General features: G+C 53.8%; 53 protein-coding genes, 1 tRNA gene and 1 pseudogene (2 of these 55 only partly in view). 12 read left to right on the top strand and 43 right to left on the bottom strand.

Annotated features, from left to right (window positions below; genetic code table 11):
* From bioH to bioB, 3 genes are all read right to left on the bottom strand, one after another.
* Nucleotides 1-614 carry the 5' portion of a pimeloyl-ACP methyl ester esterase BioH gene (bioH, locus tag EBAPG3_RS12320; RefSeq protein WP_004179195.1) on the bottom strand. It extends 148 nt beyond the left edge of the window, so the window shows 614 of its 762 coding nt (coding positions 1-614); the start codon lies at nt 612-614; its stop codon lies off the left edge, out of view.
* Between the two features lie 13 nt (nt 615-627).
* The gene (gene bioF, locus EBAPG3_RS12325) at nt 628-1,803 is read right to left on the bottom strand and encodes an 8-amino-7-oxononanoate synthase (RefSeq protein WP_004179194.1); all 1,176 of its coding nucleotides are present in this window, start codon (nt 1,801-1,803) and stop codon (nt 628-630) included.
* A gap of 72 nt (nt 1,804-1,875) precedes the next feature.
* Nucleotides 1,876-2,913, bottom strand: coding sequence for a biotin synthase BioB (bioB, locus tag EBAPG3_RS12330; protein ID WP_040852727.1), 1,038 nt, complete (start codon nt 2,911-2,913; stop codon nt 1,876-1,878).
* Nucleotides 2,914-3,057: 144 nt separating this feature from the next.
* Here bioB and EBAPG3_RS15470 point away from each other — a divergent pair.
* The 3 genes and pseudogenes from EBAPG3_RS15470 to trmL form a co-directional block, all read left to right on the top strand.
* Nucleotides 3,058-3,225: pseudogene (locus tag EBAPG3_RS15470) on the top strand (double zinc ribbon domain-containing protein); the annotation flags it as partial.
* Nucleotides 3,226-3,291: 66 nt separating this feature from the next.
* Entirely contained in the window at nt 3,292-3,762 is a 471-nt protein-coding gene (locus tag EBAPG3_RS15475) for a ComF family protein (protein WP_227869301.1), read from the top strand.
* Nucleotides 3,763-3,836: 74 nt separating this feature from the next.
* Nucleotides 3,837-4,301, top strand: coding sequence for a tRNA (uridine(34)/cytosine(34)/5-carboxymethylaminomethyluridine(34)-2'-O)-methyltransferase TrmL (gene trmL / locus EBAPG3_RS12340; RefSeq protein ID WP_040852767.1), 465 nt, complete (start codon nt 3,837-3,839; stop codon nt 4,299-4,301).
* Between the two features lie 41 nt (nt 4,302-4,342).
* Here trmL and EBAPG3_RS12345 read toward each other — a convergent pair whose 3' ends face one another.
* The 5 genes from EBAPG3_RS12345 to EBAPG3_RS12365 form a co-directional block, all read right to left on the bottom strand.
* Nucleotides 4,343-5,347, bottom strand: a complete 1,005-nt coding sequence (locus EBAPG3_RS12345) for an NAD(P)H-dependent glycerol-3-phosphate dehydrogenase (protein ID WP_004179186.1) — start codon at nt 5,345-5,347, stop codon at nt 4,343-4,345.
* Nucleotides 5,344-5,829: an SH3 domain-containing protein gene (locus EBAPG3_RS12350; protein ID WP_004179184.1), complete on the bottom strand. Its 486-nt coding sequence runs from the start codon at nt 5,827-5,829 to the stop codon at nt 5,344-5,346. The genes EBAPG3_RS12345 and EBAPG3_RS12350 overlap by 4 nt, the downstream gene beginning before the upstream one ends.
* Nucleotides 5,830-5,831: 2 nt before the next feature.
* Nucleotides 5,832-6,314, bottom strand: coding sequence for a protein-export chaperone SecB (gene secB, locus EBAPG3_RS12355; RefSeq protein WP_040852764.1), 483 nt, complete (start codon nt 6,312-6,314; stop codon nt 5,832-5,834).
* Nucleotides 6,315-6,415: 101 nt separating this feature from the next.
* A complete protein-coding gene (gene grxC, locus EBAPG3_RS12360; RefSeq protein ID WP_040852725.1) occupies nt 6,416-6,673 on the bottom strand; it encodes a glutaredoxin 3 in 258 nt (85 codons plus the stop codon).
* A 10-nt stretch (nt 6,674-6,683) separates the two neighbouring features.
* Nucleotides 6,684-7,091 carry a rhodanese-like domain-containing protein gene (locus tag EBAPG3_RS12365; protein WP_004179180.1) on the bottom strand — a complete coding sequence of 136 codons (408 nt, stop codon included), beginning with the start codon at nt 7,089-7,091 and terminating at the stop codon, nt 6,684-6,686.
* 263 nt (nt 7,092-7,354) lie between these two features.
* Here EBAPG3_RS12365 and gpmA point away from each other — a divergent pair, with 263 nt between their 5' ends.
* The 4 genes from gpmA (at nt 7,355) to EBAPG3_RS12390 (ending at nt 12,172) form a co-directional block, all read left to right on the top strand.
* Nucleotides 7,355-8,110, top strand: a complete 756-nt coding sequence (gpmA, locus tag EBAPG3_RS12370; RefSeq protein WP_004179172.1) for a 2,3-diphosphoglycerate-dependent phosphoglycerate mutase — start codon at nt 7,355-7,357, stop codon at nt 8,108-8,110.
* Nucleotides 8,111-8,312: 202 nt separating this feature from the next.
* Entirely contained in the window at nt 8,313-9,530 is a 1,218-nt protein-coding gene (locus tag EBAPG3_RS12375; RefSeq protein WP_004179171.1) for a murein hydrolase activator EnvC family protein, read from the top strand.
* Between the two features lie 37 nt (nt 9,531-9,567).
* Complete coding sequence (locus tag EBAPG3_RS12380) at nt 9,568-11,010, top strand: S41 family peptidase (RefSeq protein ID WP_004179170.1); 1,443 nt, start codon at nt 9,568-9,570, stop codon at nt 11,008-11,010.
* A 325-nt stretch (nt 11,011-11,335) separates the two neighbouring features.
* Nucleotides 11,336-12,172, top strand: a complete 837-nt coding sequence (locus EBAPG3_RS12390; RefSeq protein WP_081607287.1) for a HesA/MoeB/ThiF family protein — start codon at nt 11,336-11,338, stop codon at nt 12,170-12,172.
* Here EBAPG3_RS12390 and slmA read toward each other — a convergent pair.
* Both slmA and argB read right to left on the bottom strand, forming a co-directional pair.
* Nucleotides 12,099-12,692 carry a nucleoid occlusion factor SlmA gene (slmA, locus tag EBAPG3_RS12395; RefSeq protein ID WP_004179168.1) on the bottom strand — a complete coding sequence of 198 codons (594 nt, stop codon included), beginning with the start codon at nt 12,690-12,692 and terminating at the stop codon, nt 12,099-12,101. The two genes, EBAPG3_RS12390 and slmA, sit on opposite strands and share 74 nt — an antisense overlap.
* A 408-nt stretch (nt 12,693-13,100) precedes the next feature.
* Nucleotides 13,101-13,988 carry an acetylglutamate kinase gene (argB, locus tag EBAPG3_RS12400; protein WP_004179166.1) on the bottom strand — a complete coding sequence of 296 codons (888 nt, stop codon included), beginning with the start codon at nt 13,986-13,988 and terminating at the stop codon, nt 13,101-13,103.
* Between argB and EBAPG3_RS12405 the strand changes: the two genes are divergently transcribed.
* Complete coding sequence (locus EBAPG3_RS12405; protein ID WP_004179164.1) at nt 13,987-14,187, top strand: hypothetical protein; 201 nt, start codon at nt 13,987-13,989, stop codon at nt 14,185-14,187. The two genes, argB and EBAPG3_RS12405, sit on opposite strands and share 2 nt — an antisense overlap.
* 33 nt (nt 14,188-14,220) lie before the next feature.
* Here the strand turns inward: EBAPG3_RS12405 and EBAPG3_RS12410 are convergent, their stop codons facing one another.
* The 4 genes from EBAPG3_RS12410 to htpG all read right to left on the bottom strand — a co-directional run bounded on the left by EBAPG3_RS12410 (nt 14,221) and on the right by htpG (nt 22,490).
* The gene (locus tag EBAPG3_RS12410; protein WP_004179163.1) at nt 14,221-17,403 is read right to left on the bottom strand and encodes an efflux RND transporter permease subunit; all 3,183 of its coding nucleotides are present in this window, start codon (nt 17,401-17,403) and stop codon (nt 14,221-14,223) included.
* Nucleotides 17,404-17,409: 6 nt separating this feature from the next.
* Entirely contained in the window at nt 17,410-18,567 is a 1,158-nt protein-coding gene (locus tag EBAPG3_RS12415) for an efflux RND transporter periplasmic adaptor subunit (RefSeq protein ID WP_004179161.1), read from the bottom strand.
* Nucleotides 18,564-20,048, bottom strand: coding sequence for a TolC family protein (locus tag EBAPG3_RS12420; protein ID WP_004179159.1), 1,485 nt, complete (start codon nt 20,046-20,048; stop codon nt 18,564-18,566). The genes EBAPG3_RS12415 and EBAPG3_RS12420 overlap by 4 nt, the downstream gene beginning before the upstream one ends.
* Before the next feature lie 519 nt (nt 20,049-20,567).
* Nucleotides 20,568-22,490, bottom strand: a complete 1,923-nt coding sequence (gene htpG, locus EBAPG3_RS12425) for a molecular chaperone HtpG (protein ID WP_004179157.1) — start codon at nt 22,488-22,490, stop codon at nt 20,568-20,570.
* Between the two features lie 163 nt (nt 22,491-22,653).
* Between htpG and EBAPG3_RS12430 the strand changes: the two genes are divergently transcribed.
* From EBAPG3_RS12430 to EBAPG3_RS12440, 3 genes are all read left to right on the top strand, one after another.
* Nucleotides 22,654-23,772 carry a PQQ-dependent sugar dehydrogenase gene (locus EBAPG3_RS12430; protein ID WP_004179155.1) on the top strand — a complete coding sequence of 373 codons (1,119 nt, stop codon included), beginning with the start codon at nt 22,654-22,656 and terminating at the stop codon, nt 23,770-23,772.
* Between the two features lie 56 nt (nt 23,773-23,828).
* The gene (locus EBAPG3_RS12435) at nt 23,829-24,827 is read left to right on the top strand and encodes a serine/threonine protein kinase (protein WP_472462599.1); all 999 of its coding nucleotides are present in this window, start codon (nt 23,829-23,831) and stop codon (nt 24,825-24,827) included.
* Nucleotides 24,828-24,916: 89 nt separating this feature from the next.
* Nucleotides 24,917-25,330: a YchJ family protein gene (locus EBAPG3_RS12440; RefSeq protein WP_051049052.1), complete on the top strand. Its 414-nt coding sequence runs from the start codon at nt 24,917-24,919 to the stop codon at nt 25,328-25,330.
* A gap of 162 nt (nt 25,331-25,492) precedes the next feature.
* On the opposite strand, the gene EBAPG3_RS12445 is transcribed toward EBAPG3_RS12440, so the two are convergent.
* From EBAPG3_RS12445 to EBAPG3_RS12585, 29 genes are all read right to left on the bottom strand, one after another.
* A complete protein-coding gene (locus EBAPG3_RS12445) occupies nt 25,493-28,156 on the bottom strand; it encodes an HD domain-containing protein (RefSeq protein ID WP_004179144.1) in 2,664 nt (887 codons plus the stop codon).
* A gap of 93 nt (nt 28,157-28,249) precedes the next feature.
* Complete coding sequence (gene nuoN, locus EBAPG3_RS12450; RefSeq protein ID WP_004179143.1) at nt 28,250-29,695, bottom strand: NADH-quinone oxidoreductase subunit NuoN; 1,446 nt, start codon at nt 29,693-29,695, stop codon at nt 28,250-28,252.
* Between the two features lie 38 nt (nt 29,696-29,733).
* On the bottom strand, nt 29,734-31,218 hold the full coding sequence (locus EBAPG3_RS12455) for an NADH-quinone oxidoreductase subunit M (RefSeq protein WP_004179142.1): 1,485 nt from the start codon (nt 31,216-31,218) through the stop codon (nt 29,734-29,736).
* Between the two features lie 86 nt (nt 31,219-31,304).
* Nucleotides 31,305-33,260, bottom strand: a complete 1,956-nt coding sequence (gene nuoL, locus EBAPG3_RS12460) for an NADH-quinone oxidoreductase subunit L (protein ID WP_004179141.1) — start codon at nt 33,258-33,260, stop codon at nt 31,305-31,307.
* Between the two features lie 66 nt (nt 33,261-33,326).
* Entirely contained in the window at nt 33,327-33,632 is a 306-nt protein-coding gene (gene nuoK / locus EBAPG3_RS12465) for an NADH-quinone oxidoreductase subunit NuoK (protein ID WP_040852720.1), read from the bottom strand.
* A 74-nt stretch (nt 33,633-33,706) separates the two neighbouring features.
* Complete coding sequence (locus EBAPG3_RS12470) at nt 33,707-34,312, bottom strand: NADH-quinone oxidoreductase subunit J (RefSeq protein ID WP_004179139.1); 606 nt, start codon at nt 34,310-34,312, stop codon at nt 33,707-33,709.
* A 96-nt stretch (nt 34,313-34,408) separates the two neighbouring features.
* Nucleotides 34,409-34,897: an NADH-quinone oxidoreductase subunit NuoI gene (gene nuoI, locus EBAPG3_RS12475; RefSeq protein ID WP_004179137.1), complete on the bottom strand. Its 489-nt coding sequence runs from the start codon at nt 34,895-34,897 to the stop codon at nt 34,409-34,411.
* Nucleotides 34,898-34,911: 14 nt separating this feature from the next.
* Nucleotides 34,912-36,012, bottom strand: a complete 1,101-nt coding sequence (gene nuoH, locus EBAPG3_RS12480; protein ID WP_004179136.1) for an NADH-quinone oxidoreductase subunit NuoH — start codon at nt 36,010-36,012, stop codon at nt 34,912-34,914.
* A gap of 22 nt (nt 36,013-36,034) precedes the next feature.
* The gene (gene nuoG, locus EBAPG3_RS12485; RefSeq protein ID WP_004179126.1) at nt 36,035-38,470 is read right to left on the bottom strand and encodes an NADH-quinone oxidoreductase subunit NuoG; all 2,436 of its coding nucleotides are present in this window, start codon (nt 38,468-38,470) and stop codon (nt 36,035-36,037) included.
* 77 nt (nt 38,471-38,547) lie between these two features.
* Nucleotides 38,548-39,825, bottom strand: coding sequence for an NADH-quinone oxidoreductase subunit NuoF (nuoF, locus tag EBAPG3_RS12490; protein ID WP_004179124.1), 1,278 nt, complete (start codon nt 39,823-39,825; stop codon nt 38,548-38,550).
* Nucleotides 39,822-40,298: an NADH-quinone oxidoreductase subunit NuoE gene (gene nuoE / locus EBAPG3_RS12495; RefSeq protein WP_004179122.1), complete on the bottom strand. Its 477-nt coding sequence runs from the start codon at nt 40,296-40,298 to the stop codon at nt 39,822-39,824. The genes nuoF and nuoE overlap by 4 nt, the downstream gene beginning before the upstream one ends.
* 54 nt (nt 40,299-40,352) lie before the next feature.
* Entirely contained in the window at nt 40,353-41,606 is a 1,254-nt protein-coding gene (locus tag EBAPG3_RS12500) for an NADH-quinone oxidoreductase subunit D (protein ID WP_004179120.1), read from the bottom strand.
* Nucleotides 41,607-41,633: 27 nt separating this feature from the next.
* Nucleotides 41,634-42,251, bottom strand: a complete 618-nt coding sequence (locus EBAPG3_RS12505; protein WP_004179119.1) for an NADH-quinone oxidoreductase subunit C — start codon at nt 42,249-42,251, stop codon at nt 41,634-41,636.
* Nucleotides 42,252-42,258: 7 nt separating this feature from the next.
* Nucleotides 42,259-42,735: a NuoB/complex I 20 kDa subunit family protein gene (locus EBAPG3_RS12510; protein ID WP_040852717.1), complete on the bottom strand. Its 477-nt coding sequence runs from the start codon at nt 42,733-42,735 to the stop codon at nt 42,259-42,261.
* 4 nt (nt 42,736-42,739) lie between these two features.
* Nucleotides 42,740-43,096: an NADH-quinone oxidoreductase subunit A gene (locus EBAPG3_RS12515; protein ID WP_004179112.1), complete on the bottom strand. Its 357-nt coding sequence runs from the start codon at nt 43,094-43,096 to the stop codon at nt 42,740-42,742.
* Nucleotides 43,097-43,181: 85 nt separating this feature from the next.
* A tRNA-Leu gene (locus EBAPG3_RS12520) sits at nt 43,182-43,266 on the bottom strand.
* 82 nt (nt 43,267-43,348) lie between these two features.
* Complete coding sequence (gene secG, locus EBAPG3_RS12525; protein ID WP_004179110.1) at nt 43,349-43,699, bottom strand: preprotein translocase subunit SecG; 351 nt, start codon at nt 43,697-43,699, stop codon at nt 43,349-43,351.
* 18 nt (nt 43,700-43,717) lie between these two features.
* Nucleotides 43,718-44,473, bottom strand: a complete 756-nt coding sequence (gene tpiA, locus EBAPG3_RS12530; protein ID WP_004179109.1) for a triose-phosphate isomerase — start codon at nt 44,471-44,473, stop codon at nt 43,718-43,720.
* A 212-nt stretch (nt 44,474-44,685) separates the two neighbouring features.
* Nucleotides 44,686-45,495: a phosphate ABC transporter ATP-binding protein PstB gene (pstB, locus tag EBAPG3_RS12535; RefSeq protein ID WP_004179108.1), complete on the bottom strand. Its 810-nt coding sequence runs from the start codon at nt 45,493-45,495 to the stop codon at nt 44,686-44,688.
* Nucleotides 45,489-46,415: a phosphate ABC transporter permease PstA gene (pstA, locus tag EBAPG3_RS12540; protein ID WP_004179106.1), complete on the bottom strand. Its 927-nt coding sequence runs from the start codon at nt 46,413-46,415 to the stop codon at nt 45,489-45,491. The genes pstB and pstA overlap by 7 nt, the downstream gene beginning before the upstream one ends.
* Before the next feature lie 105 nt (nt 46,416-46,520).
* Nucleotides 46,521-47,453: a phosphate ABC transporter permease subunit PstC gene (gene pstC, locus EBAPG3_RS12545; protein ID WP_004179104.1), complete on the bottom strand. Its 933-nt coding sequence runs from the start codon at nt 47,451-47,453 to the stop codon at nt 46,521-46,523.
* Between the two features lie 511 nt (nt 47,454-47,964).
* Nucleotides 47,965-48,570, bottom strand: a complete 606-nt coding sequence (locus EBAPG3_RS12550) for a NapC/NirT family cytochrome c (protein WP_085921931.1) — start codon at nt 48,568-48,570, stop codon at nt 47,965-47,967.
* Nucleotides 48,570-49,277 (bottom strand): cytochrome c-550 CycA, encoded by a 708-nt coding sequence (gene cycA / locus EBAPG3_RS12555; RefSeq protein ID WP_085921901.1) that lies wholly within the window; start codon nt 49,275-49,277, stop codon nt 48,570-48,572. Before cycA ends, EBAPG3_RS12550 begins: the two co-directional genes overlap by 1 nt.
* 224 nt (nt 49,278-49,501) lie before the next feature.
* Entirely contained in the window at nt 49,502-50,668 is a 1,167-nt protein-coding gene (gene haoB / locus EBAPG3_RS12560; protein ID WP_227869213.1) for a hydroxylamine oxidation protein HaoB, read from the bottom strand.
* On the bottom strand, nt 50,665-52,374 hold the full coding sequence (locus EBAPG3_RS12565) for a multiheme c-type cytochrome (RefSeq protein ID WP_085921899.1): 1,710 nt from the start codon (nt 52,372-52,374) through the stop codon (nt 50,665-50,667). Before EBAPG3_RS12565 ends, haoB begins: the two co-directional genes overlap by 4 nt.
* A 337-nt stretch (nt 52,375-52,711) precedes the next feature.
* On the bottom strand, nt 52,712-53,119 hold the full coding sequence (locus tag EBAPG3_RS12570) for a hypothetical protein (protein WP_085922039.1): 408 nt from the start codon (nt 53,117-53,119) through the stop codon (nt 52,712-52,714).
* A gap of 145 nt (nt 53,120-53,264) precedes the next feature.
* Nucleotides 53,265-54,152: a succinate--CoA ligase subunit alpha gene (sucD, locus tag EBAPG3_RS12575; protein ID WP_085922040.1), complete on the bottom strand. Its 888-nt coding sequence runs from the start codon at nt 54,150-54,152 to the stop codon at nt 53,265-53,267.
* Nucleotides 54,153-55,343, bottom strand: a complete 1,191-nt coding sequence (locus EBAPG3_RS12580) for a malate--CoA ligase subunit beta (protein ID WP_085922041.1) — start codon at nt 55,341-55,343, stop codon at nt 54,153-54,155.
* A 235-nt stretch (nt 55,344-55,578) separates the two neighbouring features.
* Nucleotides 55,579-56,526, bottom strand: a complete 948-nt coding sequence (locus EBAPG3_RS12585) for an HpcH/HpaI aldolase/citrate lyase family protein (RefSeq protein WP_085922042.1) — start codon at nt 56,524-56,526, stop codon at nt 55,579-55,581.
* A gap of 995 nt (nt 56,527-57,521) precedes the next feature.
* On the opposite strand from EBAPG3_RS12585, the gene gshA reads away from it, so the two are divergent.
* Nucleotides 57,522-57,671 carry the 5' portion of a glutamate--cysteine ligase gene (gene gshA, locus EBAPG3_RS12590; RefSeq protein WP_085922043.1) on the top strand. The gene runs 1,506 nt beyond the window's last position, so 150 of the gene's 1,656 nt are visible here — the first part of the coding sequence; it begins with the start codon at nt 57,522-57,524; its stop codon lies off the right edge, out of view.

The following is a 57,671-nucleotide window of genomic DNA, read 5'->3' on the forward strand; positions in this document are numbered from 1 at the left end:
TTCTCGCCATGCAGCAATATCGTTGGTTGGGTGATATTTCTTAACTTCTTGCGCAGATCGCTAGTGAGCAGAATCTGCAATCCGGCTTGCAATCCAGTCACATCCGGTTGATCACGCTCAGAAAAGCTCTCGCGCAACTGTGACAGTACCGCCGTGGCATCGACACTGCCGCTCACTTGCAAGGTCAGAAACCGGCTCAGCGTGGTTGCATAATCCCGCTTCAAATTCCGCATGAACAATTGCAAAGTCGCCACATCCATTCCCCACCGCCAGTCTTCACGGCTGACGAAGCAAGGCGTCGTTGCAATCAAGACAAGCTTTTTGAAACGCGCCGGTTCACGCAACGCAAGTTCAATCGCAACCTGTCCGCCTAGCGACCATCCGCAAACCATGCAACTCGCGGGCAATACATCCGAAACCATTTCCACAACATGTTCCAGCGTACCGGGCTCGCAAGCGGAACTGAACCCATGCCCTGGCAAATCCACTAAGCACAGACGGAAATTCCGCGCCAGCCTTTCACGTACGCCATCCCAGATGCCGCTGTGCATGGCCCAGCCATGCAGCAGAACAAGATCCGGACCGGCTCCGATGAATTCGGTATGCAGACTCATCAGCTACAAGGTGTCAAACACTATCCAGTTCCCTCAGCGCAGTCCCCAGCCGGGCAACGTCGTCCGTGCTGTGCGATGCGGATAACGAGATCCGCAGCCGTGCCGAGCCTTGCGGCACCGTGGGCGGTCGGATCGCCGGAACCAGCAAGCCTCGTTCGCGCAACGCGTTGCTTATCTCCAGCGCCTCATCATTCCCGCCGATGACCAACGGCTGAATGGGGGTGACCGATGGCAGCAACCGCCAGTGCAGCGATTGCACCTCCCTTTTCAAACACGCAACAAGTTGCGTCAGCCTCTCGCGCCGCCATTCCTCATCTTCGATCAAGGTCAGGCTTTTCAGCAAAGTATGGGACAGCAGCGGCGGGGTCGCGGTAGTGTAAACATAGCTGCGTGCATGCTGAATCAGAGTTTCAATGACTTCCGGTTGCGCCGCGACAAAAGCGCCAAATACGCCCGCCGCCTTGCCAAGGGTAGCCATGTAAATGATACGCGGCGAACTGATATGGAAATGAGAAACTGTTCCCCGCCCTTGCGAACCGAGTACGCCAAAACCGTGCGCATCGTCGAGCATCAACCATGCATCGTATTTTTCGCACAATGCCAGCAGACTGGCAGCGGGCGCGACATCTCCATCCATGCTGAATACCGCGTCGGTCATCACCAGTTTGCGCCTGGACTGACATACAGCGAGCTGCCGCTCCAGCATGGCCAGGTCGAGATGGGAATACCGGATAAACCTTGCGCGCGAAACCAGCGCCGCATCATTAAGGGAAGCATGATTGAGCTTGTCGGCGAATATCGTGTCGCCGCGATCCAGCAGTGCCGTAATTACGCCGGCGTTGGCCATGTATCCCGTGGAAAATAACAATGCCCGGGGGAACCCCGTGAAATGAGCCAGCGCCTCCTCCAGTGCGTGGTGGACTGAAGAATGTCCGCTGATGAGGTGTGAGGCGCCCGCCCCTACCCCATATTGTCTGGCACCTTCGCAGGCGGCCTCAATCAAGCCGGGGTGATTGGCAAGGCCGAGATAGTCGTTACTGCAGAATGCGAGATACTCGCATCCAGCCATTAAAACATGTGTTTGCTGGGGACTCTCCAGGGTCAGACGGCGGCGGTATAGTTTCTTGCTTTCCCGCACGCGCAGCTGTTCGCGTAATTGTTCGCGTTGTTCGATGAAATCGTTGAGCATTCCGGTTGTCCGGTTAAGGCGGCGTAAAAAAGGTTAAGCGGATGGGCATGCCGTACCCTCCCCTACACTTGCTTACATTGAACGGAGTCCCAGTTTGTCAAATAACGCCTTGTCCCGTTCCGCTTCCGGATTGCCGGTGGTAAGCAGCTTGTCTCCATAGAAAATCGAATTGGCACCCGCCAGAAAACACAGCGCCTGCACCGCATCCGGCATTTCCTGCCTGCCCGCCGACAGCCTCACCATGGCTTTAGGCATGGTGATACGTGCCGCCGCGATGGTGCGTACAAATTCCAGCGGATCGAGTGCCGCCGTTCCATACAGCGGCGTGCCTTCCACCTGCACCAGATAGTTGATGGGAACCGATTCAGGGTAAGGGTCCAGATTCGCCAGTTGCGCAATCAGTCCGGCACGTGCATGGCGGGATTCACCCATGCCCACGATACCCCCGCAACATACATTGATACCCGCACCCCGTACCTTCTCGAGCGTATTCAGTCGATCCTGGTAGTCGCGCGTGGTGATGACCTCGCCGTAATATTCCGGTGCCGTATCGAGATTGTGATTGTAATAGTCGAGTCCCGCTTCCTTGAGTTGTTCCGCCTGGCCGGGCCTCAACATCCCCAAAGTGGCGCAGGTTTCAAGCCCAAGCGCCTTGACGGCACTCACTATCTCCGTCATCTTTTCGATATCTCGTTGCTTGGGCCCACGCCAGGCCGCCCCCATGCAAAAACGGGATGCGCCTTGCGCCTTCGCCGCAGCCGCCGTCTCAACCACTTCTTCCAACGACAGCATCCCCTGATTTTCGACACCGGTATGATAACGAGCCGCTTGAGGGCAGTAACCGCAGTCCTCAGAACATCCACCTGTCTTGACCGAAATCAGCGTCGACAGTTGTACTGCATTGGCATCATGATGCTGGCGGTGGACCCGTTGAGCACGGTGAATCAGATCGTTGAATGGCATGTCCAGCACATCCCCGATTTGGGAAACGGTCCAGCTCACCGACCCGGTAAAGGTGTCCGCCAGGCCAGGCGCATCGCCTGACTGCTTTTGCATGGAGGTAGCAGTCACGCCGGAATTATCCGTCACGCGGGGGAAAAGCTGACTCATACGATGTCCTTATATGGCTATCTGGTAAAGCGATGGATTGACCGGCTTGCGCTACAATGATCGCGATAATTTGAAATCAATCGCATCGTGGTACAAGAATAATCACGGATTCCCCTATTGTTGTCAATTTTTTTAATTCTATTCTTGAACAATAGCTTAAATATTATACAGACCCTGCTCGGCCAATACTGCCTACTTTGCGGTACCGCCAGCAACGGGGACCTGTGCCTACCTTGCCGCGATAGCCTGCCTCATTTGCCGCTTCATCATTGCAGGGTTTGCGCACTGCCCGTGACCGGATCGCATGTCTGTGGCGCATGCCTCGCAAAACCGCCCGCATTTGATCGTACCGTAGCAGCATTTCGCTATGCTTTCCCCATGGACGCCCTTGTTCATTCACTCAAATATCAGGCAAACCTTTCCATGGCGCCCGTATTGGCGGATTTGCTATTGACGCGGATTGACAAGAGCCCAATCCCGGATTTCATCGTACCAATGCCATTGCATCCCGTTAGATTGCGTGAAAGAGGTTTCAATCAGGCCCTGGAAATCGGCCGCAAATTGTCAAAACAATGTGGCAGTCCACTATTACCGGGTGCCTGCCAACGTATCAAGAACACCCCTTCACAGGCCGGGTTACCGTGGAAAGAGCGCGAGAAGAATATACGGGGTGTGTTCACGTGTGAAACCGATCTTACCGGCAAGCACATCGCCATCCTGGACGACGTAATGACCACCGGCGCAACCCTGAATGAACTGGCAAAGACACTGCGCAAACACGGCGCCGTGCGCGTGAGTGGATGGGTCGTCGCAAGAACGATGTCCCCTGTATCGCTTCACGATTCTTGACAGCTTTCAATCCCGGATCGGAAATGCCTGCTACTTCCGGATCAAAAAACAAAAATCTTACCCTTGATAAGCCTATGCTCGATGTAATTTTATTCCAGCCTGAAATCCCGCCCAACACCGGGAATATCATACGGCTATGTGCCAATACCGGTACGAGGCTCCATCTCATCAAGCCGCTCGGCTTTTTCCTGGAAGATAAGCAGTTACTGCGCGCCGGACTGGATTATCACGAGTTCGCCAGCATGACGATTCATGAAAACTGGACAGACTGTGCGCAACAATTGCGAGGACATCGTCTTTTTGCCGCTTCAACCAGGGGCAAGCAACGCTATGACTTGACTGCTTACGCCAGCGGAGATGCATTCCTTTTTGGCTCGGAAAGCCGTGGACTGCCGGCCGAGATACTGGAGAGTTTTCCTGAACAGCGCCGTATCCGCGTACCCATGGTATCCGGCAGCCGCAGTCTTAATTTGTCCAATACAGTCGCAGTGGTGATCTACGAAGCGTGGCGGCAGACAAGCTTCGAGAAAGGCATATAAAATTTTTGCTGGAAACCAATTTCTATTTCATTAACTTCAGATCAGGAAGTTTCCGCTTTCGGTTCCCGGTTAAGCAGCGCTTCCACCGCCAGTCTCGCCGGCACCCCATCATGCAGTATGCTGCATACCGCCTGAGTAATCGGCATTTCAATTTTCAGTGCCCGGCTTAGCCGCAATACTTCACGCGCTGTATGGACACCCTCGGCGGTGTGTCCCAGCTCCCGCAGGATATCCGGCAACGGGCGGCCCGCCGCGAGTAGCAGACCAACTCGCCGATTGCGGGACAGATCCCCGGTACAGGTAAGTATCAGATCTCCCGCTCCGGTCAGCCCCATGAATGTTTCCAGACAGCCACCGAGTTTTAGTCCCAGGCGCGTAATTTCCGCCAAGCCCCGCGTAATCAGGGCTGCACGAGCATTGTGGCCAAAACCCATGCCATCGGAGATGCCGGCGGCTATCGATATGACGTTCTTCACCGCCCCGCCGGTTTCCACTCCGGCGACATCTGTGCTTGAGTAAATCCGCAGGCGTGCGGTATGCAGCTGTGCTGCGATGCTTCGGGAAAATTCTTCATCATGCGATGCCAATGTCAAGGCAGTGGGGAGCCCTTGCGCAACTTCCTGGGCAAAACTGGGCCCCGACAACACACCACAGGGCGCAACACCATCATATTCCTCCTGTGCCACCTGATGAGGCAGCGTCGCCGATTGCGCTTCGAATCCCTTACAGCCCCAAACGACCGGCACGACTTTTCCGCAAGCAACAATTCCACGCAACGTCTCGCGTAATCCGGCAACCGGAACCACGATAAGGGCAAGATCGGCACCCTCTACGGCAACATCAAGAACAGATGTCAGCCGCAGAGAATCGGGTAATGGAAAGCCGGGAAAATAGCGCTGGTTGCTACGCTCGGAAACAAGTTCCGCTAGATGCGCCGGATCACGGGTCCACAATGTTACCTGGTGGCTGGACGCACGGTTATTGGCACCAAGACTGATAGCCAATGCGGTGCCCCATGCGCCCGCGCCAAGAACAGCTATTCTCATGAGCCCCAGACTTGTTGCGTTCTGACATAGCCCGTTTGTCCATCCCGGTGGCGGACCTTGACCCAGCCATTCGCAGCGGGTTCAAGCTGTTCCATCACCACATTCTGCTGTGCCTGAAATACCAGCGCCGAACTTGCACTCGCTGCCTGATAAATCTCGGCTTGGGACGCCGTAACAATTACATAGCGTTTTTCGCTTAATGCCTTTTCTTCCACCCAGGCAAGGCTGCCTCCACTATCGCGCACCTTGACCCAGCCTTCAACCTTCACTACCGCCTCTACCGGCAGATGACGGCTCGCCACATACAATTTATCGGCCTTGAGTGAGGGCGCATCATACATGACGGTAGCATTCTCGGCCAACGAAAAAAACTCAAATGCCGCAATGGCATGCACCGGACACAACAGTACGCCAATCAATAGTCCCAGGGCGCTGTATGGCGGGAATGGAATGGTGACGAATGCGTCGTGAGCATGCTTCATTTTCAGTGCGTTATTTTATTCTCTTCTTCCGGTTTTTCCGCCGCCGCCACAGCATTCATCTCGGCTTGCTGTTTTCCCTGGTGATAAAGTGCCTCGAAATTTACCGGGCTTAAAATTACGGCGTGGAATCCGGCGCGGGTAACAATATCCGAAACAGCTTCGCGCAAGTAAGGGAAAAGAATATTGGGACACCCAATCCCCAATACGGGATCCATTTCGCCTTCCGGCACATTGCGAATCTGAAAAATGCCCGCCTGACCCACCTCCACCAGAAACATGGTCTTCTCCTTGACCTTGGCAGTGACCGTTACCGTCAACAGTACCTCATACAGACCTTCGTCAACGCGCTCCCCCTTGCTATGCAACTGTATGTTCACTTCAGGTGTTTCACGCTCAAGAAAAATTCTTGGAGCATTTGGAATCTCCAGGGACAAATCCTTGACATAGATTTTTTCAATACTGAAAACCGGCTGCTGGTCGCTCATGTTGGAGTCCATATGGATAGTCAAAAATGGGATGTTACCTTACAAGACTGCGGAGGGGATGCCATGAATCTCAAGCCGGTCAAAACCGGGTATGCCGCTAATCAGACCGCCAGGAGCTTTACCAGTCCATCACTGCGGTCAAGTTGCGCCAAGTCGTCATAACCGCCCACATGTGTGTCGCCAATGTAGATTTGGGGAACGGTGCGGCGGCCGGTTTTTTCTATCATCTCGGTACGGATGGCGGGATCCAGGTCAATACGAATCTTTTCGATTTCGGTTACGCCTCTGGCACGCAGCATGCTTTCCGCTCTTATGCAGTAGGGGCAAAAACCTGAAGCATACATGATCACTTTCATCATATTGCCCCCATCATTTTTTTACTATCGGCAAATTCGCCTGGCGCCATGCATCGATCCCGCCTTGAAGGTTATGGACATGCGCAAACTCTTTTTTGCGCAAAATCGAGCCGGCTTTACCCGTGGCATTCACACCGCTGCGATGTATCAATATGACCGGCTTGCTCTTGAATTTTTCCAGTTCGTGCAGGCGCTCCTCAAGCTTGTCAGCGGGAATATGCTTGGAATTAGGGACATGGCCCGCATTGTATTCACTCCCCTCACGCACATCCAAAACAAGCGCATCCTTGTAATTGATGAGCTGAACCGCCACCAGGGTGTCTATCTCGTTGCCGGAACGCCGCAACAACGGCCATAACAACATGCCACCGCTCATCAGGGCGGCCACAACCAGGGCAATATTATTTTGCAAGAATGTCACTTGATACTCCTTAGTTTCCTCAATCCGGCAATTTTATCAGAGATGAGAATGCTATGGGGCTCCCCACGTTCCGGCAAACCCGATAGGCCCCCATGAAGAGCTACGGTACCGCAACCATTTCGCCAATATTCTAATAAGAATACATAACTGCTTGGAAAAATTCGCATATTCTTGCATGCTGCGGCCATGGACAAAATATAATAAAATACTATGGTATTTCAAATCGCTTTGCGCGAAATTTCATCTTTTTTATAAAGAACAATATGAAAAAACTCATTCTCCTACGTCATGGGGAAAGCACCTGGAATAAGGAGAATCGTTTTACTGGCTGGACAGATGTGGATTTATCGCCGAAAGGTCTGGAAGAAGCCAAGAATTCCGGCCGGCTATTACGGGAAAGCGGATTCGCGTTCGATGTTGCCTATACGTCAGTATTGAAACGCGCCATACGCACCCTATGGATCGCGCTGGATGAGATGGATCAGATGTGGATTCCCATTCACCTGTCCTGGCGGTTGAATGAGCGGCACTATGGTGCGCTGCAAGGACTGAATAAAACCGAGACAGCGCTCAAATATGGCGAAGAGCAGGTGCAAGTCTGGCGGCGCAGCTACAGCATCCGCCCACCCGCGCTGAAACCCGAGGATGATCGATATCCTGGATTCGATCCTCGCTACCGGGGGCTGGCCAGCGAGGATATTCCACTGACCGAATGCCTCCAGGATACGGTGGCAAGATTTCTGCCCTACTGGAACGAAACCATTGCCCCGCAGGTCCAATCCGGACAACGCGTGCTCATTACAGCGCATGGCAACTCGCTACGCGCGCTTGTCAAATATCTCGACAATCTTTCCGATCAGGACGTTCTGGAACTTAATATTCCCACCGGGGTTCCGCTCGTGTACGAACTTGATGACAACCTGAAGCCGCTGCGGAATTATTATCTCGGTGATCGTGCGCAAATCGAACAAGCCATGCAGGTCGTGGCAAACCAGGGAAAAATACTACCCCCCTCTTGAGCTCGCGCTCATTAATTCCGCACCGCGCATATATCAGGCGGAGCATGATCTCTTCCAGCAAAGAACGTTTGCATATGTTTGAACCTGAATCCGGTGGTTGACTGCTCATGCTGGGAATATTATTTGTAAAGTTTTTTTGCATCACTTGATTCTCACCCTCCGGGGTGAGTCCGCTGCGAATTCAGGTTAAAAATTTGCACTCTTGACCGGCATTCATTCATGGTTGCATAAGGCCCGCAAGTTCATTCCGGCTTGTGTACTGATTCTGTCGCATTCGCTTCATGCTGCTCCCAAGGTTGATAACGAAAACTTGAAGCAACTGCGTGGTCGCATTGAAGCATTACAGAAAGAACTCGTGGACACGGAGGAATCGAAATCGGAAGCGGCAGACGCATTGCGCGAATCCGAACAGGCTATCAGCGCCGCCAGCCAAAAATTGATTGCGCTTACCCGTACGCGGGACGAAGCCAATAACAGGCTCCGCCAATTGCAGACACAATCCAGACAAGTCGCCGTTAATATCGAGGCGCAGCAGTTGCAGTTGAGCAAATTGCTCTATCGGCAGTATGTAGGTGGCGGTGGAGAAAAAGAATATCTGAGTCTTTTATTCAACCAGCAGGATCCCAATCAGATTGCACGCAATCTCCATTATTACGGCTATCTCTCCCGCGCCCGACTGGAGGGCATTAACGCTCTGCGCTCAAATTTTCAACAACTCGATGCGCTCACCCGCGAAAGCCGCGAAAAAAGTCTGGAAATCGCCACAATCCAGGCTAAGCAAACCGAGTACAAAAAACAACTCGAACAGAAAAAAATCGAACACAAAAACCTGCTATCCCGAATTTCAATGCAGGCTGATCAGCAGCGGCGCGAAATCAGTAAACTCAAGCGCGACGAAGAACGCCTGTCACAGCTGGTGGAAAAAATCGCCAAGATGCTCGCACGCAAAAAAAAACGTACCGAGCCTCGCACCAGTTCCCTGAGCAATGACAGAATACCGGATGGATCGACGGATGGAAATCCATTTTCGGCATTGAAAGGCCACTTGAGTTTGCCGGTACGCGGGGAACTTGCAAACCGTTTTGGTAGTCCACGTGCTGATGGCGGTGTGACCTGGAAGGGATTATTCATACGTTCAGCCAGTGGCGCGGAGGTAAAAGCCATTGCGGGCGGGCGCGTGGTATTCGCCGACTGGCTGAGAGGATTTGGCAATCTTATGATTGTGGACCACGGCGGCAGCTATATGAGCCTCTATGGCAACAATGAAGCCATCCATAAACAGGTGGGCGATGCCGTTCGCGGTGGCGATACCATCGCGACGGTGGGAAACAGCGGCGGCAACCCCAATTCCGGTTTATACTTTGAGCTACGTCATCAGGGCAAACCGTTTGACCCATTGAACTGGGTCAGAATAAAATGAACGATGCAACAAAATTGACACGTGTGGAGAAAGTTTAATGGGTAACAAGATGCGGCAATTCGGCTTGATCATTTTCGGTGCGATCGCCGGTGTGATGCTGAGCCTCAATTTTTCTGCTGTCGCCAACAAGGAAGTCACGGAGGTTTTGCGTCCGCTTCCCGTTGAGGAACTGCGTGCGTTCACCGAAGTCTTCGGCCGCATTAAAAGCGATTACGTTGAGCCGGTGGAAGACAAGAAACTCATCACTGAAGCCATCAATGGAATGCTGACTGGCCTTGATCCCCATTCCGCCTATCTCGATTCGGACGCCTTCAAGGAGTTGCAAATTGGCACGCAGGGTGAATTTGGCGGATTAGGCATTGAAGTCAGCATGGAAGACGGGTTTGTCAAGGTTATCTCGCCGATCGAGGATACGCCCGCATTTCGCGCCGGCATCAAGCCTGGCGATCTTATCATCAAGCTGGACGAGACTGCGGTCAAGGGTCTCTCGCTCACCGATGCGATCAAGCGCATGCGCGGCAAACCCAATACGCCTATCACCCTCACCGTATTGCGCAAGGGTGAGACCAAGCCGCTGGTGTTCTCCTTGATACGCGCCGTCATAAAGATCCAGAGCGTTAAATCGAAGATGATCGAGCCCGGTTATGCATACATACGTATCACGCAGTTCCAGGAACAGACTGGTGAAAACCTCGTCAAGGCCATCGATAAATTATTCAAGGAAAGTACTGTGCCGATGAAGGGGCTGGTGCTGGATCTGCGCAACGATCCAGGGGGCTTGCTGAACGGCGCGGTTGCGGTTTCCGCCGCCTTCCTGCCCTCCAATTCACTGGTGGTTTATACCGATGGCCGTACTGACGATGCCAAGATGAAGCTGAAAGCGAGTCCGGAATTCTACCTGCGCGATACAAAAAGTGACTATCTGAAGCGATTGCCGCCCGCGATCAAGACGGTGCCAATGATTACCCTCGTAAACGGGGGTTCGGCCTCCGCATCTGAAATCGTGGCAGGGGCCTTGCAGGACCATAAGCGTTCCGTGGTAATGGGTACGCAGACCTTTGGTAAAGGATCGGTACAAACCATACTGCCGCTAGGCAACAATACCGCTATCAAGCTCACTACCGCACGCTACTACACGCCTAACGGGCAATCCATTCAGGCCAAGGGAATCACGCCGGATATTCTTGATGAATCGGCGAAAGATGAAACCGAACGCTTGCGGGAATCCGACCTGGATAGACATCTGTCTAACGGTAAGCCGAAGGAAACCAAGCCTGAAGCCGAAGCAGCGAAGGTAGAGCCGAAACCTGCCGTCAAAGTACCCAAAATGGAGAATGGCGAAGACAAAAACAAGAAGCGTGAACCCCCAGCGGAATTTGGTTCCAGCGGCGACTTATTGCTGACCCAGGCAATGAACTATTTCAAAGGTGGCGCCACAGCATCGGACAAGAACTCTGATTCCGCAAAAGCTGTTAACTGAATCACCATTAGCCGGGTCTGATTGTGATTTTCAAGGCACGTAAGGGGGAGTGAGCCATATACGGCGGCAATGCGCTTTCCGCTTTTGCGCCCTAGGCCTTATTAATTGTTGCGTCAGAGACCCATTCCATCAGGAGCGGTGCCAGATCGTTGGCAAGCTCCGCTCTTAAGCGGAAGTAGGACCCAATAAGCGCAGCGGATTGCGCCGTATGAGCATTCCATCCCCATCGATACTCTTGCGATACCTGACTATTATGCATTGCGGCCCGGAAGGGGTCATCGTGAATCTGCATAGCGGTCTCCCCGCAGCCGCGCCACGGTGAGCAATGAACGACGACCAACTGCTGCGCTACAGCCGGCACATTCTGTTGCCGCAAATCGGCATAAAGGGACAGGAAGCCTTAATCCGGTCGCACGTGCTCCTAATCGGCGCGGGGGGATTGGGTTCACCCATAGCGCTGTACCTTGCCGCGAGCGGGGTCGGTAAGCTGACTATTTGTGATAGTGACAAGGTTGACCTGACCAATCTTCAGCGACAAATCGCTCACAGCACGGATCGTATCGACACACCCAAATCAATTTCCGCAAGGAAAACGCTTGCGGGCATCAATCCGGAAGTCAATGTCATTGCACTGAACGAGCGCCTGGATGAAAGCAGGCTGCTGCAGCTCGTCATGGATGCTGATGTGGTGGTGGATGCAAGCGACAACTTCCCTACCCGACACGCCATCAACCGGGTCTGCGTCCTTCGGAAAAAACCACTCGTGTCCGGCGCAGCGGTGCGTTTTGACGGACAAGTCGCCGTATTTGATCTACGTCACGCGCACAGCCCTTGCTATCACTGCCTGTTTCCCGCAAGCGGAGAAGATCAGGATACGCGTTGCGCAGTGATGGGGGTGTTTGCACCCCTGGTAGGTATTATCGGTTGTGTCCAGGCAGCTGAAACGCTGAAAACCTTGCTTGATATTGGACAAACCCTGAATAACCGTTTGCTGCTGCTCGATGGCTTGTCGATGGAATGGCGCTCCATCAGGCTGAACAAGGACCCGGTGTGCAAGGTCTGCGGCACCGGTGCCAGCATCGGTGAGCCTATGTCCGAGATACGGCACATGACAGCAACTCCCTGCGCTGGGCCTCCCAATATTCCATCGGGTCGCGCTTGAAGCCACTTTTGGCGAACTGGTGCCAGCGCCCCGCTACATAGCACATCAGCAGGTTCGCCTGGGCGGGGATATCCAGATTGGCCGAGATTTCGCCCTCGCTGGCGGCGAAGCGCAGCACCTGTTTCAACGTCGCCTCAAGCCGGTCATGCAATTGATTGATGCGTAGCTGCAGGCGGTCATTCTCGTTTATCAGCGCGTCGCCGGTCAACACTCGCGTCATACCCGGATTTTTCTGCGCAAAGCCAAGCAATAGCGACAATATCCCTTCAATTTGCCGCATGGCGCTTTTTTCTTCCGTCGTCAGTCTGTTGATAAGGCTGAACAAAGTGGCCTCGATGAACTCGATCAGGCCCTCGAACATCTGAGCCTTGCTGGCAAAATGCCGGTATAGCGCCGCCTCGGAAACATCCAGCTTGACCGCCAGCGATGCGGTAGTGATTTTCACAGGACGTGGCTCTTCCAGCATTTGCGCGAGAACCCGGAGGATTTGATCTTTTCTGTCACTGCGCTTGGCTTGCATGACTTCTCTCTTCGATAATGCTTTAGTTCAGTTTCAAAACGGCTCTACCTATTGCCCGTAGCGCGACGACGGCTTTTCGGGACCATACGCACAAATCAGGGGAGAAATACCAGTGGCGGAATTTTCATGCAACGCACTAAGCGAGGCACATTGTGCCGTATCTCATCTTTAGCCATGTCACTGAGGAGGCATGAATAAATCCCCAATCCTATCCCCACAGCGGCCTCTTGAGAGCTTGCGCCGACCCCTGGCAGCCTGTTGGACTTAAAGAAAATTAGCTGCGAAAGCGTCTGGCCCGTCCATATTTCACTGCTTTTTCGGCCGATAGCACAAATTGGCCTTCAAAATCGTCAGAATCTGTCCTTGCCCAGCCATTTTTTCGCTTCGATTCTCAAGTCCGACAGGCAGCTAGCTCGCCTTTATTAACGTCCCTACACCCTCATCTGTCAGCACTTCCAGCAACAATCCGTGTTCCACCCGCCCATCAATGATATGACAGGATTTGACTCCATTTTTCACTGCATCCAGCGCCGAGCCGATTTTTGGCATCATGCCGCCCGAGATGGTTCCATCCACAAATAATTCATCCACCCTCTGCGCGGTTAATCCGGTCAATAAATTGCCATTCCTGTCCAGCACCCCCGGCGTATTAGTGAGCAGTATCAGTTTCTCTGCCCTCAGTACACTCGCCAGTCCGCCTGCAACGAGATCAGCATTGATATTATAGGATTCGCCATTTTCTCCCACACCGATGGGCGCAATCACCGGAATGAAGTCGCGCGTTTCGAGTAACGCTATCAGGGCGGGGTCGATGCTTTCAATTTCTCCCACCTGACCGATATCGATCCACTCACCCTCCTTCTCCCGATCCTGCATAAGCATTTTTCTTGCACGAATGAAGCCACCGTCCTTGCCGGTCAATCCTACCGCATGGCCGCCATGCCGGTTAATGAGATTGACAATGTCCTTGTTAACCAGTCCCCCCAATACCATTTCCACCATATCCATCGTTTCGGCATCCGTCACGCGCATCCCCTGGATGAATTCGCCCTGCTTGCCGATCCGCCGCAACATATCGTTGATCTGAGGTCCGCCGCCATGAACGATCACGGGATTCATCCCCACCAGCTTCAGCAATACGACATCACGGGCGAAACCCTGCTTGAGATTTTCCTCTACCATGGCGTTGCCGCCATATTTGATGACAATCGTTTTACCGTGAAAGCGCTGGATATACGGCAGCGCCTCAGCCAGGATCTTGGCTTTATCTTTTGCGAAAGATGGAGATAAAGGCATGATTCTTCCTTATGAATTTTGGGTATATTATCCTGAATCCGGCGGCTTGCCGCTCATTTTTCACTCGTTTTTTAAGCCTGCCGCCATGAGCCTCAAAGGTTTCTTGCGTAACCTGGCTCATCACCTTAATGATGAGTTTGCTACAGCTCGGATTCGGGAGTATGCCAGATCACGGATGCGGAAAAGCCCTCGTCCATGAAACAGGTCACCCACCGCAAGCCGGGGAATTCATCTAAACCTCGCGTGGCGCATGCAGGTGCGGGGTAGACGCATCAGTCGTCTTGGCAATGCGGTCAGGCACGTCAGGCATTGGATCAAAATAGCGGTATAGCATGGGTACCACCACCTTCGTCATCACCGTCGCGGTAATCAGCCCGCAGATCACCACAATGGCTAGCGGCTTCTGCACCTCGGAGCCGAGGCCGGTTGCGATCAGGAACGGCGCCAGGCCCAGTATCGTGGCCGCGGCGGTTATCAGCACGGGACGGAAGCGCGCCTCGCAACTGGTTTTCACCGCGTCGGCCACGCTTAATCCCTGCTCGCGCAGTTCCTTGATAAAAGATATCAATACCACGCCGTTCAATATGGCTACGCCCCATACCGCGATGAAACCCACTGATGCCGGTACCGATAGATACTCGCCGGTGATGAACAGCCCGATAACACCACCGACCGAAGCAAACGGCAAAGCGGTGAAGATAAGCAAGGCGAGCTTGACCGAACCAAACAGCATGAACAACAGGAAGAAGATTGCGGCGAAGGTGATCGGCACAATCACCGCGAGTGTTGCCATGGCGCGCTCCATGTTCTCGAACTGCCCGCCCCAGACAAAATAATAACCAGAAGGCAATTTGACTTCCTTCGCGGTACGCTCCTGTAATTCGGCAACGAAACCTCCCAGATCGCGATCATGCACATTGGCACCGACCACCACGCGGCGTTTGGCGTACTCGCGCGAAACGATCGCCGGACCGTCTATGACCTTGATGTCCGCCACCGCGCTCAGCGGCACCAGAACGCCGCCCCGAGCCATCATGCCCTCAGGCCCCGCGTTACCGGGGGGGCGCAGCAAGAGATCGCGGATCGCTTCGACATCGTCACGGAACTGTTCGGGAAAGCGCAGGAGAAGCGTAAAGCGCCGCTCACCCTCGAACACCTGGGTAACCGCCTTGCCGCCGATCGCCGTTGCGATCAACTCATTCACATCAGCAACATTGAGACCGTGGCGGGCAATGGCGCGGCGGTCGATGTCAATGGTCAATTCCTGCTGACCTGACAGGCGCTCGATGCGGAGATCACGTGCTCCACGTGTTGACTTGACGATGCGCGCCACCTGCTCGGATAACTTGCGCAACTCTTCCAGGTCGTCGCCGAAGATCTTGACCGCGACCTGTGAACGGACCCCCGTTACCATCTCATCCACCCGCTGCGCGATCGGTTGCGACAGTGCAATATTCACGCCCGGCAGCACTGTCAGCGCCTTGCGGATATCTTCTTCGATTTCCTGCTGGGTTCGGCCCGATCCCTTCAAATCCAGGGATGCGATGGGGTCGGATTCGTTCTGCGATGCCGGATCGGCGGGCGATTCGCCCCGGCCCAGCTTGGACACTACGGACACGACTCCAGGTATCTTGGCGATCAGTTTCATCGCTTCTGTTTCCAGTTTGATCGCTTCATCCAGCGAAATCGAAGGTACGCGAATAATCACAGGTGTCACCGCACCTTCCCGCATGATCGGAATGAAGGATTTTCCAAGAAACGGATACAGGCCGACCGCCAGCAAAAGAGAACCCACCGACACCATCGCCGTGGCCTTCGGATTCCTCAATGCTAAATAGAGCAGGCGCAAATAAAGAGATTTGAGAATGGCGACAATTTTGGTATCTTCCTCGCTTCCTCCCTTCAGGGCATAGTCGCATAGCACCGGCGACAGCAGCACCGAAACGACCAGCGCCACCAGCAGTGCGATGGAGATGGTAACGGCAAGCGGGCTGAACATCTTGCCTTCCATGCCCTGCAGCGACATAAGCGGCAGGAATACGAGAACAATGATGATAATTCCGTAGATGACCGGTGCACCCACCTCAGCTGCCGCCTTGGCAATCGTTTCGCTCTTCGGCTCGTCGCCGGTGGCATGGCTCAGGCGCAGAAAGATATTTTCCACCACCACCACGGTGGGGTCGACCATCAGTCCAATGGCGATCGTTAGCCCTCCCAGGGACATCAGGTTGGCTGGAATGCCCAGATAATTCATGATCATGAACGTGACCAGCGGCGTGATGATAAGCGTCGCGCACACGACCAGGCTTACGCGCAGGTTACCCAGGCAGATAACCATTACCAGGATCACGAAGACCAGTGCCTCGATCAATACGCGGTACACGGACTCCAGCGCGGCATCCACCATAACGGTCCGGTCATAGAAGGGCACGATCTGGAGCCCGCCCGGCAACAGGCCCCGTTCGTTGATCTCGGCAACCTTTTCCTTCACCCGTCCGACTATTTCCTTGGCATTGCCGCCGCGCAGCATCATCACGATGCCAGTGACCGACTCAGTGTAACCATCCTTGATACTGGCTCCGAGTCGTACCTCCCCGCCGAACTGCACTTGGGCCACATCCCGCACGTATACCGGCACACCATCCAGTTCTTTGAGCACGATGTTGCGGATATCGTCCAACGTGCGGATCAGGCCGACACCACGGATCAGGTATTGCTCCGCGTGTAAGGGCAGTATATTACCGCTGGAATTCGCATTGTTGCTCGCAATGGCCCGGTCGACCGCTGACAGCGTCAGATCATAGTGACGCAACCGGTTGGGATCAACCAACACCTGGTATTCCTTGACATGACCGCCGATGGAATTGATCTCCGCTACACCCTGGACCGAACGCAGCAGCGGTCGCACCACCCAATCCTGAATCGTGCGCCGTTCGGTCAGCTCCTCGACGGTTAATGCGCGCTGGCCATCGTCGGGATGATCGATCGTATATTGATATACTTCGCCCAGACCAGTGGATACAGGCCCGAGCACTGGCATGATGCCCGGTATAAGCCGGGGAGATACCTCAATCAGCCGTTCCATCACCAGTTGGCGCGCAAAGAAAACGTCGGTCTTGTCGGTAAACACCAGGGTGATAAGCGACAACCCGCTCTTGTTCAGGGAGCGCATCTCCACCAGCCCCGGCAGGCCGGTCATGGCGATTTCCACCGGTACCGTAACCAGCCGTTCGATCTCCTCCGGACTGCGCCCGATCGCCACCGTGGCGACCTGCACCTGGATATTGGTCACATCGGGAAAAGCATCGACCGAGAGATTCTTCGCGGCAAAAATGCCTGCGGCACACAGGGCAAGCGCCACCACTACGACTACCAGGCGCTGCCTGAGCATAACGCGCACGATGGAGGCAAGCATGACGACCTACTCCAGTTCTGCGAGCTTGCGCTCGTTGTCCAGATGAAAGGCGCCGTCCACCACGATCTTCTGATCGATCGTAACCCCGTTCAACACTGGATACATATCAGCAACTTCGGGACCCAATTCGACAGGGATGCGGAGGAACCGATTATTACCCTGAGCCAGGAATACATAGTCGCGGTTGGCCTCGCGCACTACCGCGGTTTCCGGCACTACCAGGCTTTTATGCGCATTGTCGGTAATGTGCATGGTGGCCAGCATGTCGGGCTTGAGCTTGCGCTGGGGATTCTCCACCATGGTGCGCACCATCACGGTGCGGGTGAGCGGATTCACCGTATCGGCAACGAATATGATGAGACCATCAAGACTTACGTCACCCAACGCCGGAACGTGTATCTCCACATGTTGACCGACTTGCACATTACGCGCGATCTGCTCCGGCACATCGCCCACCACCCAGACAGAGGATAGATCGGCCACTCCGAACAGTTGATCGGCCGGTTGCACCACCTGGCCGATGATGACATTCCGCGAAATAACAATTCCGCTCCTCGACGCATTGATAGTAACGTTAGGCACAATATGCCCCTGCTTCGCCAGTTCCGCCAGCACGGCTTTATCCATCCCCAGCAAGCGCAACTGGTCCTTCGCCGCCTCCAGCTCGGCGCGGGCGACCTCCAGCTCCGACTCACGCCGTTCCACTTCGGCGACGGCGATCACATCGGCGGCCAGTAAATGCTTGGCACGCTGTGCCGCTTTTTCCGTCAGCACAGTCCGCGAAAACGCGCGCAAATAGGCGAGCTGTGCGTGGGTCAGCTCAGGGCTGGAAATACGCGCCAAAGGCTGGCCGGCGTTAACGCTGTCACCCAGCATGACGTATAAATCGATGATGCGCCCTGTCACGTAGGAGCCGATGCGAACCAGCCTCTCCTCATCCACCTCGACCTGGCTGGGAACCTGTAATCTATCAGCGAGATCGATCATCGCGGGCTGGCCAATCTTTATACGTGTCACCATTTCCGGCCTGATCGTGATGCTGTTCACATCCTCCTGCTCTTTCCTGGCTTCCTTGGCGGGAGCCGCGGCCTCCTTACCGTTGCCGCACCCGGCAAGCAGCGCGACTATGACAACAGCACCGGTGATGTGCATTGTTTTTTTCATTCGACACCTTGCTCCCTGGGATAATAAGCCCGCAATCGGTCGATTTCCGCAGCAGCGGCCTGTAGATCAAAGCGTGCCTGCAACGAATCCATAAGTATCCCTCGCAAAATACGTTGGGTGTCGAGTACGTCTATGAGGGGACGCTCGCCAAAGCGGTAAGCCGCCTGGGCAATCTGCAACGCATTCTCAGCTTCCTTGATGATGCCGCCCTCGAACATCTCCACCCTGCGGCGCGCAATCTGCAAGGCCTGCCAGGCGGATTCAAATAGTTGGCCAATTTCGTAACGGCGGAATTCCAGCGTTTCCCGCGCCCGCGCGGAATCCGCCACGGCCGCGTCGATTTCTCCGCGGCGGCGATAGAACAGGGGAACCGTCACTTTCAGGCCAGCCCTGTTGTCGGTGTATTGATCATCTTGATAACTGTTGTATAAGACGTCCACTGAGGGCAGCACTGTAGCGCGTTCCTGATCGATGCGCAGGCGGGCTCGGTTCGACTCAGCCTGCAAACGCAACACATCCGGGTTGATAGCCGGCACTTCCTCACGCAGTTCCTCCAGCGGAGGCAGGCTGACCGGATCGAACAGGGATGCCTTTATCGCGAAATCAGGCTTCAGGGCACCCGCCGTGAACTGCATCAGCGCCACCCGCGCGCGCAGCGCTCCCAGTTCCGCCGCTTCCTTGCGGCTGGCCGCGTTCAGCACCTCGGCATCTGCGCGAACCAGCTCGAAGCGCGCGGTTTCGCCCACGCCCACGGCCACGCTGATACGCCGCCGCACTTCCCCCATCAGATCGTAGATGCCGGCCTCCATGCGCGCTATTTCCTGACGCAGCAGCAGTTCATACGCACGCACCCGCAGTTGCGCCGCCAAGTCTGCGCGCACCTGATGATAGCTGGCGCGGCTGGCCTCTACGCCCGCCTCCGCCGCACCGATGCGTGTGCTACGCACAAATGGATTCTCGATGGTCTGCACAACGTTCACCTGACGCGTGTTCGTGGCAGGATGGGCCAGGGGGATTCGCGCGTGTTGAGGTCCTGCTATTACGGTCACCATCGGATTAGGATAAGCGGCGGCGCCGATGACCCCCGCCTCGGCGGCGTCTACCTGGGATCGTGCCGCGCGCACCAGGCCATTGGCCTCCAGTCCCACTCGTTGCAGGGCTTCGATCGAGAGCGCTCCGGGCGGCATGGCGGCGGAAGCGGCAGCGGACGGCAGGGTGAAAGAAGGTGTCGTATCAAAAGCACTCCTGCCTGGGGATGCCGGGGCGGACGGCGTCGGAACAGAAGAAGGCCGCCTGATCGCAGGTGCTGGGGCAGATGGCTCGGTGAGGGAAGGTAATGCGGAAGGCGGCAGGCTATCCGAGGGAGCAGGGGGAGCAGGGGGCGCAGGGCCAAAAGTGGGCGAATCTTGAGCTGAAACAGCGGTGAACGGAGAGATGAGAATCAGGCTCAGCAAGATGCGGAAGCGGAGTGATATTTGCATCTACTACCTTTTTTATATTTCTGAAAGAAATGAAACTCGCTTCAATCGCCGTAAGTAAGTGGATATCTCAAACAGATGACCCGGGCACCGTTCAACATTAAAATATTAACTAAAGCCGGAATAAAGCAAGGCTGTTAATTTTAACCCAGTCAGTTTAGAATAAAATTTGCATCAATAAAAGCAGTATCTGTCTGATAATATAATCGATATTTACGAACTATTATCACACATTGTATCGGCATACAGTGCTCAATTATAAACAGTTGCATTATTTCTGGGCCGTCGCCAAGGGGGGCAGCATCGTCCGGGCTTGGCCACACAACCGAAGTCACCGAGCAGTTCTATGCAATCTCCATGGAACGCCGGCTCCCGCATCCCGCGGTGGTGGCCATCAATGGCACTGCTCACCGCGAGCTGTTCGCCACCCTCGATACGCGTTGACGCGCCCGGCTCTGCTGCCTGCAGGGAAGAGAGGGGCGAAGCCTCAGCTTCGCCCCTCTCAGCCGGACCGGCAGGCCGCTAGTTTCCGCTTGAAGCCGTCAGAAAAAGCAACTCATTGATTCTCTTGACAAAACCAGCCGGATCCTCAAGCTGACCGCCTTCAGCCAGCAATGCCTGATCGAACAGGATATGGCTCCAGTCGGCAAAGTGCGTCTGCTCGGATTTCAGGCGCTGTATCATGGGATGATAAGGATTGATCTCCAGGATAGGCTTGGTGGGATTCACTTTTTGTCCAGCCGACTTTAGCAGGCGCTCCAGATTCCCGCTCATATCGTGGCTATCCGCCACAAGGCAGGCGGGAGACTCGGTCAGGCGCAACGTGACGCGCACATCCTTCACCTGCTCGCCGAGCGTATTCTTTATTTTTTCGGTCAGTTCCTTGTAGTCGTCCGCTTCTTTCTGCTGTTCCTTCTTCTCAGCCTCGTCTTCCAGTTTTCCCAGATCGAGACTACCCTTGGCTACGGATTGCAGCGGCTTACCCTCGACCTCGGTCAGATTCGCAACCAGCCATTCATCCACGCGTTCGGACAGCAGTAGCACTTCGATGCCTTTCTTGCGGAAGATCTCCAGGTGCGGACTGCTTCTGGCTGCCTTGAGGCTATCGGCTGTAACGTAATAAATTTTCTCCTGCCCGTCCTTCATGCGCGCGATGTAGTCGCTGAATGACACCGTCTGTTCGTCCGTATCGATGTGGGTAGAGACAAAGCGCAACAACTTGGCAATGCGTTCCCGGTTTGAGTAGTCTTCCGCCACACCCTCTTTGAGGACTTGGCCGAATTCCTTCCAGAAAGTTTTGAACTTGGTTCTTTCCTCTTCCTGCTCGCTTTGCGCCAGATCATCGAGCAGTCCCAATACTTTTTTCACCGCGCCGGCACGTATGGCTTCAATATCTTTTGATTCCTGCAATATTTCGCGCGAAACATTCAGCGGCAAGTCATTGGAATCGATCACCCCGCGCACGAAGCGCAAATAATTCGGCAGCAATTGTTTCGCATCGTCCATGATGAACACCCGCCGCACATAAAGCTTGATACCGTGACGGGGTTCGCGATCGTATAAATCGAACGGGGCGCGCGATGGAATGTACAGCAACTGGGTATATTCCTGCTTGCCCTCCACCCTGGCGTGAACATAGGCCAGCGGCGGCTCGAAATCATGCGCCACATGCTTGTAGAATTCTTCGTACTGCTCCGGCGTGATCTCGTTTTTGGCGCGCGCCCAGAGTGCGCTCGCCTGATTGACGGTCTCGTCTTCATCGGTAATCGTGTTCTCATTCTTTTCCTGAGACCACTCCTCTTTTTTCATCACAATGGGCAGCGTGATGTGGTCGGAATACTTGCGGATGATGGCGCGCAACCGCCAGCCGCTGAGCAAGTCATCCTCGCCCTCGCGCAAATGCAGAATGACCTGTGTGCCGCGATCTGTTTTCTCTACCGTCTCAAGCGTATAATCTCCTTCGCCCGCGGATTCCCAGCGGACACCGTGTTCGGCGGTCAAGCCCGCCCGGCGGGTAATGAGCGTTACTTTGTCCGCGACAATAAATGCCGAATAGAAACCGACGCCGAACTGGCCGATCAGGTGCGCATCCTTGGCCTGATCGCCGGTTAATGCACTGAAGAATTCGCGCGTTCCCGACTTGGCGATGGTGCCGATATGGTCAATGACCTCTTGCCGGGACATGCCGATGCCATTATCAGCGATGGTGACGGTGCGCGACGCGGTATCGTAGCTCACGCGGATCTTCAGATCCGAATCGGATTCGTACAGCGCACCATCGGTTAATCCCTCGAAGCGCAGCTTGTCGGCGGCATCCGATGCGTTGGAAATCAGTTCGCGCAGGAAAATTTCCTTGTTACTATACAAGGAGTGGATCATCAGATTGAGCAACTGTTTGACTTCAGTCTGAAAACTTAGATGTTCTTTGGTAGCTGTCGCTTGCATGGGTTTCTCTCCTAAAAAAATGCAATAAGATAATGAGGGTGGATTGGCGGTTTTCAAGCTGATCTCCTTTAAAAAATCGCCAGGACCTCGTTTCAGAGGCGATTTTCCTCTTTTTTAATTGATTCTAAATTTATGGATATTCCCAATATTCCGGAGTTCTAGCATGTTTGCCCTAAAAGCCTTTATCCGTTCTGCTGTTACGGTTAGCTTCTTCTGCTGTATCCTGCCCGCCGCCGCACAATACCAGGGCCGTTCACTGCCACTTGACAAAATCAAACTGCCCGCCGGATTTTCCATCGATTTGTGGGCGGAAGTTCCCAACGCGCGCGGCCTGGCACTGGGAAAGAACGGCACGGTATTTGCTGGCTCCAAGGAAGCGGGGAATGTTTACGCCATCACGGACAATGGTGGGACACGGCAGGTTAGGACTCTCGCAAGTGGCCTCAATTCCCCGTTGGGAGTAGCCTTTCGGGATGGGGCACTCTATGTCTCCGCAGTGGAGCGCATTCTGCGCTTTGATGGAATCGAAGAAAAACTCGACCAGCCGGGAAAACCAGTAGTGATAACCGATAGTTTTCCCACTGAAAAGCACCACGGAGGAAAATTCATCGCTTTTGGCCCGGATGGTCTGCTATATGTGCCGGTAGGTGCGCCCTGCAATATCTGCGAACCCGACCCCGAGCGCTTTGCATTGATCGCGCGCATCAAGCCGGACGGTAGCGGGCATGAGATCTATGCGTATGGGGTAAGAAACACGGTGGGTTTTGATTGGCATCCCGAAACAAAGGAACTATGGTTTACGGATAACGGGCGTGACTGGATGGGCGACAATCTGCCACCCGACGAACTCAACCGCGCACCCGCAAAGGGCATGCACTTCGGTTACCCCTACTGCCACGCGGGCGATATTCTCGACCCCAAGTACGGCGCAAAGCGCGATTGCGGCAAGCTTGCCGCCCCCGCAGCCAAATTCGATGCGCATGTTGCTCCCCTGGGTATGCGTTTCTACACCGGCAAAATGTTTCCGCCGGAATATCGCAACAATATCATTGTTGCCGAGCACGGCTCCTGGAATCGCCGTAATAAAATAGGCTACCGGCTTCAGCTCGTACGGATAAAAAACAATAAGGTCGTCAAACAGGAAGTATTCGCCGAAGGTTGGCTGGAACAGGAAAACGTATGGGGAAGGCCGGTGGATGTACTGGTGATGCCCGACGGAGCGCTACTGGTTTCTGACGATTACGCCGGGGTTATCTACCGGATCAGCTACAAGAAACCTTAGCAACCAAGGGCCAGTCACGGACCCAAGCGAGAAAATCTCATGTTGAGTAATTGGCGTTGATAACAACGGGCAGGCCGTCCCCCCGGAACTTCTCTACACTCCCTCCCGATAGCGTATTGAACGCGCTGGAGAGCATAGGCTTCCGTAGCGATGGCCGGCTGTTGGCTCTCAATAGCTACGAGAACCGCGTCTACCAGATCGGCATGGAAGAGGGTTCCCCGCTGGTGGCAAAATTCTATCGGCCCGGACGCTGGACGGATGCCGCCATACTCGAAGAACACGCCTTTGTGGAGGAACTGGCCGAGCGCGAAATACCTGTCGTGCCCGCGTTGGTGCTGGATGGAATCACGCTGCACAGCTTCGAGGGGTTCCGCTTTGCCGTTTTTCCAAAACACGGTGGCCGTGCACCCGAGCTGGAAGACCGCAACACGCTGGAATGGATGGGACGCTTCCTCGGGCGCATCCACGCTATCGGTGCACTCAAGCCGTTTCACGAACGCCCCACGCTGGATATCGCCAGCTTCGGTGAACAACCGCGCGATTATCTGCTGACGCATGCATTTATTCCGGCCGATCTCGATGCAGCCTATCGTGGCGTGGTGGATCAGGCGCTGGACGGCGTGCGCCACTGCTTTGCGCGCGCAGGTGACGTGCGCGCCTTGCGCCTGCACGGCGACTGCCACGTGGGCAATGTGCTGTGGACGGACGACGGTCCGCATTTCGTGGATTTTGACGACAGCCGCATGGGACCGGCGGTACAGGACTTGTGGATGCTATTGTCGGGCGAACGCGCCGACAGGGCACGGCAATTGACCGAGGTGCTGGCTGGATATGAGGATTTCTGCGATTTCGACGAACGTGAATTGCATCTGGTCGAGGCGCTGCGCACCCTGCGCCTGATCCATTATGCGGCGTGGCTCGCGCAGCGCTGGGACGATCCCGCCTTCCAGCAGGCGTTCCCGTGGTTCAATACCCAGCGCTATTGGCAGGATCGCATCCTCGAATTGCGCGAACAGATCGCACTGATGGATGAGCCTCCGCTGTGGCACGCTTGACAGTTATTCCGGGGGCTCATGGGATGATTATTGGAAACGTATGATTGAAAGCAGTTAATCAAGTTTTTGAGGTTTATACGGATACGAAAATGACGTCCTGCCCCTGTGGCGGGGTGGCGTTAACGGCGAAACTGCCGGGCACCCAGGGCAGCAATGAAAAATACGCCGACTGCTGCGGCCGCTATCTGGATGGCGGCGAAGCCGCGCCCACCGCGGAAGCATTGATGCGTTCACGCTACACCGCATACACCCTCGGTCGGGAAGATTATCTGCTGGCTACCTGGCATCACGGTACACGCCCGGCTTCACTTGAACTGGAAGGCAAACCGCGCAAATGGCTGGCGCTGGAAGTGAGGCGCCATGAACAGTCAGAGCCGGATCATGCGGTAGTGGAATTTGTGGCGCGCTACAAGGTGAGTGGTCGCGCACATCGTTTGCATGAAATCAGCCGCTTCGTGCGCGAGGCGGGGCAGTGGTTCTATGTGGATGGTGATCTCGTCTAAGGCCGGAGATGGAAATGACAAAGTACTAACGTTCGTTTAAATCAGGGGCGGTTCACCAATCCAGAGAAACCTTAGTACCTGGATAATTACACTTTTGATATTATAATATGGAATTCAGCGGTTCGCTGACCACAATAGAGAATCTGAATCTATGAGCATATTCTATGACGATTTAGGTTTTCTAATTACATAAACGCCCAGCACAACAGGATTTCCATTACAAAGGCCTATCTCCCGCTTAATGGTTTTTTTGCCAGTATCTTGCTGAAACACCTTCGATATCTGACGTAATGGAATATTCCAAGCCTTTGCAATCGCCTCGATTAGTGCCCCATTCAATGTTCTGGAATGAAAGCGCCAAGCGCGCCCCCAAATTCCTTCAGAGTCATTCTCTGGTGGCCAGTTAATCCATACGTCATGGCGCCTGGTTTGCAAGATTCCAGGGATTCCCATGGCAACTGCAAAGACATTTTTATGAAGCTTAATTTCTCCAAATTCTCTATGCGCTAGATATAGCGCAGCGTCCTGGAGGATTAAAACCTCATCATCAAGATTCTCTTTTGATATCTCTTCTGCACTCTTCCAGCCACCCGCACCATTAGCAATATGGAATTTCTGTGTTGCGCCATTGAGAGCACGAATAATGGAGGCGCAGTCTACCTGAAGTTCGCTGTCCAGAGACTCATTAAAGATTAGATCTGCCTGTTCCGCGGCCCATAGCCGAAGAATATCTATGTCGGCAACAGGAACTCCAATATCACGCGCCGCGGTATGCGGTTTACCAACAAACACTCCGAATATTCCTCTTAATTCACACGAACGAAACCCGCCGATAGTCACAACACCGGGTGTAACGCGTTCGTGATCAACTAAATCTGTTCTGTTCTCTTTTATAGTGCTTACGCATGCGCGCCCAACAACCTCACCAGATGGGCTCGTCAATAATCGCAACATTGGCCCGAGCGCCTTAAGCAAGGTGGCATCCTCTGTAGTGCTTTTATTGCTACGAGGGCCAAACAGGCGTTGGAGGAGTTTGCTTCCTTTTATTGAAATCCAATCATATGCACCAACGACCAACTTTTTATTCTTATTCTCGACGTAAAGGTTGACGTCCAATGTTGGGCACAGCCAAGCACACCGCTCCTCAAGCGTCCATGGCTTTTGGAGATTTGAATCCCTAAGCATCTGATTAAAGATTGTTGGACTGCTCATCCAGACCCTAATCCGCGTTCCGCCTTCAATCAGGCACTCGTGAATATGGGCCTTTCTAAGAATTGGACGGGAAGTAAGACCATTCTGAAACTCCAAGATTAAAGTTTCATCACGTGCCCGCTCTGCGCGTCTAGTAATAACTTGGACCTTCCCTCCCCACATAAACACTGAAAAAAAACCAATTCCAAATTGGCCCGATGAAGAGAAGCCTTTCGATTCCAAGCCTGGCAGTTCTTTATGCATGAGCGGAGTTCCCCAAAACGAGTTTCCGAAATCCAAGAATGGCCCAGTCAATACATTAATTGACATACCTACACCAGAATCCTCAACCTCAACCCATCGCCCATTTATGTCTTCGCCAGTGCGAACAGTAACCCAGCCCCAATCAGCAGGTCGGCCTTCAACAAGTCTGCGTGCTCTGACAGCATCTGAAGCGTTCTGAATTAGCTCTCTTAATGGAACAGTTTCATTACGCCCATATAGCTTCTCACCGCCAAGGCTTCCGATCAGTCTCGCTACATCCCCAACCTGAATTTTTGCGTCGATAGGCAACCAAGTTGATGTTCCAATAAGTTTAGCCAGTCGGAGTGGGTCATCTATATAAGCCACGCCCCGTGCGCTAAGTCTTGGCCTATTTGTGTCAGCAAGTAGAGAGTCGACTTGCCTCAACTCCCTATCGACGACCTTAAGTGCATCAAAGCAGGCCCACCACGCGGAAGCTTCCTCGACCGAGAAATTATCTTTGGAAGTGTAAACCAATCGGTCGGATTCAAGTCGTGGCTGATATAACTTCTCTTGAAATGACCAATGGTCAGCGCTGATTCCCGCTGGCTTCCGAAGGGTTGTCAAGAATCCTGGAGCCCGTCTTTCGTCAAGGTGACTGGCGTCTGCTGTCCGCAGAATACATGCAAGCTTGACTGAATCAACGGTCCAGCTGTTGTCAAATCCTCCTGGCGCACCCATTTCACGTGGCAAGTCTTGTATTAATTGCTCAGTGGGCCACCAATGACTATGAGCGATCTTCCCAATTATTGGCCCGTAAGTATTTCTTAACGTGGGATCATCAATCAGGAAATATTCATTGGGGCTCGGGTGACAATCCTGCCATGAGATAAGAGCTAGGTGCTCAGCGTGCTTTGCGTGTAATTCTCTCAACACTTGACGAATTGCCGCATTCCGAATGATCTCAGGAGGATTCTTGACTTCATCAATCGTCGATTGACGTCCATGCTTCTTCTGAAGCAAAGAAGCAACAGTATCATGCCAAAGTTCTGTTTTTTGTAGTGCGTCAACTCCCTTTGGGTACGCAGCAAGCCCCATTCCCAAATCGTGAATCAAGAACGCACCGCCCAACACAAATGCTTCAGCTGGGGTTAAAGTAAATTTTTCACCAGTGATGAGTTGCGCCATTTCCCATAATGCATCCAGGTGGGTAATGTCGTGCACGGTAAATTCTGGGAGAACAATGGCAATTTCGGCAGCGAGCACTCCCGCACGTTCTCTGAAACTCTCATAGGCTGCTCTAAGGCGGGCTCGATTTGTTGCTTCAGTATCAGGATCAAGCTGGATAGCTAGAGTCTTCTGCCATAGAGTGGTCTTCTCAAATCTTTTCATCAGCTTTCTATGAGCAGCAGAATTAGGGGCAGGCCCCGGTTTAATTGCTCTGCTTTTTTATTGGCGTTCGTTGAACTCTGGATGCTACGCTAGCTATATGGATTGCTGAATAGCGTAGGCGCACAACGCCATCAGGGTCTGGGGGAAAAGGCCGAAAGCGAGTATCGCCAGGCCATTTGCGCTGATCAATAGCTTGACGTCGCCCTCTGGCAGAAGAGGCGCATCGGTTTCCGGCTCATCGAAATACATCAGTTTAACAATGCGCAGGTAATAAAACGCGCCGATCAGCGAGAACAGCACCGCCACCACCGCCAGCCATATGTAGCCGGCACTCAACACCGCCTGCAGTACCGACAGCTTGGCATAAATACCCACCGTGGGCGGCACGCCGGCCATCGAAAACATCAACAGCAGCGTAATAAACGCGTACCACGGGTTACGCCGGTTGAGTCCCTTGAAATCGTCGAGCTTGTCGGCTTCAAATCCTTCGTGCGAAAGCAGCATGATCATGCCGAATGTGCCGAGGGTCATCAATACATAGACCACAACATAGAACATGGATGAGCTGTAGCCATTCTCATTCCCGGCGATGATTCCGAGCAGCATGAAACCCATGTGCGAGATGGTGGAATATGCCAGCATGCGCTTGATATTGGTCTGGGCGATGGCGGCGAGATTGCCGATCATCATGGACATCACCGCCAGAATGACGAGCATTCCCTGCCAATCCGCCACCATTGCCCCCATGCCTTCCACCAGCAGGCGCATGACGAAACCGAATGCCGCCAGTTTCGGCGCCGCGCCGATGAACAGCACCACGGCTGTGGGCGCCCCCTGGTAAACATCGGGCGCCCACATGTGAAACGGCGCCGCGCTCAACTTGAAACTGATGCCGGCGACGATGAATACCAGCCCAACCACCAGCACCTCATGATTAAGCGCGCCCCCTTGTATCACTTCCGTTACGCGAGCAATGTTGAGTGAACCCGTCGCTCCGTAAATCATGGACATGCCATACAGCAGAAAACCGGAAGCCAGCGCCCCGAGGACGAAAAACTTTATCGCCGCCTCGGTTGCCGCAGCTGATTCGCGTCGCAATGCGACCATGGCGTAAAGCGATAACGACAGGAGTTCCAGCCCCAGGTAGAGGGTCAGGAAATGGCTGGCGGATATCATTACCATCATGCCCAGCGTGGCAAACAGCGCCAAACTGAAGAATTCTCCGCTGAGCATGCCGCGCACGGAAATATAGGCGCGCGAATATACCAGCACCGTGGCGACGGTGATATACACCAGCATCTTCAGTATGTCGGCCATGGCATCGTCCACGAACATGCCCGAGAACGTATAAACAATTCCGGGCGCGGAAGTGCCGAAAGTGATCAGCGCGCAACCAAGCAGCGTAATTTGCGACAGCAGATAAGCCATATAGGGCTTCTTCTCACCCCATGCGAGATCGGCCAGTAACACCACGCATACCATGACCAGAAGAAATATCTCCGGGTAGGCGGGGACGAAATCAGGCTGCATAAAATTCATTTAATATCCTCAAACACGCGGGACTGGTCTCATTAGCGCTACAGTTTGCTGCGGGCGATATGCGCCAGCAGGTCATCCACCGTGGTATGCATGACCTCCGTGAAGGGCGATGGATAAAGGCCCATTCCCAGCACCGCCACCGCCAGGACCGTCAGGATCAGAATCTCGCGTCCGTTGATATCCCTCAGCGCTTCCACGCCGGGACTCGCAACGGCGCCAAACACGACCCGCTTGTACATCCAGAGCGTATAGGCAGCACCGGTAATAAGCGTGGTAGCGGCGAGGAAGCCATACCAGAAATTCACCTTGACTGCAGCCATGATGACGATGAATTCACCCACAAAACCGCTGGTCCCCGGTAACCCTGCATTGGCCATGGCGAACAACATGAAGAACGCGGCGAATACCGGCATTTTATTGGCTACGCCGCCATAATCGGCGATCTGGCGTGAATGCAGGCGGTCGTAGAGCACCCCCACGCATAGAAACATGGCGCCGGAAATAAAGCCGTGCGAAATCATCTGCACCATCGCGCCTTCGAGTCCATACACGTTGAAGAGGAAGAAACCGAGCGTGACAAAACCCATGTGCGACACCGATGAATAAGCAATGAGCTTTTTCATGTCCGCCTGCACCAGGGCAACGAGTCCGATATAGACGACCGCTGTCAATGACAATACGATCATCATGGTCGAGAGATACTGGCTTGCATCTGGTACGATCGGCAGGGAAAAACGCAAAAAACCATACCCACCCAATTTCAGCAATATTGCCGCCAGCACCACCGAACCGCCGGTGGGCGCTTCCACGTGCGCATCCGGCAACCAGGTATGCACGGGCCACATCGGAACCTTTACCGCAAATGCCAGCAGGAACGCGACAAATATTAGGATTTGCGGCGTCAGCGGCAGGGGCAGCTTGTGGTAATCCAGTATCGAAAAACTGCCGCCGGAAACCTGATAGAGATAGATGAATGCCACCAGCATCAACAGGGAACCCAAGAGCGTGTAAAGAAAGAACTTGATCGCGGCATACACGCGGTTGGGGCCACCCCAGACGCCGATGATGAGAAACATCGGAATCAGCGAAGCTTCCCAGAAGATGTAGAACAGAATCGCATCGAGCGATGAGAATACGCCATTGACGATACCCGACATGATTAGAAACGCACCCATGTATTGGGACACCCGCTTGCTTATCACCTGCCACCCTGCGATTACCACCAGCGGTGTAGTAAAACAATTCAGCAGGATCAGCGGCATGGCGATGCCATCCACGCCGAGATGATAATGGATATTGAAATGCTCGATCCAGGCATTGAGTTCCACAAACTGCATGGCGTTCATTAGCGGGTCGAACTGGGTATAGAGCGGGATTGCCACCAGCAAGCCCGCTACCGACCCGACGAGCGCCAGCCATCGTGCCAGTTGGGCATTACGGTCGCCACCGGTGGCAAGCACGCCAATGCCGGCAAAAATGGGCAGCCAGATGACTAGACTTAACAGGGGAAGGCCAAACAACATGTTTATTCCGTTTTTTTATTCATTAGCGTGTAGCGAAATGCCGGGCTGAAACCGTAATAATATTCATCTCTTCTTGTTTTTTTGTTTCAAGATCCATACAACCATAAACTCATCAATATAAACACGCCAACAATCATGGTGAACGCATAATGATAGATATAGCCCGACTGGAAGCGGCGTACCAGCATGGCGGTTCCGGCCACCACTCGTGCCGTGCCGTTGACGAAGAACCCGTCAATGACTTTTACATCGCCGAATTTCCACAACCCGCCGCCCAGCGCGCGCGCGCCACCGGCGAATATCCAGGAATAGAATTCGTCAATAAAATATTTACGATCCAACAAGGTGTAGAGCGGTCCGGCGGCCCGGCTTATTTTTCCCGGCAGATCGGTATTCACCCTGTACAGGTACCAGGCGGCGAAAATGCCGCCAACCGAAAACCAGAATGGCAGGGTCGTGAATGCATGAGTCATCATTCCCGCTATGCCATGAAATTCCGCCGACATTTTTTCGATGGCTTCGTGCTGGGGCAGGATTTGTATGGCGCTGCCGAAATAGTCTCCGAACAGCATCGGCCCGATCAGCCAACCCGCGCCGATGGAAGGTATTGCCAGGACCACGAGTGGCAGCGTCACCACCCAAGGTGATTCATGAAGATGCTCTTCGGTGTGATGATCCATGCGCGGCGCGCCATGGAAAGTCATGAACACCAGGCGGAAAGTGTAGAACGCGGTGACAAAGACGGTGGTTACCGCGCAGAAATAGGCAAAGCCCGCACCCGGAATATTGGCGAAATGTACGGCCTCGATAATGGCATCCTTGGAAAAGAATCCGGAAAAGCCAGGCACGCCCGCACTTGCCAGCGCGGCGATAAACATCGTCCAGTAGGTAATGGGCATATACTTCTTGAGTCCGCCCATTTTCCGCATATCCTGCTCATGATGCATGGCGATGATCACTGAGCCTGCGCCCAAAAATAGCACCGCCTTGAAAAAGGCGTGGGTCATGAGGTGAAAAACCCCCGCCGAATAAGCTGACGCGCCCAGCGCCACCGTCATGTAACCGAGTTGCGACAAGGTGGAGTAGGCCACCACACGCTTGATGTCGTTCTGCACGATCGCCACCAGCGCCATGAATAGCGTGGTAATGCCGCCAATCACCAGGATGAACGACAGCGCCGTCTCAGTTAATTCAAATAATGGCGACATGCGAGCCACCATGAAGATACCTGCGGTTACCATCGTCGCGGCATGAATCAGCGCGGAGATCGGCGTTGGACCCTCCATCGAATCCGGCAGCCATACGTGTAGCGGAAACTGTGCGGATTTGCCCATCGCGCCGACAAACAGCAAGATACAAACTGCTGACAATAGCGCCCATGGCGAGCCGGGAATGACCTCGATTGTCTGCGTCACGAGTTGCGGTGCCTGGGCAAATACCGCTGAATAATCCAGCGTGCCGAAATATGTCAGCACCAAGCCGATACCAAGGAGAAAACCAAAGTCGCCGACACGGTTGACCAGAAACGCTTTCAAGTTGGCATAAATCGCGGTGGGACGGGTATACCAGAAGCCGATAAGCAGATAGGAAACCAGTCCGACCGCCTCCCAGCCAAAGAAAAGCTGGAGGAAATTATTCGACATCACCAGCATCAGCATCGAAAAAGTGAAGAGCGAGATATAGCTGAAAAAACGCTGGTATCCCGGATCACCACGCATATAACCGATGGTATAGATATGCACCATTAACGACACGCCGCTTACCACGACCATCATCATGGCCGAAAGTTGATCGATCAGGAACCCAACCTCGAAACGTGTATCGTCGGAAATCATCCAGGTATAAACGCTGCCGTTATAGATGTTTCCTTTCAATACATCCATGAAAACGGCAATGGATGCGGCCACGCACACCATCATCAGCACGATGGTGGTGCGATGGCTCCAGGCCGGCCCGATCATTCGGCCAAACAATCCGGCGATAAGCGCCCCCGCCAACGGAGCCAGTGGGATCAACAGGTAAAGTTTTTGCATCTCAGTCATAAAAATTCATCTTCTTGTTTTTAGAGCCGTCTGTTTCCGATTCCAGGTCTGATCCAGGTCGTGAAATTACCCCTTGAGCTTTTCCAGATCATCCACATTGATCGTGCGCAGGTTGCGAAACAGAACCACCAATATTGCCAGCCCGATGGCGGATTCCGCTGCGGCCACGGTAAGAATGAAAAACACGAAGATCTGACCCGACACATCTTGCAGATAATGCGAGAATGCGACGAAATTCATGTTTACCGCCAGGAGCATCAGCTCGATTGCCATCAACAGGATAATTACATTTTTCCTGTTGAGAAAAATCCCGACAATACTGATGGCGAACAGAATCGCACCGAGGACAAGGTAATGGGATAACGAAACCAAGCTAACAACCCCTTTCTCAGGACAACATTAAAACAGCGTCATGCAACCGCTTTTTATTCTCTCTTCTTCCGCCTTTATTCTTTCTTCTCGGATGGCATCGATACCATCCGCACGCGGTCTTCACGCTTTACTGCCACCTGTTTCGCGACATCAAGACTCTTGACACCGGTGCGGCGGCGCAAGGTCAGAGCTATCGCGGCCACTATCGCCACCAGCAAAAGTACCGCCGCCAGTTCAAACGCATAAACATATTCGGTATAAATCAAACGGCCCAGTTCCTTGGTGTTACTGTAATCGGCGGCGCGCGCAGGCGGCGCAGGCATTTCGTCGGCGCCGAACTGCTTGCCCATCAGCACCATCGCCATTTGGGCCGCCATCACCAGCGCCAGGAGCGCGCCGAATGGAAACCATTTCCAGAACCCCTCGCGCAGACGGTCAAGATTGATATCAAGCATCATGACCACAAACAGGAACAACACCATCACCGCGCCTACATATACCAGTACCAGAGTAATCGCGAGAAACTCCGCCTCCAACAATAGCCATAGTCCGGCGGAGGTGAAAAAAGCGAGCACCAGCAACAATGCCGAATGCACCGGATTGCGGGCCGTGATGACACCCAATGCGGATAACACCAGCACAGTCGAAAAAAAATAAAAAGTGATATCGTGAAAACTCATGTAGGTATTTCTATAAATTCAAAACCCTGTAGCCGGGTTAGCATAGCCTGGTCGACAATCGACCGGCTCCTCTCATTCACCAGCTCATTTTCCCAATCATCGATAGCCCGCATCCGCCGCCCTGTCCTTTGCTATCTGCTCTTCATATCGATCTCCCACTGCCAGCAACATTTGCTTGGTATAGATCAGGTCGCCGCGTTTCTCGCCGTGATATTCGAGGATCCGGGTCTCGACAATCGAATCCACCGGACAGGATTCCTCGCAGAAACCGCAGAATATGCATTTCGTCAGATCGATGTCATACCGTGTGGTGCGGCGGGTTCCATCATCGCGCTGCTCTGATTCGATGGTGATCGCCAGCGCTGGGCACACCGCTTCGCATAGCTTGCAGGCGATACAACGCTCTTCCCCGTTGGGATAACGGCGCAGCGCATGGAGACCGCGGAAGCGAGGGGACTGCGGTGTTTTCTCTTCGGGAAAGTGCACCGTGATTTTACGCGCAAACATGTATCGCCCGGTCAGCATCATCCCCTTGACCAGTTCAAACAACAGGAAAGTACGGAAAAAATCCTTGATACGGTTCATGGTTTTCTCCTGTCTCAATGAAACCACAGGTTAAGTGGAAATGCGTCCCGAAGTGATGGCGGAAATTGCATTATCAAACCCAGCAGTAGTATCCAGACAAGCGTGATCGGAATGAACACCTTCCAGCCAAGACGCATGATCTGATCATAGCGGTAGCGGGGAAAGGTGGCGCGAAACCAGAGAAAACAAAACAATAAAAACGATATTTTCAGCACCAGCCAGATAAAACCGGGAATCATGGTAAATGGTGCAATATTGACCGGCGGGAGCCATCCCCCCAGAAAGATAAGGCTGGCCAGCGTTGCCACCAGGATCATATTGGAGTATTCCGCCAGAAAGAATACCGTGAACGCCATACCGGAATATTCAACATGGAATCCGGCCACAATTTCTGATTCACCCTCGGCTACATCAAACGGGGCACGATTGGTTTCCGCCACCCCGGAAATGAAGTACACCAGAAACATTGGAAACAACGGGATGAGATACCAGTTGATGAAACTGCCACCCTGCTGGCCTTTGACAATATCGCTCAGATTCAGACTCTGTGACATCATCAGCACGCATACCAATGCGAAACCCATCGCCAGTTCGTAAGACACCACCTGTGCGGCGGATCGCATCGCACCAAGGAAGGCATACTTGGAATTGGAAGCCCAACCCGCGATGATGACTCCATAGACGCCCATGGAAGTCATGGCCAGAATATAAAGCAGGCCCGCATTGATGTCGGCCAATACGACCTCGGGAGAAAACGGCACTACCGCCCATGCCGCCAGAGCCGGCGCGAAGGTCAGCACCGGGGCCAGGACAAACAAAAACTTATTTGCGCCACTGGGAATGATGATTTCCTTCATCACGGCCTTCACCGCATCCGCGATGGGCTGCGCCCAACCGCCCAGCCAGGGAATGCCGAAGAAAGTCACCCGATTGGGTCCGACCCGCAGCTGCATAAAGGCGATAATCTTGCGTTCCGCAAAAGTAAGGTAGGCCACTGCCAACATCAATGGCAATATGATGGCGACAATCAGCAGCGCGTTCTTGGCCAGAACGAAAAGGGCGGGACCCCACTCCGAACCAAAAAAGTCCCCGAATAATTGTTGCGCGTATTCCATCAAATCACTCTGGTTTCTTGCATCACAATCTTTCCACCACTATTTCACCGAACATTTCACCCAAAGCCGCGGTCAGGGGGTGCGCGCAAGCCACCCGCACACAATTTGAAGGCAGCTTATCGTCCCGGGCCGCTGGCAATTGCGCTTCACCTTCTCCCTGTTTCAATCTTATATTGTCACCCGGATTTATGCCGAGCGCATCCATCAGATCACCCGGCATCCAGGCCAGCGGCGCGGCGGCATCCCGTGTGCGCTGCAGCGAATCGGCACGGCGCACAATGGGGTCGGCCTGATGAATCGGGACTTCGCCGATGCGCTGAATTCCGCCGCTCTTCGGCTCATTCATCAGTCCGGTATCACCTACCGCGAAATTTCTCAAATTGTTGTTCAAGCGGGCGCTGATATCGCCGCCTGCCGGAAGAATCTCCGCACGCACCTGCTCCGGTGTATCGTAGGCAAAGCCGTCAAGTTCCAGCATAGTGCCCAATACCCGCAGGACTTTCCATGCCGGGCGCGTATCGGCGAGAGGGGCGACCACACCATTGAAACTTTGCGCACGACCTTCGGTATTGATAAAGGTGCCTGAGGTTTCGGTGAATGGCGCAATCGGCAGCAATACATCCGCATAACCGCCCTCAAGAACGGCACGGTTCTTATATGCGCTCATCACCACCACCAGCTCTGCCGCATCCAGTGCTTTCATCGTTTGATGCGGATTATAGCTATCCAGCTCCGGTTCCAAATTCATCAGCACATAGGCCCGGCACGGTTGCGACACAGGCTTGGCCGCACCCGTCCCAAGCATTTGCGAAGCATTCATGTTTCCCTGTCCCGGCCGGCCGGAATCTCCGGCGGCCGCGCTCAAGCCGCCATGGTCAGGAATTGCCCCGGCAATATAGGCGCCGACACTATTGGCAGCCTCGCCCAATACACCAAACTCCGCTTCGACAATGTGCGCGATATGCTGTGCCAGTCCGTGAATATCCGCATACTGCGGATGGTGCTGCGCCATGTTGCCAAGAAAAATCGCGGCGGGCTTATTATCAATGAGGCTGGCCGCCATCGCCCGCGCGGCATCCGTCACGCTGATGGAGCCGGATACTGTTTTTGCTCCATCGGGAATCTCCACCTGCTTCAACTCAGTGGCGGCTTTCAAGATCTGCGCCAGCATCGCCGCCATTGCGGCAGGTGCGACGATGGCACGATTAGCCACCTTGGTCAGCAGATCGTCATCCACCGGATTGACAAGATTCAGTTGAGCACCCTGCTTTACCGCCTGGCGCAGACGCTGCGCAATGAGCGGATGATCCTTGCGCAGGGTGCTGCCGATAACCAGCGCCGACTTTAGGCGGGAAATAGCTGCCACGTTCATTCCCAGCCATGGTGCGCCTTGCAGGTGTTGATCCGAGCGGAAATCGGATTGGCGCAAGCGATGATCCACATTTCCGCTACCCAATCCCCGCATGAGTTTTTGTAACAGATAGAGTTCTTCCAGCGTACTGTGGGGAGAGGCCAACGCACCGATACTCGAAGCGCCGTGTTTTTCCTTTACGGTCCTCAATCCATTGGCAACGAATTCCAGAGCGGCTTGCCAGTCGCACTCCTGCCATTCGCCATTGCGCTTTATCATCGGTGTGCTCAGGCGCTCGTCCGAGTTTAGCCCCTCATAGGAAAAGCGATCCTTATCCGACAGCCAGCACTCGTTCACTTCCTCGTTCTCGCGCGGCAACACACGCATGACACGATTCTGCTTTACCTGAACCACGAGATTGGAGCCGAGACCGCAATGCGGACTCACTGATTTCCTGCGGGACAATTCCCAAGTGCGGGCAGAATAGCGGAAAGGCTTGCTGACGAGCGCGCCGACCGGGCAAAGATCGATCATATTGCCGGATAATTCCGAGTCGACCGTACTGCCGACAAATGACAGGATTTCCGCATGTTCGCCGCGGCCCGCCATACCCAATTCCATAATGCCGGCAATCTCCTGACCGAAGCGCACGCAACGTGTGCAATGGATGCAGCGGGTCATATCGGTGGAGATCAGCGGACCCAGATTCTTGTTCGCCACCACCCGCTTGGCTTCGGTATAACGTGACGCACTCGCTCCATAGCCCACTGCAAGATCCTGTAGCTGACATTCGCCGCCCTGGTCGCAAATGGGGCAATCCAGTGGATGATTGATAAGCAGAAACTCCATCACGCCTTTCTGTGCGGTTACCGCCTGTCCGGAGTGAGTAAAGACCTTCATGCCCTCCATGGCGGGAGTGGCGCACGCGGGCAAGGGCTTGGGTGCTTTCTCCACTTGAACCAGGCACATGCGGCAATTGGCCGCGATGGACAGTTTCTTGTGATAGCAGAAATGCGGAATATATATACCCAGCTGATTGGCACCGTCCATGACAGTGCCATTCTTGGGCACAGACACCTGTTTGCCGTCGATTTCGAAATTGATCATTAGATGCTTACTCTCGGATTCATCACGAACAGACGCGGCCAAGAAAGAAAACGATTACTTTATCCATTCTCATGCGGCTACACCATGCATCTCTTGTGCTCAATATGGTACGCAAACTCATCCCGAAAATGCTGGATCATGGCGCGTACCGGCATGGCGGCTGCGTCACCCAGTGCGCAAATGGTACGCCCCTGAATATTATCGGCAACATTGTTGAGCAAATCGAGATCCTCCATTCGCCCCGTGCCGGTCTCGATTCGATGCACCACACGATAAAGCCAGCCGGTACCTTCGCGGCAGGGTGTGCATTGACCGCAGGATTCCTCAAAATAAAAATATGACAATCGCTCCAGCGCTTTCACCATGCAAGTGGTGTCATCCATGATGATGACCGCGCCGGAGCCCAGCATGGAACCAGCTTTGGCGATGGAATCATAATCCATGTCGGTCTGCATCATGATATCGCCGGGCAACACGGGCATGGATGAACCGCCGGGGATGCATCCTTTGAGTTTCCGCCCGCCGCGCATGCCGCCCGCCATTTCCAGCAGCGTGGCGAATGGCGTACCCAACGGCACCTCGTAATTACCGGGTCTATTGACATGACCCGACACCGAAAAAAGCTTGGTGCCACCGTTGTTGGGCTTGCCGAGCTGCAAAAACTTCTCGCCACCATTGCGGATAATCCAGGGCACCGAGGCAAATGTTTCGGTGTTGTTGATCGTAGTGGGTTTGCCATAAAGGCCGAAGCTCGCCGGGAAAGGAGGCTTAAAACGCGGCTGCCCCTTTTTGCCCTCCAGCGATTCTAGCAGCGCAGTTTCCTCGCCACAGATATATGCACCATAACCATGATGATTGTATAACTGGAAACCGAAATCGGAACCGAGGATGTGGTTCCCCAGATATCCCGCGGCTCGCGCTTCGTCTACCGCCTCCTCCATGCGCTCATAGGTATCCCAGATTTCGCCATGAACATAGTTGTAACCCGTCTTGATACCCATCGCATAGGCGCCGATAATCATGCCTTCTATCAGGATGTGCGGGTTGTGACGCATGATATCGCGGTCCTTGAAGGTGCCTGGCTCGCCTTCGTCGGAATTGCATACCAGATACTTGTCGCCTTCGTACTGCTTGGGCATGAAACTCCACTTTAGCCCGGTCGGGAAACCCGCGCCGCCGCGTCCACGCAATGCGGATTTTTTGACTTCCTCGATGACTTTTTCAGGCGGAATTTTCTCGTCCAGAATTTTTCTCAGCGCGGCATACCCGTCGCGCTGCTCATAATTCTTAAGCCGCCAGTTTGCGGGATCGGATGGATTCAGTCCCGCCAGCAATATCTGCGTAAGCTCGGTCATTTGTTCAGCTCCTCCAGCAATTGATCGATACTGTCGTTGGACATGAAGCTGCACATACGCTTGTTATTCACCAGGAGCACGGGCGCGTCGCCGCATGCCCCCATGCACTCGCCTTCCTTCAATGTAAATTTGCCATCGGCGGTGGTCTGATTGAAACCGATACCCAGCTTTTGCTTGATATGGGTCACCGCATCATTGGCGCCGGAAAGCGCGCAGGGAAGGTTCGTGCAAACGGTGATCTTGTGTTTACCCAATGGCTGAAGGTTATACATGTTGTAGAACGTCGCCACCTCATACACGGCTATCGGTGGCATGCCAAGATAGTGTGCAATGAAATCCATGGTTTCATTGGCCAGCCATCCCTTCTCATCCTGAGCGATGGCGAGCGCCGACATCACGGCCGACTGCTTCTGGTCGGCGGGATATTTCGTGAGCTCATGGTCAATTTTTTTAATGGACTCAGGGCTTAACATGTCAATTTGGCTGTTTCACTGGCTATCTGGGTAACGGTCAATGGATCTACCTGCTTATCTGTCTATTTCACCAAACACAATATCCTGCGTACCGATAATGGCCACCACATCGGCGATCATATGTCCACGCGACATTTCATCTAGCGCCGCCAGATGGGGGAAGCCTGGTGCGCGAATTTTGAGCCGGTAAGGCATATTGGCGCCATCCGATACGAGGTAAATGCCAAATTCACCCTTGGGATGCTCGACCGCCGCGTAAGCCTCACCCGGTGGCACATGGAAACCCTCTGTAAAAAGCTTGAAATGATGTATCAGCTCTTCCATGTTCTGCTTCATTTCGACACGTGCCGGTGGCGCGATCTTGTGGTTATCGGTTATGACCGGTCCAGGGTTCTTGCGTAGCCATTCGACACACTGCCTGATGATACGATTGGATTGACGAAACTCTTCTATCCTCACCAGATAACGATCGTAGCAATCGCCATTGACACCCACCGGTATATCGAAATCCATCCGGTCATAAACTTCATACGGCTGTTTTTTCCGCAAATCCCACTCGACGCCCGAACCACGCAGCATCGGACCGGTAAAACCCAGTGCCTTGGCACGTTCAGGCGAGACTACGCCGATGCCTACCAGCCGCTGTTTCCAGATGCGGTTGTCGGTTAACAGGGTTTCATATTCATCCACGTAGGAAGGGAATCGATTGGTAAAGTCTTCGATGAAATCCAGCAGCGAACCGCTACGGTTCTCGTTGAGCATCCGGGTGCTTTTCTCGTTGTGGATTTTCGATGCCTGATATTGGGGCATTGAATCCGGCAGATCCCGATAGACACCGCCCGGACGGTAATAGGCGGCATGCATTCTGGCGCCCGACACCGCCTCGTAACAATCCATCAGGTCCTCGCGGTCGCGGAAAGCGTAGAGGAACACGGTCATTGCGCCCACATCCAGCGCGTGAGCTCCCAACCACAACAGATGATTGAGTATGCGCGTGATCTCATCAAACATTACGCGAATATATTGCGCACGCAAAGGTACCTCAAGCTGCAACAGCTTCTCGATGGCCATTACATAGGCATGCTCATTGGACATCATGGACACGTAATCCAGCCGGTCCATGTATGGTACTGACTGAATATAGGTTTTGGATTCGGCCAGCTTTTCAGTCGCGCGATGCAGCAGGCCGATGTGCGGGTCGGCACGCTGAATGACTTCGCCATCCAGCTCCAGCACCAGGCGCAACACGCCATGCGCCGCCGGATGTTGCGGGCCAAAGTTCATGGTGTAGTTGCGTATCTCAGCCATGCTTATCGAGTCCTTGCCGCAGAGACCTCATTCGCTATCTCCATAATGCTCTTCACGGATCACGCGCGGCGTGATCTGGCGCGGTTCGATGCTGACCGGCTGGTAGATTACTCGCTGCTGGTCGGGATCGTAACGCATCTCGACATTTCCGCTTAATGGAAAATCCTTGCGGAATGGATTGCCGATAAACCCATAGTCCGTGAGAATGCGACGCAAATCGGGGTGGCCCGTAAAGACGATGCCGTAAAGATCAAATGCCTCACGCTCGAACCAGTTGGCGGATGGCCATATGTCAATTACCGAGTCCAGAACCGGGAACTCATCGTCCTCTGCGAATACCTTGACCCGCAACCTGCAGTTATGGCTGATGGAAAGAAGGTGGTACACGACGGCGAAGCGTTTGCCCTCGCTGTCGTTCCCGGAGAGGGATTCGGAACCATAGGTTGAATAATCCATTCCGCATAAATCGGCGAGCATTTCAAAACCCAGGTCCGGGTGATCACGCAAGGTTCCCATTGACCACAGCATATCCGCAGGAGCCACCGTAATCGTTAGCTCACCCAATCGCTCGCGGGTGCTGACAAGTTTATCGGTCAACACATTCTGAAGGCAAAGGGCGAGCGTTTCCAGACGAGAGGAAGTCATAGTTGACTCAGCGGGCAATGGTATTGGTGCGGTGGATCTTGTTCTGGAGCTGGATAATACCGTAGAGCAATGCTTCCGCTGTTGGCGGACAGCCTGGGACATAGATATCAACCGGCACGATGCGGTCGCAACCCCGCACAACGGAATAGGAATAATGATAATAACCGCCACCGTTGGCGCAGGAACCCATGGAAATTACCCAGCGCGGCTCAGCCATCTGATCGTAAACTTTACGCAATGCAGGCGCCATTTTGTTGCACAATGTGCCGGCTACAATCATCACATCCGATTGACGCGGACTGGGCCGGAACACGATACCAAAACGATCCAGGTCATAGCGTGAGGCGCCCGCCTGCATCATTTCCACCGCACAGCACGCGAGACCAAAAGTCATCGGCCACATGGAGCCGGTTCGCCCCCAGTTGATGATGCTATCCAGGCCCGTGGTAACAAAACCTTTTTCCATTACGCCGCTAGTACTCATAACATTAATCCCATTCCAGAGCACCTTTGGTCCACTCGTAAATAAAACCAACGACAAGGATGCCTAGAAAAATCATCATGGCGACAAAGCCGAACATGCCGATCTCATTCAACACCACCGCCCATGGAAACAGGAAGGCGATTTCCAGATCGAACAGAATGAACAAGATGGCAACCAGGTAATAGCGTACGTCAAACTTCATGCGCGCATCTTCGAATGCCTCGAAACCGCACTCGTAGGGTGACAGTTTTTCGCTATCGGGTCGATTGGGCGCGAACAACCAGCCAAGCGCCATGGGCACCACACCTACAGCAAGACCAATCAGAATGAATAGCAGAATAGGAAAATAATTTTCGAGCATCGGTATTATCAAAAAATAAAGGACTAGAAATCAGGTTACCATTTATGCTCTACGCATCTGTTTACCCTGATTCTCAGCCCATAATTGGTGCCGACGGCGAGACTCGAACTCGCACAGCTTTCGCCACCGCCCCCTCAAGACGGCGTGTCTACCAATTTCACCACGTCGGCGACTTAGCTTGAGTTCTAGTCAGAGGCGTAATTCTGTTAGAACGTAGCTTTAATTAATTGTTCAATTAACTCATCAGAAAAGTTATTTTGGTATTTCTGTGGCCTTGGAAGCTTCGCCTTCAGCGGGAGCTGCCGGGGCCGGCTGTACCGGCTTGGCTGATTGAACCGGCACCGCTTTGTCCATAACCCCGCCCCCTTCGGTCTTGTGGCTGGAAAGATAGGTAAGCCCGAGACTGGTGATGAAAAACACTGCTGCCAGCGCCCCTGTCGTCCTGCTTAGAAAATTTGCGGAGCCGCTGGCGCCAAATAAACTCCCCGACGAGCCGCTGCCAAAAGCGGCTCCCATATCGGCACCTTTACCATGTTGCAACAAAACCAGAACAATTACCGTAATGGCCGATAGTACATGTACTACCCAAATGAGTGTTTCCAACGCCTACTCCAAAATGAGTTAATTATTTGCCGCCCGGCAGATCGCGATGAATTCATCGGCAACAAGCGAGGCGCCACCAATCAATCCCCCGTCAATATCCGGCATGGCGAATAGCTCCTCGGCGTTATTTGCCTTGACACTGCCGCCATAAAGAATCTTCAGACCTGCAGCCACTTCGGGACTGTGAGCGGCGATCCTATCGCGAATAAAAGCATGCACCTCCTGGGCCTGGCCGGGCGTGGCGGTTTTCCCGGTCCCTATAGCCCATACCGGCTCATAGGCCAATACCGATTTGGCCAGCGCATTGATACCCACCGATTCAATTATCGTGTCCAGTTGCTCCGCCACCACTTTCTCGGTAATGGCAGCCTCGCGCTGATCCAGCGTTTCACCCACACATAGGATGGGGATCAAGCCGGCCACCTGGGCCGCTTTGAACTTGAGCGCCACCGTATGACTATCTTCACCATACAATGCGCGCCGTTCCGAATGACCAGCAATGACATAATGACAGCCGAAGTCCATCAACATGGCGGCCGACACCTCGCCCGTATAAGCGCCTTTGTCATGCTGGCTTACATTCTGGGCACCCCACTGGATATGCGTGTCCCGGAGCAATGTTTGCGCCTGGTAGAGGTAAGGATAAGGCACACATACCGCGAAACCGGCTTTATGCAGCGCCGCCGTCCCGGCAACGATTGCGCCCAGCAAGTCCCGATTCTGTACCATTCCGCCATGCATTTTCCAGTTGCCCGCAACCAGTTTCGAACGCATAGCCATCATCACCGCCTTTGTCCTTGAAAGCTGCGAATGTTACCTGTGAATGGGTACCGGGTCAATCAGGGGACAGGGGATATTGCCTGGAATAAAGGCTCGAAAATACTAAAAACGTGGATGAGAATAGAATAACCGGGATGCAGGGTGTTGATCCCTTTTGATTCGCTCGATATTCACCTTTTATTTGGGTGAGTCCTCCGGATTCAGGTTTAACCAAAACGACCGGTAATATAATCTTCCGTCTGTTTATTTTTGGGTTTGATGAAAATGGTGTCGGTAACATCAAATTCGATAATCTCGCCCAGATACATATAGGCCGTGTAATCCGATACACGCGCCGCCTGCTGCATATTATGGGTAACGATGAGAATCGTAACCTTATCTTTCAGGTCGGCGATAAGCTCCTCAATGCTGGCGGTAGCGATAGGATCGAGCGCCGAAGTCGGTTCATCAAATAAGAGAATTTCAGGATCCGTGGCGAGCGCCCGGGCGATGCACAAACGTTGCTGCTGACCACCCGAGAGATTGTAAGCAAGCTGTTTCAAGCGATCTTTGACTTCATCCCATAATGCTGCGTCGCGCAATGCTTCTTCCACTTTCTCATCCAACACCGCGCGCTGCCTTACTCCCCGCACCCGCAGGCCATAGGCAACATTCTCGTAGATGGATTTTGGAAATGGATTAGGTTTCTGAAATACCATGCTCACACGCATTCGTACTTCGATCGGATCCACGTTACGGGAAAGAATATTGACATTGTCGGGGTGCAAGATAATCTCGCCCACATAACGATTCCCTGGATAAAGATCGTGCATGCGGTTGAAGCAGCGAAGATAGGTGGATTTGCCACAACCTGACGGACCGATCAATGCGGTGACCTGTTTTTCATACAGCGTCATGTTAATGTTTTTGAGCGCGTTAAATGCGCCATAATAAAAACTTAAATCCCTGACTTCGGATTTGCATGGAATCGGTGTGACATCCACAACGGGGTTGTCTCGCGTGGAATTCTCTACCATTTGATATTTTTACGCATGCGATAGCGCAGGTAGATGGCGAGTGCATTCATAGTGAGCGTCATCACCACCAGAACCAGTCCCGCTGCCGCTGCATTGGCCTGAAATTCTTCTTCTGGCCGCGATACCCAGTTGAACATCTGGATCGGCATCACAGTGAATGGCGCCATTAGCCATTCCAATGACAAAAATGGAAATTCCGACTTTATTGGGGACGGCGGGAGAAAGGCGATAAAAGTCAATGCGCCAATGGTGATAATGGGCGCTGTTTCTCCGATCGCACGAGCAAGGCCGATGATGACACCCGTTAAAATACCCGCTGCGGAATAAGGAAGCAGGTGGTCAGAAACGGTTTGCCATTTGGTTGCGCCAAGTGCATACGCGCCCTCGCGAATGGCCACAGGAATCGAACGTATGGCCTCGCGGGTTGCAACAATCACCACCGGCAGGATCAATAATGCCAGAGCCAGGCCCGCCGACAGGATACTCTGGCCGAACCCCAATTGGTGCACGAACAGGCTCAACGCCAACAGTCCATAGATAATGGATGGCACGCCGGCCAGATTGGTCACATTAATTTCAATGATCTCGGTGATGAGATTTTTCGATGCATACTCTTCCAGATAAATGCCTGCTCCGATACCCATCGGCACGGCCGCTATCGCTGTTACCACCATGACCAGAGTGGTTCCGACCCAAGCGGATAATATACCCGCTGAACCCGCACGGCGCGAGGGGAAAGAACTAAAAAAATCCCATGACAAGCGCGGCATTCCGTCGATAAGCATGTGGGAGAATAATGCCATGAATGTCAATACCGCTATCATTAGCACAAATACCCCGATAACCACAAAAATCAGATCCCAAAGCTTATGACGTGCAATGACGGCACGAATCTCATTTAGGTTTTTTTCATCTCTCATCAACCGGATCCGAGAAAAATCAGTGAGGTGTTTTCATTGAGGGACCGCAAATCAAGCGGCAGAATAACTGGCTGGTTAACTAAAATACGTAATTACCATAAAGACTCAATAAATCTCGCGATAACGCTTGCGCAGCATGTGACCAAGAATATTGAATATGAGTGTTAATAACAGCAGGGTAAGTCCGGCGGCAAAAATGGTCTGATAGCCAATGCTGCCATGGGGCAGATCGCCCAAGCTGACCTGCACGATATAAGCAGTAATTGTAGCCGCCGGCTCCATTGGATTCCACGTGAGATTTGGCTGCATGCCAGCAGCCACGGCCACCACCATGGTCTCTCCCACGGCACGGGAGATACCGAGAATATAGGCTGCGGCAATGCCGGAAAAAGCTGCGGGCATCACGACCCGAATGGCGGTCTGAAGTCTCGTGGCGCCCATCGCATAGGAACCTTCGCGCAGGTGCATCGGCACCGCCCGCATTGCATCTTCCGCCATGGAACTAACATAGGGAATAATCATGATGCCCATCACCAGACCGGCGGAAAGCAGACTGAAGCCGGGTAACTGAGGAAAAATTTTTTGCAGCAGGGGTGTGACGAACAGTAGCGCAAAATAACCGTAAACCACCGTTGGCACGCCGCCCAGCAACTCAAGAAATGGCTTGGCGATTTCGCGCACCGCAAATGGCGCAAATTCCGAAAGATATATGGCGGTTATGGTCCCCATGGGAATTGCCACCGCTAGTGCCACGGCAGAGCTTACGACCGTCCCGGAAATCAGCGGAAGTATGCCGTAGTGCGCATCGTCAAACAGCGGGGTCCATTGGGTATCGGTTAGAAAATCCCAGAGCGAAACATGTTCGAAGAATACAACCGACTCTTTGATCAGCATCACCACGATGGCTAGCGTAATTGCAACTGAAACAAACGCCATCAGAAATAGCGTGGCTTCAATAAAACGTTCACCCAGGTGGCGACTGTAACTATACCCAAGTTTTCCGGGCTGATGAGTATCGGTGGGAGACTGCACGGTCACAGACAAATGCCTTCGGAAGAAGAGGGTTTCTTGAGGAGGCTAAATATTACGACGGATATGTTACAGTCTCGTGACATATAGGGATAATGCTGGCCCGCAATATCTGCTCGGGAGTTGGTGAATAAGGTCAAATCAAAGAAATAGCCAGGAGATCCATCTTTGACAAAATCCTGAATCTCCTGCCGCCCGATCTATTATTAAAATACTCATGGCAAACGGAATTACTCCGATGGCTCAGGCTATTCACCAAATTCTCTGATTTATTTTGCAATACGTTCGATCAGCAGCATACCGCATGAGTTTGCTGATTTGTTGAGAGACTTCAAGTCGGACTGAATATGACTCCCGTAATCGGATGCATCCGCAGTACCATTAATTCGGATACATGATGGATCCCGGATAAGATAGGATTAACGAGAAGCAGGTAAAATCATATGTGGTCCGCTATACCGGGAAATCGCATCTGGGTTGGCAGTTTAGCTATTAAGCCAGAATACTCTGACAGGCCGAATCACCCCTCCTCTTCATCCTCCTCGTCGTCCTTATCCTTCTTTTCGGGCTTGAGAACCATTTTGCCTTCCTTGCGGCTGGCATTGAGGTCGGTCTCGGCGACTTCCTTGTGCACCAGGTTCTGGTGGCAGTCGATGCAGGTGGCCCCTTCGGTCTCCATCTTCTTGTGCGCGGCCTTGGCATCGGATCCGGGCGGCTGCGGGTTCTTGTGGCATTCGCGGCAGGTGTTGCTGTCCCACTTCTTCAGGTTCATGCGCGCATCGTGCGCCATGATCAGCCTGCGCTCGTTGAATTTCTCCAGCGTGGAGTAGTCGTTGGCAAATTCCAGGTACAGCTCGCGCGCCCCATCCACCACGTGCGTCGCCACCGCCAGGTGGAAGTTCTTGAAGCCCTGCGGGATGTGGCAGTCCTTGCAGCCCGGGTTGGCACCCAGGGCGCCATAGTGGGAGGAGGTCTTGAGTTCTTCCGCCGGATAGGACATGGAGTGGCAGCTGGTGCAGAATTCGGTGGTGGAGACGGCGGCCTCGCCGCCGAATACCACCGCCACCATGACAACCCCCAGGAGCGCACCCGTGAGCAGGGTGCCGCCCGCGCGCATTCCGGCCATCAGTCCTCCGAACCTTTCACGCCCACTTTGGCCTTGGACTGGAAGTCGTCATGGTACTTGAACTTCGGCTCGCCTTCAAAGGTGCCGTCCAGTTTGTAGTGCTCGTGCATGGCCTTGGTGTCCTTGACGTATTTGTTGAAGTCAAAGGTGTATTTCTTGTCCACTTCCGGGGTGAACGGGGTGTACGGTTCCTTGGCGCCCTTCCACGGCGAGCCCTTGTAGTTCAGGTGGCAGGCGTTGCAGGATTCTTCAAAGGCGAAGTCCTGCCCGGCATCGGCCAGGGTCGAACGCGGCGCGGTCTTCTTCGATTTCTCGTAGGCCGCTCCCGCCTTGCGGTGGATGCCGCGATACTTGGCACCCGGCCCGTGACAGGATTCGCAGCCCACGCCGCTGGTGAATTTGTTGGGGTCGTCTATGGTGTAGCCGCCTTCCTTGCCCCAGCCGTCAACGTGGCAGCCTACGCAGTCCTTGTCCTTGGTGTAGTCCTTCTTGGGGTCCAGCTTGGCCTTTTTCTTGGCCTCGGCCTTGGTGTTGGGCTTGAGCGAGTCCATGGCCTTGGCGTGAGCGGTCTCGCCCCATGATTCGGCCTGGCTCTTGTGACAGGAACTGCACTTCTTGCGGCCTTCAAACGATTGTGCGGTGGCGCTGCCGGATAGCAGCGCAAACATGGCTGCGGCAGCCAGGGCAAATGTCAGGGAATGGCGCATGGTTTTCTCCTTCGGGGCAAGTATATCCGTTGATAGCTGTTGTTATGTTATAAAAAACCCAGTGATGTCCATACTGTATTTTATGACGGTACTTTATCGCTGGTTGATGTAAACGGGTAGCACCAGTACCATGACTCTTTGTGGTACCACTGGTACCGCTGCGGGAGTCTCATCCGTCAACCAGCCCCCGGATGGCGGGCTGCCCGCTGACGGGGCGGCCCGCCTCAGGAGGCGGGTGAGAGTGCGGGCGGGGCAGCAGGCGCGGGTGTCGCCGGTGATGAAGCGTCAGCATCGAGGGTGCCGGCGGATGTGTCGGCGGGTGCGGCTGCGGTGTCGCCGGTCGAGGGGATTTTGTAGACCCAGTAGCCGCCCTGCTGGTAGATGAGTTGCAGGACGGTGAGGTCCAGCGGCATGGAATTGGTGAAGGGCAGCATCTGGGCCAGGAGGGTGTTGCCGCTTTTATCATCGCGCAGGAAGTAGCCGCGCACCATGCTGTCGGAGAGGGATTGCAGGGTGTAGGTGGCGAAGTTGTTTTCCTGCATCCATTTCTTGAGGTAGCCGATCATGCCGTGCATGTTGCCTTCCATGGGGAAGTGCTTGTAGGTGATGTCGAATTGTTCGGGGCGCATCAGTCCCAGTTTGTAGAGGTCGGTGACGTGGATGACGACGTAGGCTTCGCCATCCGCGCCTTTGCCCGCCAGTTCGCGCAGGATGGCGGCCCCCCGGGCGGGTTCGGCGATGAGGGCGTCGGCAAAGCGCTGGAAGTTGCGGCGCTCGTCGGCCGAGGCCGGCGCCCCCCAGAATTGGTCTTCCTGGTGGCGGATGGAGTCGCTGTAGGGCTGCCAGGGGGCGGGGATGATGAGGGGTTCGCCCAGGTGGGCGGTGAACAGGGTGTCGCGCCCGGTCAGCAGTTTGAGCTGGCGCGAGGTGTCCCACCAGGCCAGGATGCGCGCGTCCTGGCCCGCATATTTGTCGATGGCGGCGGCCAGCGCGGTCAGTTCGGAGAGTTTGCTGTCGAGGGAGATGAGCAGTTCGCTGCTGCGGTTTTCCCAGCTGATGAGGATGGGAGCCATCGCGCCGCGCCGCGCGGTGGTGGCCAGGGCGACGGGGTCGTTCACGCCCTCGGCGTGGATTTCATACTGGGCGACGGTGAGGTCCGGCCAGGGGTCGAGGCCCAGTTGGCTGAATTGGGCGATGCCGCCTTCCTTGACCTGGGTATAGCGGTAGGGGGCGGGCGCCGGGTTGAACCAGAGCCAGGCAAACCAGGCGAGTAAAAGCAATCCTCCCGTCACCAGGAGGATGCCCAGTGACGGGAGGAGTTTAGTTCCCAGTCCGCCCCGCGCCGGCTGGGCGCGGGAGGGGGAGGGAGTCGAGGCGGATGAGGCGGTCAATGCCCGCTTTTTTCGCGCCGGCGCCAGCCAGCCAGCGCGAGGGTGCCAGCCAGCAGCATGCCGCCGCCCAGGCCGCCCAGCGAGAGCTTGTCATCCTTGCTGTCGAGGTCCAGCAGGCTGGTGCGGCGTGATTCCATCTTGGCTACCCGGGCCTGCAGCGCCGCCATTTCGCGTATCTTGGTGTTTTCGTCCATGATTTCGACGTAGGCGCGGTTCATCGGGCCCCACCCTTCGGTGTAGGTCCAGCCGCCCGGGTTGACGTGGGCCAGGCCTACGTGCAGTTTGGGCAGGTCGTTTTCTCCCATTTCCAGCGCCTTGAGTTCGATCGCCGCGGGGTTGTTGTCCTTGGACCAGTAGAGCTGGGTGAAGCCGGCGAACATTTCCTTGTCCGGTGCCATCGGCGCCGGACGGTTGGTCTTCTGTCCGGTGAGCAGGCCGTCCTTGTAGAGGTTCTCGGCGACTGCATGCGCTTCCTTGAATTTGGCCAGGCCGTGCAGGGTGCCTTTGTCCATGAATTCCAGGTAGGAGCGGGCAAAACGCTCGGAGTGACACTGGGTGCAGGTCTTGACCCAGGAGTCCAGCCGCGCTTCCGACCATTCGCTGTTGATGTTCTCGGCTATGCCGGGCACGGCCGGGTAGTTGGCCCAGCGTATCTTGCGCGTGACGTTGTGGCTGTACTTGCCTTCATATTCGAAGTGGCACCCCGCGCAGGTCGGGGCGGTCTGGCCACCCTTGGCGTAGGCGTCCTTGAGCGAGACTTCCCAGTTCCATTTGTCGCCCATCATCGATACGATCTTGCCGTGCTTGCTCATGGAGTAAGCTTCCCAGTTGTTGTGGTCCACCCCGCTGTGGCAGGTGGCGCACGCTTCGGGCTTGCGCGATTCGGCCGCGGAGAATTCGTGCCGGGTATGGCAGGAGTCGCATTTGTTCTGGTTGGTGTGGCACATGCTGCAGCCTTCGGCTATCTCGCGCTGCGGCATGGCGGCAAATACCGCAACTTCTACGTTGGCTTTCCAGTCCAGCGCATGCGAGGGACGTCCCTGCGGCCATTGCTTGTTCGGCCATACCATGGTGTCGCGCTCGGATTCGCGTTCGGCAAATTCCTGCAGGTGGCAGGTGCCGCATACGTCAGCCGTGGGCATGCGAAGGTCGGTCATGTGGTCGGCCTTCTTCTTGGTGTTGATGTCGACGTGACAGTCGATACACCCCACTTCCTTCAGCTTTTCGTTCGCGCCCAGCCGGTTCATGGAGCGAAGGTTCTTCTCCACGTCTTCCAGCTTGGCTTTCTTGTAGTAGATCGGGCTGTCCGGCTTCAGGTTGCGGATCTTGTCCAGGTTGGCATGCGTGCTCTTCTTCCACGCATTCACCCATACCGGCGATTCGTCCGTGTGACACTTGACGCATTCCTGACGCTCCGCCACTTCCTTCATCGAGGTCGGCGGCTTGTAGAAGGAGGCAGGGTCCATGTACATGCTGTACGGCACCGGCTCCCAGTACTTGGCCAGCGTCCCCCGCCCAGCCCCTTGCGCCGGGTCCTTGTAGCGCTTGGTCACCGCTTCATGCAATTCCTTGGGCGTGGCCGTTTGTTCCAGATTCAGCGCTTTGTACGTCTCTTTCGGGACGCTGGGATAGTTCGCCCATGACGACGCCGCCAGCAGCGCCCCGCATGTCAGCGTGATGAGCCTCAGCCCAAGCTTCACTACCATCTCTCTTCTCCTTTTTTCCGTGGTCCAGCAAGCACCACATATTCGACTACGGCAAGTATAAATGCCCCGAAAATATCCCCATGGTCTTCTCCGCCCTGCTGGGGCGAGGACATCTATTCTGTTTTTATATTAAACAATTTTATTGCGCCCGTACTTTATCTCTGGTTTATGTAAACAGGTAGCACCAGTGGTACTACTCTTTCTGGTACCACGACCATCGATTCAACCACTCCATATAATCAACCACCCGCATGTGAGCGCGGGAACTCTTTTTTTCCCTTATCATTTAAGGGGTTTAATACATGAGCGAAAGCCGCCCGACGTTCCCGCGTATCATCTACTTCATTACCAGCCAGAATACCAGGCTCGCGAGCACACCGATCAGCGCGATACAGACAGTAAGCAGAAGCTTTATCCGGACTCGAAATACTTCAATGGCTTCGACTACGAGTGCGTTCTGTTCGGCAAGCGACTTGATTAACTCGGTAGATGATTTTTGTTCATCATTCAATTCAACCAGCCTTGCCTCTAACAGACGAACCCGTTTATCCAGGCTGGCGAAACTGCTGCTGGCCGTTGAAATGGAAGATTCCGCTGAAGATTCTGCGGAAGACTCCGCAAAAGCGCTCGCGTCAGCCTTTGTTGCCGAAAAGAGACGTTTTGCCGCCTTGACGATATGTGGCGCCGACTCCAGCACATCCGCCCATGGAATAATCTTCAGGGCTGTCATCCAGCCGATTGCCATGTTTAAGCCTCCCTATCTCGAATATATCTGATATGAACGCGCTGTATAAACCGCATGCGGCGGCTGGCTGCTTATTTCTTAATTTGGCACGCCATGATCCGCACTCGGTTTTCTGAGCACCGGGTTCACTTCAGGGATTCGAAACTTACATCCTTGCCAATACTGCGGCCACGGTGTCACCCATTGCGGCAGGAGTCGGGCAGATAGTGATACCCAGTTCTTTCAGCATAGCCACTTTCTCCGCGGCGCTTTCGCCGGCCGATGAAATAATCGCGCCGGCATGTCCCATGCGACGACCTTCCGGTGCGGTTAGGCCCGCAATGTAGGCAATTAACGGCTTGCTCATATGTTCTTTGGCAAAAATACCCGCCTCAACCTCCTGTGGTCCGCCAATTTCACCGATCATGATTACTGCCTTGGTTTCAACATCCTCTTCAAATTTTTCAAGAATATCACGGTGCGAACTGCCGATAATCGGATCCCCGCCAATACCTACCGAGGTTGATATGCCAATACCCAATATTCTCATCTGATCAGCAGCTTCATAGCCCAGCGTACCGGAACGGCCAACAACACCAACATTCCCCTGCATATAAATATGCCCGGGCATGATTCCCAGCATCGCGCGTCCCGGACTGATCGTACCGGCGCAGTTCGGGCCGGTCAGGACCATTCTTTCCTGGACAGGCAAGCGGCGCAGAAAGTTCTTGACCGTCATCATATCCTGAGTGGGAATGCCATCGGTAATCGCCACGCAGTATTTAATGCCGGCGTCAGCGGCTTCCATAATCGAATCCGCCGCGAACGCCGGCGGAACAAATACGATGCTGGCTTCCGCTCCGACCTGTCGTACAGCTTCTTTTACTGTATTGAATACCGGCAGATCCAGGTGCCGCTGGCCGCCCTTGCCCGGGGTAACCCCCCCCACGACATTGGACCCATAACGGATCATGTCCTGCGCATGGAAGGTACCGATTTTCCCGGTGAAACCTTGAATGATGATACGCGTACTCTCGCTAACCAGGATTGCCATCTATTTTCCTTTGTTTTCTTTCACAACAACTTCATCGCGAGCCCGGACAACTTTATCAGCCGCCTCCGCCAGCGTGTTCGCGGTAATAATGGGCAAGCCGCTCTCCGTGAGGATCCGCTGTCCTTCCTCAACATTTGTGCCTGATAACCGCACAACCAGCGGGATGCTCATATCAATATTCCTTACTGCATGCACGACCCCTTCTGCGATCCAATCACAACGATTAATTCCGGCAAATATATTGACCAGCATTGCCTTGACACCTTCGTCAGCCAGTACCAGGCGAAATGCCTTTTCCGTACGCTCCGCGGATGCACCACCGCCAACGTCAAGAAAGTTCGCAGGCTCACCGCCAGCGAGCTTGATCATATCCATGGTGGCCATGGCCAGGCCTGCGCCGTTAATCATGCAGCCGATATCGCCATCCAGGCCCACATAACTCAGGCCGTGGTCTGCAGCCGCCACCTCTCGGGAATCTCCCTGGGTCTTATCCCGCAACTCGGCAATTTCATGACGACGAAACAGAGCATTGTCATCAAAACTCATTTTGGCATCCAGTATGATTAATTCGCCGCTACTGGTGACAACCAATGGATTGATTTCCACCATATTTGCATCAAGGTCGCGCAGCGCGCGATAACAGCCTTTTATGGTCCTGACGGCATGAATGAGTTGCGTAGTCTCCAGCCCCAATGAAAATGCCATCTCACGCGCCTGATAGTCCTGGAGGCCGACAGCGGGTTCAATATAAATTTTTTTGACTGCGCCGGGATCTGTTTCAGCCAATTCCTCAATATCCATTCCACCCTGGGCGGAACCGACCATGACGATACGTTCGGAGCTTCGATCAATCAAAAAGCAGAGATACAATTCCTTGGCAATATCCGTTCCCGCTTCGATATACACTCTCGAACATGTTTTACCCGCCGGCCCGGTTTGATGGGTAATCAAATTTTTTCCCAACAGTTCTTCTGCGGCCGCTTCGACTTCGTCATGAGTGTTGCAGATCCTGATACCGCCCGCTTTACCGCGCGCTCCGGAATGAATCTGCGCCTTTACCACCCAGACATTCCCTTCGATCTCTCTGGCACGCTGGACACTTTCTTCGGGGCTGTAAGCCAAACCACCTTCTGCGATCTTAACGCCATATTTTGTCAGAATCTCTTTTGCCTGATACTCGTGAATGTCCAATACATCACCTTAGCTGTTTAAAGAATAAAAAAATTACTTGAACCTTCACCGCGGAAACGGATGATAAGCCGGATAATCAATGCCGTATTTGCAATTACATGCATTTTTGTATTTGTATTGGCAACGGCATTCCTTCGCAATGTGCGTAATGCGTCGCTCATCCGCGTCGACAACCGTGACTGGCGGAAAGGCTGCGAAAGACCGGCGTTTCCTGGAAGCCGCTAAAATATCAATATCAGGTTCTCGCAGCGATGGCCTCCGCCATCTTAACTACGTTATTGGCCATTCTTGCCGACGCGGCATCAATCAACCGGCCATCCAGCGCGGCCGCTCCCTTTCCGTGAGCGGCCGCCTCCGCTAACGCAGCCAGAATACGATGGGCTTTTTCAATCTCCGCCGCAGGGGGTGTGAATACATCATTTGCGAGGGCAATTTGTGAAGGATGGATAGCCCACTTGCCTTCACAGCCCAAGGCAGCGGCTCTTTTAGCCGCCAGATTATAACCATCGGGATCCTTGATGTCGCCAAAGGGCCCGTCAATGGGCCGTAAGCCATAGGCCCGGCATGCAACTGTCATACGACTGATGGCGGCATGCCACTGATCACCCGGATAATCCGGATTGAGTCCGCCAATGTTCGTTGTCCTGGCACGATTACTGGCGGCGTAGTCGGCTACACCGAAATGCAGGGCTTCGAGACGGCCCGATCCGCCATTGCGGGCAATGTCCTCTACATTAGCCATACCCAAGGCGGTTTCAATCAACGCTTCAATACCGATTCTGTTCTTCAGTCCTTGCTGCATTTCCAGCTGATTCAACATGGCTTCAACCATATATACATCAGCATAAACCCCTACTTTCGGAATCAAAATGGTATCCAGTCTCTGACCTGCCTGTTCCACCAGATCAACTACGTCGCGAACCATGAACTGTGTATCCAGACCATTGATACGCACCGAGACTGTTACACCATGACCCTTCCAATCAAGATCATTAAGCGCTTCAATAACATTTTTACGTGCCTTTATTTTGTCATCGGGAGCAACTGCATCTTCAAGATCAAGAAAAATAAAATCTGCGCCGCTATTCATCGCTTTCTCAAACATACCCGGATTCGATCCCGGAACAGCCAGTTCGCAGCGCTGCACACGTAGGACGGAAGCTTCATATAATGTGTGACTCATTTTCTCCTTCCTGATTTAAACAATTTACGGACCCGAATTTTGATTTCCCAAGCATGGACCAAGAAAAATGACAACCCGGCATTTTATTAAATAACCCGCCATTCTACTTTTGAAGACGGCAATGTCAATTTTTTACATTATGGGAACACCCAGACGCCTATCGGATTTAAAGAAGATCGGCCGCGAAACTTTGATTCTCCCAGCCTAGTTAATCTTTCAATCCTCTATTTCCCCCAGAACTCCGCCAGAATAGTCATTTCCGCACATGGATGCGCAACGTTAATTTATTTTCCGTGGTGCTGCTGAATGTAAACGTCCTCAAAGGAAATTTTTTTAGCGAATCGCAGGAGCCGGATAGGTATTCGATCAATGCCGTTAATTATTAGATTTATGAATCGATCTATAAAATAACGTGACAAGGTACATCCAATCTCTGTTGATGCGATTACGTGGCGGATTCCCTCCCCAGTCTTGTTTCTCGAACCGAGTTATCTTTACCTTTGAATTAATTACGCAAACGAGGATTAGTGGCCGTACAGACGGTGCCGAGAAAATAGTGAAAACTATCAAGCAATTAATAGTGACAGCAAGCAAACCCGGCAATAATAGCCGATCGGTTAAGGGCAACCAGTTTTTATGATCATTGTCTGATTAATAACGTTGGGAAGATGAATAATGACGTTTATAATCGAGAAGAAGCTGGATTCATTCCCACAAATTCTCTCAAGAATGTTGGATTCTCGTGGGAATGGAGTGAGATTGATAGACACCGACCTTGAAACATGCCGCCTATCTATGCAAATAGCTTACACCCCTACTTCACTCCCACGGCAGAGCCTTATTTTCGAGGGGTACAATACAATCTAACGCGGCATATTTATGACAAAGAAGAGATTAAGCGATTGACTGATCACTTCAGCCCCTGATGACATCATCTCCAACCCAATGCGCATATTTCTCGCAGGCTGTTTGAAACGAAGCCAAGGAGCCATAGAATGTCAAACAAGTCATCCTACGCACGCTTGCAGACACGCATCGACGCCTCTCTGCGGCCTTTATTAATCCATGGCCTGAAAGGCATCGAGAAGGAAAGCCTGCGCATCACCCGCGAGGGCGCCATCTCGCAGCTGCCCCACCCGCGCCGG

It is taken from the genome of Nitrosospira lacus (genome assembly GCF_000355765.4).
GTDB classification, from domain to species: domain Bacteria; phylum Pseudomonadota; class Gammaproteobacteria; order Burkholderiales; family Nitrosomonadaceae; genus Nitrosospira; species Nitrosospira lacus.

Excerpts from the sequence above, each read along its gene's own strand:
- bioF (WP_004179194.1), bottom strand. The coding sequence starts at position 1,803 with ATGCTCAACGATTTCATCGAACAACGCGAACAATTACGCGAACAGCTG.
- bioB (WP_040852727.1), bottom strand. The coding sequence starts at position 2,913 with ATGAGTCAGCTTTTCCCCCGCGTGACGGATAATTCCGGCGTGACTGCT.
- EBAPG3_RS15475 (WP_227869301.1), top strand. The coding sequence starts at position 3,292 with ATGGACGCCCTTGTTCATTCACTCAAATATCAGGCAAACCTTTCCATG.
- trmL (WP_040852767.1), top strand. The coding sequence starts at position 3,837 with ATGCTCGATGTAATTTTATTCCAGCCTGAAATCCCGCCCAACACCGGG.
- EBAPG3_RS12345 (WP_004179186.1), bottom strand. The coding sequence starts at position 5,347 with ATGAGAATAGCTGTTCTTGGCGCGGGCGCATGGGGCACCGCATTGGCT.
- EBAPG3_RS12350 (WP_004179184.1), bottom strand. The coding sequence starts at position 5,829 with ATGAAGCATGCTCACGACGCATTCGTCACCATTCCATTCCCGCCATAC.
- secB (WP_040852764.1), bottom strand. The coding sequence starts at position 6,314 with ATGAGCGACCAGCAGCCGGTTTTCAGTATTGAAAAAATCTATGTCAAG.
- grxC (WP_040852725.1), bottom strand. The coding sequence starts at position 6,673 with ATGATGAAAGTGATCATGTATGCTTCAGGTTTTTGCCCCTACTGCATA.
- gpmA (WP_004179172.1), top strand. The coding sequence starts at position 7,355 with ATGAAAAAACTCATTCTCCTACGTCATGGGGAAAGCACCTGGAATAAG.
- EBAPG3_RS12380 (WP_004179170.1), top strand. The coding sequence starts at position 9,568 with ATGGGTAACAAGATGCGGCAATTCGGCTTGATCATTTTCGGTGCGATC.
- EBAPG3_RS12390 (WP_081607287.1), top strand. The coding sequence starts at position 11,336 with ATGAACGACGACCAACTGCTGCGCTACAGCCGGCACATTCTGTTGCCG.
- slmA (WP_004179168.1), bottom strand. The coding sequence starts at position 12,692 with ATGCAAGCCAAGCGCAGTGACAGAAAAGATCAAATCCTCCGGGTTCTC.
- EBAPG3_RS12405 (WP_004179164.1), top strand. The coding sequence starts at position 13,987 with ATGATTCTTCCTTATGAATTTTGGGTATATTATCCTGAATCCGGCGGC.
- argB (WP_004179166.1), bottom strand. The coding sequence starts at position 13,988 with ATGCCTTTATCTCCATCTTTCGCAAAAGATAAAGCCAAGATCCTGGCT.
- EBAPG3_RS12410 (WP_004179163.1), bottom strand. The coding sequence starts at position 17,403 with ATGCTTGCCTCCATCGTGCGCGTTATGCTCAGGCAGCGCCTGGTAGTC.
- EBAPG3_RS12415 (WP_004179161.1), bottom strand. The coding sequence starts at position 18,567 with ATGAAAAAAACAATGCACATCACCGGTGCTGTTGTCATAGTCGCGCTG.
- EBAPG3_RS12420 (WP_004179159.1), bottom strand. The coding sequence starts at position 20,048 with ATGCAAATATCACTCCGCTTCCGCATCTTGCTGAGCCTGATTCTCATC.
- htpG (WP_004179157.1), bottom strand. The coding sequence starts at position 22,490 with ATGCAAGCGACAGCTACCAAAGAACATCTAAGTTTTCAGACTGAAGTC.
- EBAPG3_RS12430 (WP_004179155.1), top strand. The coding sequence starts at position 22,654 with ATGTTTGCCCTAAAAGCCTTTATCCGTTCTGCTGTTACGGTTAGCTTC.
- EBAPG3_RS12440 (WP_051049052.1), top strand. The coding sequence starts at position 24,917 with ATGACGTCCTGCCCCTGTGGCGGGGTGGCGTTAACGGCGAAACTGCCG.
- EBAPG3_RS12445 (WP_004179144.1), bottom strand. The coding sequence starts at position 28,156 with ATGAAAAGATTTGAGAAGACCACTCTATGGCAGAAGACTCTAGCTATC.
- nuoN (WP_004179143.1), bottom strand. The coding sequence starts at position 29,695 with ATGAATTTTATGCAGCCTGATTTCGTCCCCGCCTACCCGGAGATATTT.
- EBAPG3_RS12455 (WP_004179142.1), bottom strand. The coding sequence starts at position 31,218 with ATGTTGTTTGGCCTTCCCCTGTTAAGTCTAGTCATCTGGCTGCCCATT.
- nuoL (WP_004179141.1), bottom strand. The coding sequence starts at position 33,260 with ATGACTGAGATGCAAAAACTTTACCTGTTGATCCCACTGGCTCCGTTG.
- EBAPG3_RS12470 (WP_004179139.1), bottom strand. The coding sequence starts at position 34,312 with ATGAGTTTTCACGATATCACTTTTTATTTTTTTTCGACTGTGCTGGTG.
- nuoI (WP_004179137.1), bottom strand. The coding sequence starts at position 34,897 with ATGAACCGTATCAAGGATTTTTTCCGTACTTTCCTGTTGTTTGAACTG.
- nuoH (WP_004179136.1), bottom strand. The coding sequence starts at position 36,012 with ATGGAATACGCGCAACAATTATTCGGGGACTTTTTTGGTTCGGAGTGG.
- nuoG (WP_004179126.1), bottom strand. The coding sequence starts at position 38,470 with ATGATCAATTTCGAAATCGACGGCAAACAGGTGTCTGTGCCCAAGAAT.
- nuoF (WP_004179124.1), bottom strand. The coding sequence starts at position 39,825 with ATGACCGAGCTTACGCAGATATTGCTGGCGGGACTGAATCCATCCGAT.
- nuoE (WP_004179122.1), bottom strand. The coding sequence starts at position 40,298 with ATGTTAAGCCCTGAGTCCATTAAAAAAATTGACCATGAGCTCACGAAA.
- EBAPG3_RS12500 (WP_004179120.1), bottom strand. The coding sequence starts at position 41,606 with ATGGCTGAGATACGCAACTACACCATGAACTTTGGCCCGCAACATCCG.
- EBAPG3_RS12505 (WP_004179119.1), bottom strand. The coding sequence starts at position 42,251 with ATGACTTCCTCTCGTCTGGAAACGCTCGCCCTTTGCCTTCAGAATGTG.
- EBAPG3_RS12510 (WP_040852717.1), bottom strand. The coding sequence starts at position 42,735 with ATGAGTACTAGCGGCGTAATGGAAAAAGGTTTTGTTACCACGGGCCTG.
- EBAPG3_RS12515 (WP_004179112.1), bottom strand. The coding sequence starts at position 43,096 with ATGCTCGAAAATTATTTTCCTATTCTGCTATTCATTCTGATTGGTCTT.
- tpiA (WP_004179109.1), bottom strand. The coding sequence starts at position 44,473 with ATGCGTTCGAAACTGGTTGCGGGCAACTGGAAAATGCATGGCGGAATG.
- pstB (WP_004179108.1), bottom strand. The coding sequence starts at position 45,495 with ATGGTAGAGAATTCCACGCGAGACAACCCCGTTGTGGATGTCACACCG.
- pstA (WP_004179106.1), bottom strand. The coding sequence starts at position 46,415 with ATGAGAGATGAAAAAAACCTAAATGAGATTCGTGCCGTCATTGCACGT.
- EBAPG3_RS12550 (WP_085921931.1), bottom strand. The coding sequence starts at position 48,570 with ATGGCCGGAATGCGCGCGGGCGGCACCCTGCTCACGGGTGCGCTCCTG.
- cycA (WP_085921901.1), bottom strand. The coding sequence starts at position 49,277 with ATGCGCCATTCCCTGACATTTGCCCTGGCTGCCGCAGCCATGTTTGCG.
- EBAPG3_RS12565 (WP_085921899.1), bottom strand. The coding sequence starts at position 52,374 with ATGGTAGTGAAGCTTGGGCTGAGGCTCATCACGCTGACATGCGGGGCG.
- EBAPG3_RS12570 (WP_085922039.1), bottom strand. The coding sequence starts at position 53,119 with ATGGCAATCGGCTGGATGACAGCCCTGAAGATTATTCCATGGGCGGAT.
- sucD (WP_085922040.1), bottom strand. The coding sequence starts at position 54,152 with ATGGCAATCCTGGTTAGCGAGAGTACGCGTATCATCATTCAAGGTTTC.
- EBAPG3_RS12585 (WP_085922042.1), bottom strand. The coding sequence starts at position 56,526 with ATGAGTCACACATTATATGAAGCTTCCGTCCTACGTGTGCAGCGCTGC.